36 protein-coding genes, 2 pseudogenes and 1 riboswitch are annotated in these 45,770 nt (G+C 70.7%); of the genes and pseudogenes, 9 read left to right on the top strand and 29 right to left on the bottom strand.

Translation table 11 applies throughout. From position 1 onward, the window contains the following. The first annotated feature begins 244 nt into the window (after positions 1-244). Complete coding sequence (locus tag ACVMLK_RS07675) at positions 245-2,167, top strand: AsmA family protein (protein ID WP_457486060.1); 1,923 nt, start codon at positions 245-247, stop codon at positions 2,165-2,167. Positions 2,168-2,223: 56 nt separating this feature from the next. On the opposite strand, the gene ACVMLK_RS07670 is transcribed toward ACVMLK_RS07675, so the two are convergent. The 17 genes from ACVMLK_RS07670 to ACVMLK_RS07590 form a co-directional block, all read right to left on the bottom strand. Beyond that, positions 2,224-3,237 (bottom strand): ABC transporter ATP-binding protein, encoded by a 1,014-nt coding sequence (locus ACVMLK_RS07670; RefSeq protein ID WP_457486059.1) that lies wholly within the window; start codon positions 3,235-3,237, stop codon positions 2,224-2,226. Beyond that, positions 3,234-4,253, bottom strand: a complete 1,020-nt coding sequence (locus ACVMLK_RS07665; protein WP_198365475.1) for an ABC transporter ATP-binding protein — start codon at positions 4,251-4,253, stop codon at positions 3,234-3,236. Before ACVMLK_RS07665 ends, ACVMLK_RS07670 begins: the two co-directional genes overlap by 4 nt. Further along, positions 4,250-5,134 carry an ABC transporter permease gene (locus tag ACVMLK_RS07660; RefSeq protein WP_457486058.1) on the bottom strand — a complete coding sequence of 295 codons (885 nt, stop codon included), beginning with the start codon at positions 5,132-5,134 and terminating at the stop codon, positions 4,250-4,252. Before ACVMLK_RS07660 ends, ACVMLK_RS07665 begins: the two co-directional genes overlap by 4 nt. A 4-nt stretch (positions 5,135-5,138) precedes the next feature. After that, a complete protein-coding gene (locus ACVMLK_RS07655) occupies positions 5,139-6,116 on the bottom strand; it encodes an ABC transporter permease (RefSeq protein WP_457486057.1) in 978 nt (325 codons plus the stop codon). Beyond that, on the bottom strand, positions 6,113-7,726 hold the full coding sequence (locus ACVMLK_RS07650) for an ABC transporter substrate-binding protein (protein ID WP_457486056.1): 1,614 nt from the start codon (positions 7,724-7,726) through the stop codon (positions 6,113-6,115). The genes ACVMLK_RS07655 and ACVMLK_RS07650 overlap by 4 nt, the downstream gene beginning before the upstream one ends. Further along, positions 7,723-8,670 (bottom strand): CobW family GTP-binding protein, encoded by a 948-nt coding sequence (locus tag ACVMLK_RS07645; RefSeq protein WP_457486055.1) that lies wholly within the window; start codon positions 8,668-8,670, stop codon positions 7,723-7,725. The genes ACVMLK_RS07650 and ACVMLK_RS07645 overlap by 4 nt, the downstream gene beginning before the upstream one ends. Further along, positions 8,667-10,307 (bottom strand): amidohydrolase, encoded by a 1,641-nt coding sequence (locus tag ACVMLK_RS07640; protein WP_457486054.1) that lies wholly within the window; start codon positions 10,305-10,307, stop codon positions 8,667-8,669. The genes ACVMLK_RS07645 and ACVMLK_RS07640 overlap by 4 nt, the downstream gene beginning before the upstream one ends. Before the next feature lie 22 nt (positions 10,308-10,329). Further along, positions 10,330-11,067: a sulfite exporter TauE/SafE family protein gene (locus ACVMLK_RS07635; protein WP_198365480.1), complete on the bottom strand. Its 738-nt coding sequence runs from the start codon at positions 11,065-11,067 to the stop codon at positions 10,330-10,332. Further along, the gene (locus tag ACVMLK_RS07630; protein WP_457486053.1) at positions 11,064-12,464 is read right to left on the bottom strand and encodes an NAD(P)/FAD-dependent oxidoreductase; all 1,401 of its coding nucleotides are present in this window, start codon (positions 12,462-12,464) and stop codon (positions 11,064-11,066) included. Before ACVMLK_RS07630 ends, ACVMLK_RS07635 begins: the two co-directional genes overlap by 4 nt. 10 nt (positions 12,465-12,474) lie before the next feature. Beyond that, positions 12,475-12,873, bottom strand: a complete 399-nt coding sequence (locus ACVMLK_RS07625; protein ID WP_457486052.1) for a nuclear transport factor 2 family protein — start codon at positions 12,871-12,873, stop codon at positions 12,475-12,477. A gap of 131 nt (positions 12,874-13,004) precedes the next feature. Next, entirely contained in the window at positions 13,005-14,495 is a 1,491-nt protein-coding gene (locus ACVMLK_RS07620) for an aminotransferase-like domain-containing protein (RefSeq protein WP_457486051.1), read from the bottom strand. Positions 14,496-14,674: 179 nt separating this feature from the next. Then, positions 14,675-15,577, bottom strand: a complete 903-nt coding sequence (locus tag ACVMLK_RS07615) for an NAD(P)-dependent oxidoreductase (protein ID WP_198365484.1) — start codon at positions 15,575-15,577, stop codon at positions 14,675-14,677. Then, positions 15,574-16,893: an LLM class flavin-dependent oxidoreductase gene (locus ACVMLK_RS07610; RefSeq protein WP_422922716.1), complete on the bottom strand. Its 1,320-nt coding sequence runs from the start codon at positions 16,891-16,893 to the stop codon at positions 15,574-15,576. Before ACVMLK_RS07610 ends, ACVMLK_RS07615 begins: the two co-directional genes overlap by 4 nt. Before the next feature lie 10 nt (positions 16,894-16,903). Then, positions 16,904-17,695, bottom strand: a complete 792-nt coding sequence (locus ACVMLK_RS07605; RefSeq protein WP_198365486.1) for an ABC transporter ATP-binding protein — start codon at positions 17,693-17,695, stop codon at positions 16,904-16,906. Between the two features lie 11 nt (positions 17,696-17,706). Beyond that, positions 17,707-18,528, bottom strand: a complete 822-nt coding sequence (locus tag ACVMLK_RS07600) for an ABC transporter permease (RefSeq protein ID WP_232476933.1) — start codon at positions 18,526-18,528, stop codon at positions 17,707-17,709. Positions 18,529-18,532: 4 nt separating this feature from the next. After that, positions 18,533-19,513, bottom strand: a complete 981-nt coding sequence (locus tag ACVMLK_RS07595) for an ABC transporter substrate-binding protein (RefSeq protein WP_457486050.1) — start codon at positions 19,511-19,513, stop codon at positions 18,533-18,535. A gap of 64 nt (positions 19,514-19,577) precedes the next feature. After that, entirely contained in the window at positions 19,578-20,795 is a 1,218-nt protein-coding gene (locus ACVMLK_RS07590) for an MFS transporter (RefSeq protein WP_457486049.1), read from the bottom strand. Positions 20,796-20,868: 73 nt separating this feature from the next. On the opposite strand from ACVMLK_RS07590, the gene ACVMLK_RS07585 reads away from it, so the two are divergent. The 4 genes from ACVMLK_RS07585 (at position 20,869) to ACVMLK_RS07570 (ending at position 25,671) form a co-directional block, all read left to right on the top strand. Beyond that, positions 20,869-21,882: a substrate-binding domain-containing protein gene (locus ACVMLK_RS07585; protein WP_198365490.1), complete on the top strand. Its 1,014-nt coding sequence runs from the start codon at positions 20,869-20,871 to the stop codon at positions 21,880-21,882. Between the two features lie 590 nt (positions 21,883-22,472). After that, positions 22,473-24,071: an ABC transporter substrate-binding protein gene (locus tag ACVMLK_RS07580; RefSeq protein WP_457486048.1), complete on the top strand. Its 1,599-nt coding sequence runs from the start codon at positions 22,473-22,475 to the stop codon at positions 24,069-24,071. 39 nt (positions 24,072-24,110) lie between these two features. Then, positions 24,111-24,944, top strand: a complete 834-nt coding sequence (locus ACVMLK_RS07575) for a polysaccharide deacetylase family protein (RefSeq protein WP_457486047.1) — start codon at positions 24,111-24,113, stop codon at positions 24,942-24,944. A gap of 88 nt (positions 24,945-25,032) precedes the next feature. Continuing rightward, positions 25,033-25,671, top strand: coding sequence for an SDR family NAD(P)-dependent oxidoreductase (locus ACVMLK_RS07570; protein ID WP_457486046.1), 639 nt, complete (start codon positions 25,033-25,035; stop codon positions 25,669-25,671). A gap of 79 nt (positions 25,672-25,750) precedes the next feature. Here ACVMLK_RS07570 and ACVMLK_RS07565 read toward each other — a convergent pair whose 3' ends face one another. The 7 genes from ACVMLK_RS07565 to ACVMLK_RS07535 are packed head-to-tail and all read right to left on the bottom strand — an operon-like array spanning position 25,751 to position 35,088. Next, the gene (locus tag ACVMLK_RS07565; RefSeq protein WP_198365493.1) at positions 25,751-27,109 is read right to left on the bottom strand and encodes an LLM class flavin-dependent oxidoreductase; all 1,359 of its coding nucleotides are present in this window, start codon (positions 27,107-27,109) and stop codon (positions 25,751-25,753) included. Between the two features lie 23 nt (positions 27,110-27,132). Next, a complete protein-coding gene (locus ACVMLK_RS07560) occupies positions 27,133-28,989 on the bottom strand; it encodes a dipeptide ABC transporter ATP-binding protein (RefSeq protein ID WP_457486045.1) in 1,857 nt (618 codons plus the stop codon). After that, a complete protein-coding gene (locus tag ACVMLK_RS07555; protein ID WP_457486044.1) occupies positions 28,986-29,840 on the bottom strand; it encodes an ABC transporter permease in 855 nt (284 codons plus the stop codon). Before ACVMLK_RS07555 ends, ACVMLK_RS07560 begins: the two co-directional genes overlap by 4 nt. Then, a complete protein-coding gene (locus ACVMLK_RS07550) occupies positions 29,837-30,784 on the bottom strand; it encodes an ABC transporter permease (RefSeq protein ID WP_198365496.1) in 948 nt (315 codons plus the stop codon). Before ACVMLK_RS07550 ends, ACVMLK_RS07555 begins: the two co-directional genes overlap by 4 nt. Before the next feature lie 4 nt (positions 30,785-30,788). Beyond that, a complete protein-coding gene (locus ACVMLK_RS07545; protein ID WP_198365497.1) occupies positions 30,789-32,327 on the bottom strand; it encodes an ABC transporter substrate-binding protein in 1,539 nt (512 codons plus the stop codon). A 58-nt stretch (positions 32,328-32,385) separates the two neighbouring features. After that, positions 32,386-33,744, bottom strand: a complete 1,359-nt coding sequence (locus tag ACVMLK_RS07540; RefSeq protein WP_457486043.1) for an LLM class flavin-dependent oxidoreductase — start codon at positions 33,742-33,744, stop codon at positions 32,386-32,388. Positions 33,745-33,747: 3 nt separating this feature from the next. Then, positions 33,748-35,088, bottom strand: coding sequence for an LLM class flavin-dependent oxidoreductase (locus ACVMLK_RS07535; RefSeq protein WP_198365499.1), 1,341 nt, complete (start codon positions 35,086-35,088; stop codon positions 33,748-33,750). 253 nt (positions 35,089-35,341) lie between these two features. On the opposite strand from ACVMLK_RS07535, the gene ACVMLK_RS07530 reads away from it, so the two are divergent. After that, positions 35,342-36,142: an IclR family transcriptional regulator gene (locus ACVMLK_RS07530; protein ID WP_457486042.1), complete on the top strand. Its 801-nt coding sequence runs from the start codon at positions 35,342-35,344 to the stop codon at positions 36,140-36,142. Between the two features lie 215 nt (positions 36,143-36,357). Here ACVMLK_RS07530 and ACVMLK_RS07525 read toward each other — a convergent pair whose 3' ends face one another. Then, positions 36,358-36,789 carry a PACE efflux transporter gene (locus ACVMLK_RS07525; protein WP_457486041.1) on the bottom strand — a complete coding sequence of 144 codons (432 nt, stop codon included), beginning with the start codon at positions 36,787-36,789 and terminating at the stop codon, positions 36,358-36,360. 87 nt (positions 36,790-36,876) lie between these two features. Between ACVMLK_RS07525 and ACVMLK_RS07520 the strand changes: the two genes are divergently transcribed. After that, positions 36,877-37,785: a LysR family transcriptional regulator gene (locus ACVMLK_RS07520; protein ID WP_457486040.1), complete on the top strand. Its 909-nt coding sequence runs from the start codon at positions 36,877-36,879 to the stop codon at positions 37,783-37,785. 64 nt (positions 37,786-37,849) lie between these two features. Beyond that, the gene (locus ACVMLK_RS07515; RefSeq protein WP_457486039.1) at positions 37,850-38,518 is read left to right on the top strand and encodes a tyrosine-protein phosphatase; all 669 of its coding nucleotides are present in this window, start codon (positions 37,850-37,852) and stop codon (positions 38,516-38,518) included. Between the two features lie 12 nt (positions 38,519-38,530). Here the strand turns inward: ACVMLK_RS07515 and ACVMLK_RS07510 are convergent, their stop codons facing one another. Beyond that, positions 38,531-40,303, bottom strand: a complete 1,773-nt coding sequence (locus ACVMLK_RS07510) for an ABC transporter ATP-binding protein (RefSeq protein ID WP_198365504.1) — start codon at positions 40,301-40,303, stop codon at positions 38,531-38,533. Between the two features lie 97 nt (positions 40,304-40,400). Then, positions 40,401-40,665: riboswitch (cobalamin riboswitch) on the top strand. Positions 40,666-40,769: 104 nt separating this feature from the next. Here ACVMLK_RS07510 and metE point away from each other — a divergent pair. Beyond that, positions 40,770-43,130, top strand: a pseudogene (gene metE / locus ACVMLK_RS07505) (5-methyltetrahydropteroyltriglutamate--homocysteine S-methyltransferase). 54 nt (positions 43,131-43,184) lie between these two features. Here metE and ACVMLK_RS07500 read toward each other — a convergent pair. The 3 genes and pseudogenes from ACVMLK_RS07500 to ACVMLK_RS07490 form a co-directional block, all read right to left on the bottom strand. After that, entirely contained in the window at positions 43,185-44,528 is a 1,344-nt protein-coding gene (locus ACVMLK_RS07500) for an MFS transporter (RefSeq protein WP_457486038.1), read from the bottom strand. Between the two features lie 160 nt (positions 44,529-44,688). Further along, positions 44,689-45,243, bottom strand: coding sequence for a DUF1269 domain-containing protein (locus ACVMLK_RS07495; RefSeq protein ID WP_198365507.1), 555 nt, complete (start codon positions 45,241-45,243; stop codon positions 44,689-44,691). 62 nt (positions 45,244-45,305) lie between these two features. Further along, positions 45,306-45,770 (bottom strand): annotated as a pseudogene (locus ACVMLK_RS07490) (CCA tRNA nucleotidyltransferase); the annotation flags it as partial.

Below are 45,770 nucleotides of genomic sequence, written 5' to 3'. Positions count from 1 at the left end.
CCGCCGTCCAGCGGGCGCCACGCGCGCCGGTGGCCGAGGTGCCGGCCCGCGCCGCGCAGCCGGTCTGGGGCGGCCATGACGGCCCGCTGCCGGATCGTGGCTTCCTCGGCTTCGACGCCGGCCGCGGCGGCTAGCACCCGCCGGGCGGCGTCATCTCGCCGCGTCCGCGCAACCATCCCGCCCGGCGCCGACTTCTCCGTCCAGGCCCGCCCGGCGTCCTTGCCCGGCGGCGAGGGGAATGGCCATGCCGAGCCCGCGGACCCGCCGAATTCTGCTCTGGACCGGGCTGCCGGTGCTGGCCCTGCTTGTGCTCGTCGTGGTCTGGTCCTGGGCCTGGTTCATCCCCCTGGTCGAGCGCCAGGCCTCCGCCGCGCTCGGCCGGCCGGTGACGGTCGGCGGCCTCGCGGTGCATCCCGGCCGGCTGACCGACATCGTCCTCTCCGACCTCCGTATCGCCAATCCGGAAGGCTTCCCGGAGGACCCGCCGCTGGCCAGCATCCCCCGGCTCAGCCTGCGGATCGACGTGATGGCGTTCATCCGCGGCCGGCGCCTCGTCATTCCCGAGATCGCGCTCGACGAGCCGCGCGTGGCGCTGCGGCAGGATGCCGAGGGGCGCAACAACTACACCTTCACCAGCCCCTCCTCCGCCGGCGCGCCGGCGGAAGGCGAGGCCGCGGAGGAGGGGCCGGCGATCGGCGCGCTCACCATCCGGGGCGGGCAGGTGCATGCCCAGCTCGCGCGGCTCGGCGCCGACATGACGGTGCAGGTGGACAGCGGCGCCTCGGCCGGGCAGCAGGCCGCCGACCAGCTGCGCGCCCTGGCCGAGGGCACCTATGCCCGGCAGCCGATCAAGGGCGAGTTGCTGGGCGGCGCCGTGCTCTCCCTGCGCGACCCCGAGAACCCCTGGCCGATCCGCCTCAGCATCGAGAACGGGCCGACCCGCGTCTCGCTGCAGGGCACGGTGCGCGATCCGGTGCGGATGGCCGGCGCCAACCTGCGGCTGGAACTCTCCGGGCCCGACATGGCGCAGCTGACGCCGCTGACCGGCGTGCCGATCCCCGCCACGCCGCCCTACCGCGTCTCCGGCCAGCTCGACTATGCCGAGGGCAAGGTGCGTTTCACCGGCATGGAGGGCCGCGTCGGCGACAGCGACCTCTCGGGCGACATCGCGGTGGACCCGCATCCGGCCCGCCCGGTGGTCAACGCCACGCTGCGCTCGCGCCGGGTCGACCTCGATGACCTGGCGGGCTTTATCGGCGGCACGCCGGGCGACAGGCCAGCCCCCGCCGCGCGCGGGCGCCGTGGCAAGATGCTGCCCGACACGCCGGTCAACCTGCCCCGGCTGCAGGCGGCCGATATCCACCTGACCTATGACGGCGCGCAGATCCGGGGCCGCAACATGCCGCTCGACGACCTGCACGCCAAGCTCGACATCGTCGACGGCGCCATCGCCCTGCATCCGCTGCGCTTCGGGGTCGGCAGCGGCCGCATCGAGGGCGATTTCGACTTCGCCCCGTTGGACAATGGTGGGCTGCACGCCAAGGGGGAGGTGAAGTTCCAGCGCGTCGATCTGTCGCGGCTGATGGGCGTGACGCCGCTGGGCGAGGGCCAGGGGCGGATCGGCGGCAGCGCCTCGATCGATGCCCGGGGCCGCTCCCTGGCGGAGATGCTGGCGCAGGGCAACGGCGCGCTGACGCTCGGCATGGCGGGCGGCAACCTCTCGGCGCTGCTGGTGGACATCTCCGGCCTGCAACTGGCCGACGCCATCCTCTCGGCCCTCGGCCTTCCCAACCGCACGCCGGTGCAGTGCTTCATCGCCGACATGCGCCTGCAGCGTGGCATGCTGAACACCCGCACCGTGCTGCTGGACACGGAGTCCGCGCTGATCAGCGACTTCGGTGACATCAACCTGCGCGATGAGCGGCTGGACTACACGCTGCGCACCGAGCCCAAGCACTTCACCGTCGGCGCGCTGAGCACCGATATCCTGATCCGTGGCCCGTTCAGTGGCCCGAGCGTCCTGCCCGAGCCGGTGGAGCTCGGCGCGCGGGCCGGCGCGGCGGTCGGGCTCGGCCTGCTCTTTCCGCCGCTCGCCGTGCTGCCCACCATCCGCTTCGGCATCGGCGAGGACCAGCGCTGCGAGGGGCTGGTGCGGCGGGCGCGCTGAGGCAGGCAGGGCGGACTGTCCTCGCCCCGCCTGATGGGAAAGGCGGGCAGACTACCTCACGCCACCTCGGCGAGGCCGAAATCCGGGACGCCCAGCTCCTCCATGCGGTGGCAGGCGGCCAGATGGCCTTCCGCCGCCGGCCGGAGATGCGGCGCCTCCGCCCGGCATCGCTCCGTGACATGCGGGCACTGGACGCTGAAGCGGCAGCCTGGCGGCGGATCGATCGGGCTCGGCGGCTCGCCCGGTGTCAGATGGCGGCGGCGCATGGCCTGTCCCGCCGCGCCGTGGGAGGCGGCGGCGGCGATCAGCGACCAGGTGTAGGGATGGCGCGGGGCCGCGAACAGCCGGTGCGTCGGCGCCTGTTCCACCACCTGACCCAGATACATGACCGCCACCTCGTCGCAGAGATGCTGCACCACCGCGAGGTCATGCGAGATGAACACATAGGTCAGGCCCAGTTGCCGCTGCAGCCGGCGCATCAGGTTCAGGATCTGCGCCTGCACCGCCACATCCAGCGCCGACACCGGCTCGTCGCACACCACCAGGCGTGGTCGGCTGGCAAGGGCACGGGCAATGCACAGCCTCTGCCGCTGCCCACCGGAGAACTGGTGCGGGAACAGCCGCCCCGCCTCGGCCGGCAGGCCGACCTGGGACAGCAAGCGCAGCACCTCGGCCTCGCGCTCGGCCGGGCTGCCGATCTCAAGCAGGTCCAGCGGCTCACGGATCAGGGCGCCGGCGCGGCGGCGCGGGTCCAGCGAGGCATAGGGGTCCTGGAACACCATCTGGAAGTCGCGCCGGGCACGGCGCAGGGCATCACCACGCAACGCGCTCAGCGGCATGCCGTCCAGCGTCACGTCGCCGCCGCTGATACCCACCAGTCGCATCAGCGCCAGCGCCACGGTGGACTTGCCGGAACCGCTCTGGCCGACGATGCCGAAAGTGCTGGCGCGGCGCACCTGGAAGCTGACGCCATCCACCGCGTGCACATGGCGCCGTGGACCGAAGGGGCCCGCGCGCCCGGCGGGAAAGCGCACCGTGAGATTGGTGACATCCAGGAGCACATCGTTCATGCCACGGCCTCCAGCGTCGTATCGCCGACGCGCCAGCAGGCGGCGGCACGGCCAGCGCCGGCCGGGCGCAGTGGCGGGGGGTGGTTGCAGTCGGCGCCGGCCAACTCGCAGCGCGGCGCGAAGCGGCAGCCCGGGCCGCGCTGCCCGAGAGGCGGCACCATGCCCGGAACCTCCAGCAGATCGGGCGCCGGACCGGCCGCCGCCGCGCCCAGGCGCAGGCGCGGGCTGCAGGCCAGCAGGGCGCGGGTATAGGGATGCTCCGGCGCTGCCAGCACGCGCGAGGCCGGGCCGGTTTCCACGCAGGTGCCGGCATAGAGCACGGCGACCTCATCGGCGATGTCGGCCACGGCATGCAGGTCGTGGCTGATCAGCAGGATGGCGGTGCCGGTCTCACGTTGCAGTGTCTTCAGCAGATCGAAGATCTGCGCCTGGACGGTGACATCCAGCGCCGTCGTCGGCTCATCGGCGATCAGCAGGCGGGGGCGGCAGGCCAGCGCGATGGCGATCATCACCCGCTGCCGCATGCCGCCCGAAAGCTGGTGCGGATAGGCATCGAGCCGCTGCGCCGCGGCCGGGATCTCCACCTTGCGCAGCATCTCCAGCGCGCCGGCACGGGCGGCGGCGGCATCCAGCCCCTGATGCAGCCGCAGCGTCTCGGCGATCTGCTCGCCCACGGTGAAGACCGGGTTCAGTGCCGTCATCGGCTCCTGGAAGATCATGGACAGCGTGCTGCCGCGCAGCGCCCGCAGGCGGGCGGGAGGCGCAACGGCCAGATCCTCGCCCAGCAGGCGGATGGCGCCGGTGTCGCAGCGCAGGCCTTCTGGCAGCAGCCCCATCAAGGCCAGCGCCGCCATGCTCTTGCCGCAACCGGATTCGCCGATCAGCGCCAGGGTCCGTCCGGCGGGCACGCCGAAGGAGACATCCTCCAGCACCGGCAACGGCCCGTCGCGCCCGGCGAGAGTGACGCCCAGGTGCTCGACCGAGAGCGCCAGGGGCGGGATCGTGGTGCCGCTCATCCGCGTTTCCTCAGCCTGGGATTGATCGCGTCGTTCAGCCCCTCGCCCAGCAGGCTGACGGCCAGCACGGTGAAGAAGATGGCGGCGCCGGGGAAGGTCACGGCCCACCACGCATCCAGCAGGTAGGTCCGGTTCTGCCCCAGCATCATGCCCCAGCTGATGACATTGGGATCGCCGAGGCCGAGGAAGCTCAACCCGCCCTCGAACAGGATGGCGACACCGATGGCTAGCGCCGCCGCGACGATGATCGGCGGCAGCGCATTGGGCAGCACGACGCGCAGAATCAGGTAATGCGGCCGCCCGCCGCCCGCGACGGCGGCACGGACATAGTCCAGCCCGCGCACGCGAAGATACTCGGCGCGAGTCAGCCGCGCGACGCCGGGCCAGGAGACGACGCCGATGGCGAAGGTGATGATGCCGAGGCTGGCGCCGAACAGCGTGACCAACACCATCGCGAACAGCAGCGAGGGCAGCACCTGGAAGAACTCCGTCACCTTCATCAGCACGCGGTCCACCCAGCCGCCGAACCAGCCGGCCAGCGCGCCGACGGCAACGCCGATGAGGACGGAGATCAGCGCGGCCGCCAGCCCGACCGAGAGGCTCGCGCGGCCGCCGATGAGCAGCCCGGCCAGCACGTCGCGGCCCAGGTAATCGGCGCCGAGAGGCACCTCGGGGCCGGGCGGCTCGAAGGGGGCCGCGGCCATGTCGGCCGGATCGACGCCGTAGAGGCCGGGGCCGGCCAGGCTGGCCAGCGCGACCACCAGCAGGATCAGGAAGCCCGCCATGCCGGCCGGGTGGCGCAGGAAGTGCCGCAGCATTTCCCGCGCCGGAGAGGCCGGCTTCGCGGGCGCCGCCGGCAGGGTCGATCTATTGCCCCCCATTGGGTCAATGTCCCCGGATGCGCGGATCGACCAGGCGATAGGCCAGGTCGGTCAGCAGGTTGGCGACCATCACCAGCAGCGCCGAGACCACCAGCACGCCGAGCAGCGTCGGGTGGTCGCGGCGCAGGATGCTCTCCAGCACCAGCCGGCCCATGCCGGGCCAGCCGAATACCGTCTCCACCAGCACGGCGCCGGCGAGAAGCTGCGCGAACTGCAAACCGATCAGCGTGACCACGGGGATCAGCGCGTTGCGCAGCGCGTGCTTCAGCACCACCCGCCGCTCCGGCAGGCCCTTGGCGCGCGCGGTGCGGATGTAGTCGGCGCCCAGCACGTCGATCATGCTGGTGCGGCTCTGCCGGCTGTATTGCGCCAGATACACCAGGCCGAGCGTGAAGGCCGGCAGCACCAGATGATGCGCGACATCCAGCACGTAGTCGATGCCGCTGAGCGGTCGCGTCACATCCGTCATGCCAGCGATCGGGAAGAGCGGCAGCACGGAGGCGAAGAGCAGCAGCAACAGCAGCCCGCTCCAGAAGACCGGCGCCGCATGCCCGGCAAGCGAGACGATGGTGACGAGGAGGCTGCCGAGGCCACGCGGCCTGTAGGCGGCCAGAACGCCGAGCAGCGTGCCGACGATGGCGGCAAAGGTCAGCGCCGCCGCCATTAGCAGCACCGTCGCCGGCAGCCGCTCCAGGATCAGGCTGGAGACGGGCTGGTTGAAGTAGAAGGAGTAACCCAGATCCCCCCTCGCGGCGCGCGAGACATAGTGGGCGAGTTGAGTGCCGAATGGCTGGTCCAGCCCGTACTGCGCGCGGATGGTGGCCAGCACCTCGGGCGAGGCGCCGCCCATCTCCCCGGCGATGACCTGCGCCGGGTCGCCCGGCGCCAGGTGGATCAGGCAGAAATTCATGATCACGACGGCCAGCAGCAGCAGTACGGCATTCACCACCCTGCCGCCCATGCCGAGGAGGGCGCCACTCATGCCGGCGGGTTCTCCCAGTAAAGCGTGTCGAGCGGCGACATCGGCCCCCAGATGGTCTCCGGCACATTGCCGAGGCCCTTGTGGTAGGCGGTGTGATACGGCACCTCGTCGATGAAGAAGATCGGCGCATCGGCGACCACCTGCCGCTGGAACTGCTGGTACAGATCCTTGCGCTTCGCCGCGTCGCGCTCCACTCCCGCCTCGGCCAGGAGCCTGTCCACCTCGGGATTCCTGTAGCCCTGGGTGTTCGACCAGATCACGCCCTTGCGGATATTGCTCGACAGGTAGGTGCGGTGCACGCCGATGACCGGGTCGCCCCAGTTGAAGACGGTGTCGATGGTCAGGTCATAATCGAAGTTGCTGACGCGCTGCGCCCAGGTCGGGAAGTCCGGCGCCAGCCGCACCTCGGCGGCGACGCCGACCTTGCGCAGCTGCACGCGCAGGAACTCCGCCAGATTGCGGCCCAGTTCCGGCTGCCCGGCGGGGCTGTCGATGGTGAGGGCGAAGCGCGTGCCATCGGCGCCGCGCCTGTGCCCGGCGGCGTCCAGCAGTGCATTCGCCTTGTCGAGGTCCAGGGCGTACTTCTCCACATCAGGCGCCGAGAAGGGGGAGGTGGAGACAAGCGGCCCGAAGGAGGGCTTTGCCTTGCCGCCCAGGATGCGCCTGACGATGGCGTCGCGATCGGCGGCATAGGCGACGGCCTGGCGCACGCGCGGATCGTCGAAGGGCGGGCGCTGCGTGTTGAAGGCGAGCCAGGTGAGCGCGCCGATGCCGTCATAGCCCTTGGGCGTCACGGTCAGGTTCGGCGCGCGCTCGGCGCGGGCGATGTCACGCACGCCGGCCAGGAAGGGCGTCATGTGCAACTCGCCCCGCTCCAGCCCCAGCGTCACCACGCTATAGTCGCTGATGATGCGGCAGACGATGCGGTCGAGCGCCGGCCGGCCGGGGATGAAGAAGCGATCGAAGCGTTCGAGCGCCCAAAAGTCGCCGGGCTTGTACTCCGCGAACCTGTAGGGGCCGGAGCCGATGGGCCGAAGATTGGCCGGATGGGTCTGGATGTCCTGCCCGTCGCCATAGACATGCTTCGGCAGGATCGGCATCAGCGCCGGCGACATCGCCAGGATCAGCGCCGGGTGGGGGTGCTTCAGCCGGAGGATGGCGGTGTGCGGGTCCGGCGTGTCGACGCGCTCCACCGGCTCCAGCATCGTCTTGAAGGGGTGGTTCTTCTGGATGATGTCGACGGAGAAGGCGACATCCGCCGAGGTGACGGGCTGGCCGTCGTGGAAGACCGCATCCGTCACCAGGTTGAGCGTGACGGCGAGCCCATCCTCCGAGACGCTCCAGGACTTCGCCAGGTAGGGCTCCGGATTCCAGTTGCTGTCGAAACGCAGCGGGCTCGCGAAGATCTGCGAGGAGGGCAGCGCCGTCGCCGAGCCCGACTGGATGGCGCCGTTGAAATGGCGCAGGCTCAGCGCGCCGCCGATCACCAGCGTGCCGCCCCGCTTCGGCGCCGCGGCGCGGGCGGGCAGGTCCGCGCCTCCGGCAGCCACCAGCGCCGCGCCGAGGGCGAGTGTCGCGCGGCGGCTCATGGGCGTCATGGGCTTCGTCATGTCGGGCCTCCTCGGGGGTGGGATTCGGGGTGGGCATGAAGCGCGGCGCGGAGGGTGCCGAGCACCGCATCCGGCATCTCGGGCGTGCCGATCAACACCAGGGCATCGGCGCCGGCGGGCAGGGGTTCCGGCCAGGGCCGCAGCTCCACCCGGCGGCCGGCGCGCTGCACCAGATGCGGCGTCGCCTTCGGCCCCAACCGGCAGAAGCCCTTCAGCCGCAGCACGCTTTCGGGCAGGGCCTCCAGCGCCCGCATCAGCCTGTCGTGGTCCAGCGGCCCGGGCGCCGTCCAGAGCAGATGGCGGAAGCCATGCGCCGTCGGCGCGTCGGCGTGGAAGCGGCCGGCGCGTTCCCTCCCTGGCTGGACGCGCGCGGCGCCGAGCAGCGGCGGCAGCCCCTCCGGTGGCAGCAAGGCCACCGGCAGGCCCGGGCGAAGCCCGGCCAGCGCGGCGCGGGTGGCGCGGATCTCGGCCTCCGTCGCCAGGTCGGCATGGCTCAGCAGCACCAGATCCGCCCGCGCCACCTGGCGTTCCAGCGTGTCGGACAGCCAGCGATCGGCCAGGAGCGCCGGGAAGCGCTGCGCGTCGGCCAGCGTCAGCACGGCGTCGAGATGCACGCCCACCTCCAGCCGCGCCAGCTGGGCGATGCGCCAGGGGTCCCCGACGCCGCTGGCCTCGACGAGAATCTGCTGCGGCGGCGGGTCCAGCGCCACCAGCCGCGCGATGCCCTCACCGAGATCGGGGCCAAGCGCGCAGCACACGCATCCATTGCTGAGCGAGACCATGCCGCCCTGCCGCGCCGCGATCAGCGCGGCGTCGATGTTGACGGCGCCGAAGTCGTTCACCAGCACGGCGATACGGGTTTCCGCCTGCCGCAGCAGGGCATTGAGCGCCGTGGTCTTGCCCGCGCCCAGGAAGCCGCCGAGGATGGTGACGGGAATGCTCATGCCGTGGGCGGCACTGGGAAGACGCGGCCGCCCAGCACCGTGGCGCTGATCGTGACATCCTTCAGCCGCATGGGCTCGATGGCCAGCGGGTCCTCGTCCAGCACGGCGAAATCGGCGAGCTTGCCGGCCTCGATGCTGCCCACCAAATGGTCGAGCTTCAGCGTGTAGGCCGCGCCCAGCGTGATGGCGCGCAGCGCCTCCGCTACCTCGATGCGCTCGCCCTCGCCCAGGACGCGACCCTTGGCGGTCAGGCGCATCACCGCGCACCAGGCCGTGAACAGTGGCGCCAGCGGCGTCACCGGCGCGTCGGAATGGATGCCGAAAGGAATGCCGAGGCGCAGCGCCGTGCCGCAAGCATCCATCCGCTGCGCGCGCGCCAGCCCCATGGTCTGCGCGACATGCTCCTCGCCCCAGTAGAAGATGTGGTTGGCGAAGAGATTGACGCAGAGGCCCAGCGCCTTGATGCGGCGGAACAGCGCCGGGTCGGGCATCTGGCAATGCTGCAGCGTGTGCCGATGGTCGGGGCGCGGATGCGCGGTCAGCGCGCGCTCCAGCATCTCCACCGCCACCTCGCTGGCCTCGTCGCCATTGGTGTGGATGTGCAGCAGCGCGCCCGCCCGGTGCCAGGCCTCGATGATGGCGCCGAGTTCGGAGGGCGCCACATACCACAGCCCGTTGGGCGCGCCGTTGTGGTAGCCAGGCCAGCGCAGCCGCGCGGTGAAGCCCTGGATGGAGCCGTCCACCACCAGCTTCACGAGCTTGAAGTGCAGCTTGTCGGTGCTGGTGGGTCGCAGCGCCTCCAGCCGGGCGATGCCTTCATCCTGGCCGAACATCCGCGCCGCCAGAGCGGGCACCAGGCGCAGCGGGAAATCCGCATCCTCCGTCGCGGCGTGGTAGCTGGCGACGGTCGCCTCGCTCATGTCGCTGACCAGATCGGTCGCGGTGGTGACACCGGCCTGCCGCGCCAGCTTGGCGAAGCGGTCCAGCGCGCCGGCATCCAGCGTGCGGGAGAACATGTCGGGCACCACCACGCGGCGCACGCGGCCCATCAGCTCCGGCCCCAGGATCTCGCCCGTGGGCGCGCCCGCCTCGTCGCGCACCAGCCCGTCCAGGTCGTTGGCGCGGTCGAACCCGGCCAGGGCCATCGCGACGCTGTTCAGGTTCATGATGTGGCCGGAGGCGTGGGTGACCACCACCGGGCGGGTCTGCGAAACCTCGTCGAGATCGGCGCGCTTCATGCGGCGGCCGCCGAAATAGATCGGGTCGAAGCCCCAGGCGGTGATGGAGCCCTCTGGCTTCTCCGCCGCCACCTCACGCAGGCGCGCGACGACGGCGGCGATGTCCTTCAGCCCCGGCCAGACCTTGCCCTCCGGGTCGCGGCGCTCGAAGAAGCCGAGATAGGGATCGCGCCAGGCAGCCCCTTCATGCAGATGGCTGTGGCCCTCGACGAAGCCGGGCAGGATGACCTTGTCCGCGAAGCACCTGTCCAGTGTGGCGGGACCCAGATCGGCCATCTCCGCCTCGCCGCCCACCGCCAGGATGCGGCTTTCGCGCACCGCCACATGGGTGGCCTCGGGGCGGGCGGGGTCCATGGTCAGGATGCGGCGGGCGGTGAAGATGGTGACGGGGGCGGGCATCAGGACTTCGTCTCCGGGAGGGTCAGGTCAGGCTGTCGAAGGCGACGCGCGCCACGGCTAGCAGGGCGGTGCCGCCCAGGATCGCCAGGGCGACGCGGCGGTAGCGGGCATCGGGGCTGCGCAGGAACATGCGGGTGCCGAGCCAGGAGCCGGCCCAGACGGCGGGCAAGCCGAGCAGCGCGGAGAGCAGACTGGCCTGCCCCACCATGCCCATGGCGGCCAGCGGCAGCAGCGCGCCCAGAGAGGTCAGCAGGAACAGCACGATCATGGAGGCGCGGGCGGCGGCGGTGGCCAGCGGCGAGGCCAGGTAGTAGGCGATGACCGGCGGCCCGGGGATGCCGGCCAGCCCGTTGAACAGTCCCGATACCAGCCCGAAGGCCAGTGTCGCCCCGCCGGAGGGCGGCCGCGTCATCCGCCGCCCACCCGCCAGGATCACTACCGCCAGCGCCACCACCCCGGCGATCACCAGCCGCACCGGCGCCGGCGGCAGCTGCGCGAGCCCCCAAAGGCCGAGCGGCGTCGCCAGCAGCGCGCCCAGCGACAGCAGGCCCAGCGAGGCGCGGTCGGCCAGCGCCCAGGCGCCGCGCAGCCCGTCCAGGCTGATGGCCAGTTGCAGCAGCATCACCACCGGCACCACCTCGGCCGGCGGGTAGAGCAGGCTGAGCAGCGGCACGGCGGCGATCGAGAAGCCGAAGCCGGTGAAGCCGCGGATCAGCCCCGCCAGGAACACCATCAGCAGGCCGAGCAGTGCCATGATCATGCATCGGGCGCTTCGTCACGGCGGTGGTACAGGCGGTACAGCGCGCGCTGGCCCAGCCGGCGGAACGGCGCGAAGGGGTGGCGTGGCAACTCGCCCTGAAAGATGGGCAGGCGCTGGGGAAGGGGCCTGCCGGCCGCCAGCGCGGCCAGCCGCCGCCCGGCCTGGGCCGAGTAGCTGACGCCATTGCCGCCATAGCCCATGGCGTAGAACAGGTTGCGCCCGGCCTCGGGCTGGACGATGCGCGGCATCATGTCGTGGCTGACATCCACCCAGCCCCACCAGGAATGATCCGCCGCGATGCCCGCCAGGGCAGGAAACTTCCGCGCCAGCCCGTCATCCAGCACGGCGCGATGCGCGGGGTTGGCGGCGTCGGCGCCGGTGATGGCGGCGCGGCTGCCGATCTGAAGGCGGTTGTCCGGCAGCAGGCGGTAGTAGTAGCGCAGCGTGCGCGTGTCGGTGATGACCTGGCGCGTGCGAAAGCCGGTCGCGGCGATCTCGCTGTCGGTCAGCGGGCGGGTCACCATGTTGTTCGACAGGATCGGCATGATGCGGCTGCGCAGGCGCGGATGCAGCTTCTGGCCGGTGTATCCGCCGGTGGCGATGGCGACGGCCCGGGCCCGCAGCAATCCGCCCGGTGTGCGCAGCAGGAAGCACTCCGCCTCTTCGCGGATCTCCAGCACCGGGCTGCCGGGATGGATGCGGGCGCCCGCCCCGCGGGCGGCGCGCAGATAGCCGAAGGCCAGCTTCGCCGGCTGCACACCCATGCCCAGCGGCTCGTGCAGCGCGCCCACCGCCTCGGCGTCGTGCACGAAGTCGCGCCACACCTCCTCGCGCGGCAGGATGCGGGTGCCGTAGCCGAAGATGCGGTTGGCGAGGTCGGAATCCGCCCGCAGCTTCTCCAGGTTGCGCCGCCGGTGCGCGATGTAGAGATGCCCGCCGGGCTGCGGCTCGCAGTCCAGTTCCCGCGTCAGGTCCGTGAACAGCTCGAAGCCTTCCAGGATCTCGGCATGCAGGGCCAGCGCCGTCTCCTGGCCCCAGCGGGCGATCCACTGTGCCCGGCTCAGCCGGCCGGAGGCGTTCTGGCCCTGGCCGCCATTGCGCGTGCTGCACCCCCAGGCGACTGTGTTCGCTTCCAGCACCGTGGCCGTGATGCCGTGATCGCGCGCCAGGAACAGGGCGCAGGCGAGGCCGGTGAAGCCCGACCCGATCACCGCCACATCCGTGTCCGTCTCGCCGGCCAGCGGCCCGTCATCGGCCGGCGGTGGCCCGGCTGTGGCCACCCAGTAGCTTGGTGCATAGGCGCGGCCCTGGCCCGGATGCAGGTCGCGCAGCGGGTCATGATGCGGGTCATAGGGCGCGGTGGGCAGGAAGGCGGCGGGAGGTGGCAGCGAATCCATGGCGCGGGTCTCAGGCGGCGCGGAGCAGCGGCGGACGGTCCTTGCGGAAGGCGCTCTTGGCCGCGATGGCCTCGCCGGCGAAGGTGAACAGGTCGAGGCCCTCGGCCTCCACCCGGGCGCCTTCGGCACTGGTACCGGTGAAGAGCCATTCGCTGACGGCGCGATCGCCAAAGACCGCGTGGCGACGGACGGTCCATTGGACATCGGGCATGGCGGTCCAGACACCCTCGAAGGCGGCGCGGACGGCGGCCTGGCCCTCGATCCGTCGGCCCTGCGCCTCGGGGCCAGCTGCGGCGTGGAAGATCACATCCGGCGTGAAGCAGGCCATCACGGCCTCGGCGTCGTGGCGGTTGAAGGCGGCGAACAGCCGTTCCAGCAGGGCGTGGCGCGCGTCGGTGAGGTCGGTCATGGGGCAGCAGGTCCGGTCAGCCTGAGGGGCCGACGCAGATTACGGATGGCGCACGACCCGGTGGAAGAACCAAATGCCTATAAAATAGCCTACCAGATTCGCACGCTAGAGAATCGGCTAGAATTTCACCATCATGATGAATTTGAATGCAGCGTGATGGCATCCGCCAGAATGGCCAGTCCGCCATGAATCTTGTCGGTGCGGATGGCGGTCCAGCCCAGGCGGAAGCAGGAACGGCCCATGGCTGGATCGTCGAAGAAGACGTCGCCTGGTTCGATCAGCACGCCCCGCGCCGCCAGCGCGCCGGCCAGGGCGCGGCTGTCCAGCCCGGGTGGCCCTTCCACCCAGGCGCTGCTGGCCCCGGCGCCGCACCGCCACCGGCAGCCGGGCAGGTGTCGCGGCAGCAAGCTGTCCATCAGCGCGGCACGCTCGGCCAGCGCCTCTCCCAGGCGGCCCAGATGCCCACGGTAATGGCCGAGCGCGATGAAGCCCGCCATGGCGCGCTGGTTGTTGCTGGGCGGATGACGGTGGATCAGGCGGCGCAGCGCCCGCAACTGCGCGATGACCGGCGGTGGCGCCACGACGAAACCGAGGCGCAGCCCCGGCGCCAGCACCTTCGACAGGCTGCCGACATAGATCACCCGCCCCTCGGTATCGAGGCTCTTGAGGGGTGGCACCGCCTCGCCCTCGGCGAAGAGATCGGCGTCGTAGTCATCCTCCACCAGCAGCATGTCGCGCTGCCGGGCCAGGTGCAGGATATCCCGCCGCCGTGTCGAGGGCATGACAGTGGAGGTCGGGCATTGGTGTCCAGGCGTCAGCAAGGCCACCTGGCAGGCGGCCATGGCGGCGTCCGGCACGGCGCCCTCGGCATCGACGCTGAGCAGCCGCAGCGCGCCGGCCTGCATCCGCGCCATGTGCCGCAGGTCCGGATAGCCCGGATCCTCCACTCCCGCGACGATGCCCGGCCCCAGCAGCAGGCGCGTCACGAGGTACAACGCCTGCTGCGCCCCCAGCGTGATCATGACCTCCGCCGGCCGCGCCCAGACCGCGCGGCGCGGCAACACCTGGCGACAGAGCTGCTCGACCAGGGCCGGATCGTCCTCGTCGATCATGTCGGCGCTCCAGGACTGGATGGCGGCGACGCTGGAGGTGGCCTTCACGGCTTCACGCCAGGGTCCGGTCGGGAACAGCGCGGGGTCGAGCTGGCCGAATAGGAAGGGATAGGGGTAGCGCTGCCAGTCGCGCGGCTTGGCGATATTCAGGAATTCCGCCGGCCGGACCGCGAAGCGGCCGGACCAGAACGGCCTTGCGGGATCGGCCGCCGCCGCGAGGCCCTCCGGCCCGGCCTCCGGCCGGTTCAGCGGCGCGACGAACACGCCGCTGCGTTCCCGCGCCGTCAGATAGCCCTCCTCCACCAGCCGCTGGTAAACCTCCAGAACCGTCACGCGAGCGACACCCAGCAGCGCCGCCAGCCGGCGGCTGGAGGGCAGGCGGGAATGCGGCTGCAGCCGCCCATCCTCGATGGCATGAACGAGCTGGCGGCGGATTTCCGCCCCGGCCGGCAGGCCGCGGCGCTCCGGCGCCGCGAGCAACTCCCTCCATGCCAGTTCCGTGGGCTTCAAACCGGCGATCCCGTCCCCTTGAGTGGCTCCGCCCCGCGCGGCAGGTGCGCCTCCGGTTTAGGCGGTCGTCCTCCTGAACTGAAGGGGAGCAGGAAGCCATCGCGCGGTGGAGCCGCCGGTCGGCCCGTCGTCGAGGGGCGGCGACCCGCGGTGATGGGCCGGGGCCCGGCGCGGCGCCATCAGCCGGGCGTCGCCGCCAGCCTCGCGGCATAGGCATCCAGCACGGCATCGGCATCATAGCCGGGCCGGGCGAGGAATGCCGCCCGCAGGTCCAGCGCGGCGGAGGCGCGCAGGCGGGCGGCGGTCGCCTCGGTCATCAAGGGCTCGAGGCCGAGCTCGCGCAGGCAGTCGGCGACACCGTCCATCTCCACCGCGCGGCGGCCGGCATGCAGCACATCGGTGCGCAGGCACATTTCCACAAAGTCCGAGAAGCGCGTGGCATCCATGGGGCCGCAGATGCCAGCCAGTGCCTCCTGCCGTACACCGGCCAGGCTGGCCGCGGTCATGGCCTCGACCACCAAGGCCTCGATACCCTTGGTCACCACGCTGCGCAGCATCTTCACGGCGGCGGCCGTGCCCGGACTGTCGCCGGCGACCTCGATGGTCAGCCCCAGCGGCGAGAAGAGCGCGGCGAACCGCGCCGCCCCGTCGCCCGAGCAGTAGAGCGGCACGCCGGCACCATAGAGCCCGACGGCCCCCATGAGATTGGCATCGACATAGGCGCCGCCGCGGAGGTTGACGGTGACGGCGACGTCCTGCTTGGCGCGTGGCGTGGCGGCGTTGATATCGACCACCAGCATGCCGGGCCGCAGCGCCGTGGCGATGGCCTGGCCAACCGCCGGCGCCGCGGCCACCACCACGGCGGAGATGACGACATCGACCGCCGCCAGCAGCTCTTCCAGACTGTCCCGCAGCGTGACGCCGAGGGCGGCGGCCTCGTTGCGGAAATCATCGGGGTAGGGCGGACGATTGGTGCTGCCCGCGCAGAAGGCCTGGACCCGCAGGCCCTGCGCGCCGAGATGGCGGGCGAAGCAGCGGGCGGCCTCGCCGAAGCCGACGAAGCCGATCACGGGCGCGCTCATGCCGCCTCGCGCAGATGGCCGCGCAGGGTCGTGGCGGCGTAGTGGCGGCGCAGCAGGCCACGGCGCTGCAGGATCGGCACGACCGCGCGGGTGAACTGCTCCCAGGTGCCGGGCGAAACGGTGGGGGTCAGGACGAAGCCATCGCAGGCGCCGCCGGTGAAGATCGCCTCCATCTGGTCGGCCACGCTCTCCGGCGTGCCGACCAGCTGCGGCGCCAGCTCGCTGGTGGCGTAGCGGCGCGCCGCCTCGCCCAGGCTCAGCCCTTCGGCGCGGGTGCCCTGGAGGATCACGTCGAAGGACCCGCGCGAGCCTTCCGGCAGGTCCAGATCCTCCACCGGCCGGTCGGGCGGGAAGCGCGAGAGATCGGTACCGATATGCGAGGAGGTCAGCGCCATGCCCAGCTCCGCATCGACCAGGCTGTTGACATAGTCGGCCTTCTCGCGGGCGATGGATTCCGTCTCGCCGATGATCGGATCGACCGAGGGCAGCACGGCGCAATTGTCCGGGTCGCGGCCGTGCCGGGCCACGCGTTCGCGCGTGGCGGCGCGGAAGCGGCGCATGTCCTCCGCGCTGTGCTGCAGGGTGAAGACCAGCTCCGCCCAGCGCGCGGCGAAATCCAGGCCGGGTCCGGAGGAGCCGGCCTGCATCAGCACGGGATGGCCCTGCGGCGTGCGCGGCACGGTCAGCGGCCCGCGGCTGCGGATATGTTGGCCCTCGTAATGCGCGTAATGCACCCGGGCGGGATCGGCGAAGCGGCCGGATTCCCGGTCCAGGATCAGCGCGTCCGCCTCCCAGCTGCTCCACAGCTTGAGACAGGCTTCCACGGCCTCATGGGCGCGGGCATAGCGCTCCTCCCGGCCGGGGATGGCCTCCATGCCGAAATTCCTCGCCTCCAGATGGCTGGCCGAGGTGACGATGTTCCACGCCATGCGCCCACCGGAGAGAATGTCCAGCGTGCCCAGGGTGCGGGCGATCTGATAGGGGTGGTGGAAGGTGGTGGAGAGCGTGGCGCCCAGGCCGATATGCCGCGTGGCGCGCGCCATCATCGCCAGGATCGGCAGCGGGTCCAGCAGGCTCAGCGCGCCGCCTTTGCCGAGCTGCGTGGCGTAGCTGCCATTGTAGTAGTCGTAGAGCCCCAGCACATCGGCGAAGAACAGGGCGTCGAAGCAGCCCTGTTCCAGCGTGGCCGCGGTGCGCTCGTACCAGCCGGGGTCGAGGAAGCCTAGCTCGGCCTCCGGATGGCGCCAGCCGCCATGATGATGGCAGGTCGGCCCCGCCTTCAGGAAGGCAACGAGGCGCATGTGACGTTTCGGCATGACGCGATCCTTAGGCGAGGCGGGAGGCGGCGATGTGACGGGTCACCTCCTCCTCCACATGGTTCCACACCGCGCCCTTCAGCGCGGCGTATTCGGGCGAGGTCTGCACGGCGACGCCGCGTGGGCGCGGCAGCGGATTGTCCAGGATGGCTTTGATGCGACCCGGACGTGCCGACATCACCACGATGCGGCTGCCCAGGATCAGGGCCTCGTCGATATTGTGCGTGATGAAGACGATGGTCTTGCCGCTTTCCGCCTGGATCCGCAGCAGCTCTTCCTGCATCACCTGCCGCGTCATGGCATCCAGCGCGGCGAAGGGCTCGTCCATCAGCAGCACTTCCGGGTCGGCCGCCAGGCAGCGCGCGATGGTGACGCGCTGCTGCATGCCGCCGGAAAGTTCCGCCGGGTAGTGCTCGGCGAAGCCGGCCAGCTGCACCATGCCGATGAAGCGCTCGGCCAGCGCGCGGCGCTCGGCGCGCGGCACGCCGCGCATGCGCAGCGGGAATTCGACGTTCTGCCGCACCGTCTTCCAGGGGAACAGCGCATAGGACTGGAAGACCATGCCGCAGCGCGGCTCGATGCCGGTGATCGGCGCGCCGCGCAGCAGAACGCGGCCGCTGCTGGGCGGGGTGAAGCCGGCGAAGATGCCCAGCATGGTCGACTTGCCGCAGCCTGAGGCGCCGAGCAGGCAGAGCAGCTCGCCTTCCGCCACCTCCATCGAGAGGTTGCGCACCGCGACCAGCTCGTTGCCGCCGATGGCATAGGATTTGGAGACGTTCTCCGCGACGAGAATCGGTTGCATCCTGTCGTTCCTCAATGCCGCCGGTGGCGTTCCCAGGGCAGCAGCGCGCGTTCCAGCCGCGTCGCCACCAGATCGGCCAGCAGCACGGTCAGCGAGATCGCCACCATCCCCACGAGGACCTGGGTCATGTCGCCCCAGTCCTTGCCTTCCCAGATCATGGCGCCGAGCCCGTTATGGGCGGCGACCATCTCGGCCGAGAGCACGCAGGACCAGGCGATGGCCAGCGTCACCTTCAGCCCGGCCAGGATGCCGGGCAGGGCCGCCGGCAGGATCACCTCCCGCATCACCGTCAGGTCGCCGGCACCCAGGTTGCGCGCGGCGCGCACCAGCAGCGGATCGACGCGGCGCGTCGCCTCATGCGTCGCCAGCAGGATGTAGATCCAGCAGCCCAGGATGACGATGGCGACCTTCTGCGTCTCGCCGATGCCCAGCCAGAGGATGGTCAACGGGATCCAGGTGATCGAGGGCAGCGGCCGGAGCAGGGAGATGAAGGGCGTCAGAACCGCGCGCACCGGGCCGCAGACCGCCATGGCGATGCCCAGCGGCACCGCGATCAGGGCGGCGATGGCAAAGCCGGCGAAGACGCGGGCCGAGGAGGCCAGGATGGCCGCCACCAGCTGGCCGGAGCCCAGCAGCCGCCAGGTGGCCTGCGCCACCTCCACCGGCGAGGGCAGGAAGAGACGGGCGACCAGCCCGGAGGCGGTGGCGCCCCACCAGCTCAGCAGGAAGAGCGCGACGGCGACGGCACCCAGCAGCGGCTGGCGGATGGTGCCGGCCAGCCTGGGCAGGCGCGGCGTGGCAGCGGGAGCCCGCAGGCTCAGCGGCGCGGCCATCGGCTCACTGCCCCGCATCGATGAAGCTGTCATCGGCCCAGCGCGCGGTCTCGGGCCGCGTCGGCAGGCGCCCGGCCTCGTGCAGCAGATCGGCCAGATACTGCATCTGCTCGGTATGGAGTTGCATGTGGGCCTTGCGGCCCTCGCTGCCGTAGAAGCGGAAGTCGCGCAGCGCCGCGGTCAGCTGCTCCGGCGTCTGGCGGAAGTGGTGCGCGACGGCGGCGGCGGCCTCTTCCGGCTTCGCGATGGTGAAGTCCGCGCCTTTCAGGATGGCCAGCGCCAGTCCCCGCGCCTGGGCCGGCTGCGTCCGCACCAGTTCGCGCGAGATGATCAGCACATCGGGCGAGGCCATGGTGCCGAAGCGGCGGAAGATCGCCGTGTCACGGTCGGTGCCGAGCAGCTTTCCGTCCGGAGCCGCCTGCTTCAACCGGTCCAGCAGCGGCTGCCAGACACAGGCGGCCTGGATGTCGCCATGCGCCAGGGCCGGCGCCATCTCGGTGCCCTGCAGGCTGCGGTATTGCAGGTCCTTCAGCGCCATGCCGGATTCCGCCAGCAGACCCATCAGCGTCACCTCGGCCGAGGCATTGGCGGCGACGGGCTTGCCGCGCAGATCAGTAATGCTGGCGATGCCGGGCCGCGCCCAGCAGCCTTCCTGCCCGGGTGCGTCATCGACATTGCCGAAGAAGGAGAAGCTCTCGTTGCCGCGGGCCATCTCCGCCAGCACGGCGGTGCGGCCCAGATTGCTGAAGGCGGCGCTGCCGGCGGCGATGGCGCGGATGCGATCGGCGGAGTTGACGATCACCTGCAGCCGCACCTCCAGCCCCTGCTCGCGGAAGAAGCCCTTCTCGATGGCGACCAGGATAGGGACCTGGCCGGTCCAGGTGACGGAGCCGGCGAAGTCCAGTCGCGGCAGGGTCTGAGCCTGGGTGGGGGAAGCGTGCAGCAGGCCGAGCAGCAGAAGGAGGGTCGGGAGGCGGAACCGCATGGCTGGTCTCCTGGAGAGATGCGGCGAGCCTATCGAGCCGGGCGCGAGCTTTCAATGAACCGGTTCATGAAATGGCTAATTTTTTTGCAGCCGCGCGCCGCTGCCGGTCCAGCAGCAGCAGCAGGAGCGGCGCCGCCCAGGCCGCCAGCATGCTCAGCCCCGCCAGAAGCCCCATGCCGAGAAGCCGTCCCTGTGCATCCTCAACCAGGAGCAGGGCCGAGACCCCGGACCCGGCCGCCTGGGCCAGGCTGGTCACCGCCGCCGCCAGACACTGGTAGGTCAGCCGGTCCTCGGGCCGGCTGAGCTGGGCCGCGCTGGCCTGGGCCACGGTGCTGCGCGCCAGCTGCCCCGCCAGGACCAGCCCCAGCAGCGGAACCGCCAGCGCCGCCCCGGGCGACAGCAGGAAGGTCCAGCCCAGCAACAAGGTCAGTCCCCCTCCCACCGTCAGCGCCGCCGGGAGCGCCCCCAGCCGGTCCATGGCCCAGCCGGTGGCCTGGGTGGTGCCCAGCGCCAGCCCGCCGCCCAGCAGGTAGATCAGCCAGAGCCGCGTCTCCTCCACGCCCAGGTTGCGCAGCGCATAGGTGCCGAGGTGCGGCGAGATCAGCAGCGTGCCGAAGGAGGCACTGGCGATCAGGGCGAGGCCGGTCAGCCCGATGGGCTGCCGCAGCAGCACCATCATCCCGCCGGGCGAGGGGCGCGGCGCCGATGCCCCGGCCTTCGGCCCCGGCAGCGCCGCCATCCCCGCCAGCGACAGCAGGCAGAGCGCGGCCAGCGCCAGGAAGGAGGGGCGCCAGCCCCCGTCGGCGACCAGCGCCAGGACCATCGGCAGGCCGAGCACCAGCGCCAGCCCATAGGCGGACACCACCAGGCTGACCGCCTGATTGCGCCGTGCCGGAGCCACCATCTCCGGAATCAGGGCGAGGACCGCCGCCAGCAACGGCCCCGCGCAAAGCCCGGAAAACAGTCGCGCCGCCAGGAGGGCTGGGAAGCTGGGCACGAGCGCGGCCGCCGCCGAGCCCAGCCCCAGCCCGGCCAGCGCCCAGGCCGCCACCCGTCGCCGCTCGCAGCCACCCAGCAGCAGCGCCGCCAGCAGCCCGCCAAGGCCGGCCGCCAGCGCGAAGACCAGGCTCGCCAGCGCGGCCCGCGCCGCCGGGATTGCCAGATCCTCGGCCAGGAAAGGGGCCAGTGGAAAGGTGATGACCGAGGCCAGCGCATTGACGAAGGCCACGGCGCCCAGCAACACCAGGGGCACGAGGCCGCGAAGGCCGCTCGGGGGGCGCATGGCGGTGTTTCCGTCCGTGAGAGTGACATGATATGAACCGGTTCATTATAGGGCGGTCAAGCAGGGGGCGCCGGTGCCGACGCCACGGGTGAAGCTGAAGGATGTCGCCCGCATGGCCGGGGTGGCGGTCGGCACCGTCTCCCGCGTGCTGAACGACAACCCCACGGTCGCCGAGCCGATCCGCTGCAAGGTGCACGAGGCCGTCGCCCGCCTGGGCTACCAGCTGGATCCGGTGGCGCAGAGCATGCGTGGCAACCGCAGCCGGCTGGTGGCCTGCGCCATCCGTGACTTCGACATCCCCCGCTTCGGTACATTCATCCGCGAGGCGGAGCAGGTGCTGCGCGTCGCCGGCTACACGCTGCTGCTGTCCAGCACCACCAACAGCCCCGCCGTGGAGGTCGCCCTGCTGCGCGCCTTCGAGAGCCGCAAGGTGGAAGGCGTGATGATGACCGTCAGCGACGAGCGCAACGCCGAGGTGCTGGCGGCGCTGGCGCGGGCGCCCATGCCAGTGCTGGCGATCGATCGCGACCGGCTACCCGGCATCGACCGTGTGGCGGCGGACCATCGCAGCGGCGCCGTGGCGGCGATGGCGCATTTGCTGGAGCTGGGGCATCGGCGCATCGCCATGCTGGTGGGCGATACCCGGGCCTTCCCCTCGCGCAGCCGGGTGGAAGGCTTCCGCCAGGCCCTGGCCGCCGCCGGGGTCGCGCCGCAGCCGCGCCTGCTGCGCGACCGTGTCCTCACGGCCGAGGATGCCTTCCGCGAGACCATGGCGCTGATGAACCTGCCAGAGCCGCCGACCGCCATCTTCGTCGCGGCGATGGACATGCTGGGCGGATGCCTGCGCGCGCTGCGCCAGCTAGGCAGCCAGGTGGGGCGGGATATCTCGCTGGTGGCGGGGTCGGATTCGGAGCTGGCGGAATTGCACGAGCCGCCGGTTACCGCGATCTCGTGGGACCTGGCGGCCATGGGGCGGCATGCGGCCACCATGCTGCTGGAACGGATGGGCTCGGCCGAGGTGGAGGTCGGCCGGTCGCTACTGCTGCCGACGCAACTGGTGATCCGGCGCAGTTGCCGGGCGCCGTGACATCCGGGCCATGCCGAGAGGATGTCGCGCCGCTTGGCCGCCCGCGAGCGCGGAAGGCGGCAAAGATCTGCCATTGCAATCGGACGCCGCCGGATGTGAGCGCTGCGTGGTGGCACGACAAGCGTGTCGCCGGAGTGGCCAGGCGCCGGCCCCGGCTGAAGCGCCGCCATCGCCGATGGCGCCTTTGACCGCGACAGGGTTACGGGTGCCGCTGCCGGGTCAACAGGGCTTCGAGCTCCTGCCACCCTCCTTCCGGCTGGCTCCGCGGTGGGTGGTGAAGAAAACCTTCGGCCGGATGACCCGCGGACACCGCCCTGGTTCGCGATCAGGAACATTGCTGCGACATCTCCGAAGCGCCGTGATCCATATCGGCATGGGTGCCCCTGCTTCAGGCGAGGATGCCATCCATGGCCATTTCCGAATGGCCGGGCCGCAGAAGGTCGCGACGCGACGTCCGACCAACGTCGCCGGGAAGCTCTCCCGCTTGCTCCGCAGGCGCGGGACGTGGACGATCCCCATCCCAGAACAAGAACCGGGAAACAGGTCTCGCCAGGCGCAGCACGGCCTTTCCATGGGTGAGGATGCAAGCGATGAGACACGACACTTGGACGCGCCGGGCGATGCTGGCAACGGCCGTGACGACAGCGGGAAGCGGCATGGCGCGGGCACAGGCGGCGGAGCGGCCGCTGCGGCTGGTGGTGAATGCCGGGCTGCAGATTCTGGACCCCATCGCCGGCACCTCCTTCGTCACGCGCAACTTCGCCTACATGGTGTTCGACACGCTGGTGGCCATGGACAGCCAGGGCATCATGCGGCCGCAGATGCTGCAGGGCTGGAAGGCCAGCGATGACCGGCTGACCTACAACTTCACCCTGCGCCCGGGCCTGGAATGGCATGACGGCCAGCCGGTGACGGCGGAGGATTGCGTTGCCTCCCTCAAACGTTGGGGGGCGCGGGACTCTACCGGGCGCCGGCTGATGGGCGCGGCCCGATCCCTCCGCGCGATAGCCACGGACAGCTTCGTGCTGGAGCTGGCGCGACCTTTCGGCGGTGTCATCAGCGCCCTCGGCAAGCCCAGCGTGCACGTGCCCTTCATGATGCCCGCGCGTATTGCCGCCAACACTCTACCGACCGAGCCGGTGAAGGAGATCATGGGGTCCGGCCCCTTCGTCTTCCTCAGGAACGAATGGGTGCCGGGTGAGAAGGCCAGCTTCCGCCGCAACCCGCGCTACCGCCCGCGCGAGGAGCCGGCGGACGGTCTGGCGGGTGGCAAGCGCGTCTTCATCGAACGTGCCGAGCTGCTCAGCATGGACGACCCTTCCATGCGCGTGGCGGCACTGCAAGCGAACGAGGTGGACTACCTCGAATACGCTCCCTTCGACTATCTGCCCATCCTGCAACGCGACAGAGGCACGACGCTGGCAAAGCCGGGCGGCATCGCGCAGATCATGGGCGGGCTCGTGCTCAATCACGCGCAGCCGCCCTTCAACAACCTCAAGGTACGGCAGGCACTGCAACTGGCGCTGGACCAGGGCGGGATCGTCGCCGCGCACGGCCTGCCGGACGGGATGTTCCTGCCGCGCTGCCAGTCCATGACGCTCTGCGGCACGCCGCTCTCCTCCGAGGCGGGCGGCGAGGCGCTCCGGCCCGACATGGAGCGGGCCCGCGCCGTGTTGCGCGAGTCCGGCTACGACAACGAACGGGTGGTGCTCCTGGATGCTCAGACATCCTCGCTGATCCATCCCATGGCCATGGTGGTGTCGGACCAGATGCGCAGGCTCGGACTGAATGTCGATCACCAGGTGATGGACTGGGCGACCGCCGCGCAGCGCTGGCTGAGCAGCGAACCAGTGGGGCGTGGCGGCTGGAGCGCCGTGCCGGTGGTCTATACCGGCTTCGACATGGCGGACCCGCTGGTGAATGTGGGCATCAGCTACAATGGCACCCGCGCCGCGCCCTGGCTGTATGACGATGCGGCGCTGACACCGTTGCTGCGCGAGTTCGAGGCCGAGCCGGAGGACAACATGGAGCGGCGGCGCGCCCTGGCGGCCGAGATGAACCGCCGCGCGCTGATCAATGTCAACATGCCGCTGACCGGGCAGTTCTCCAGTCCCGCCGTCTGGCGCAGCGAGCTTCAGGGCGTCATCGACTTCGGCTTTCCCGTGCTGTGGAACATCCGCCGGGCCTGAGTGCCAGGCCATCCGGCAGACCAGAACAAGGACTTTCCTATGCCTCGTCATATCGCCTGCCTGTCCTATGATTTCGACACCTGGTCCGGCTTCGCCGCGCGCGGCATGACGACGCCGACGCCCATCTCGCGCGGCGAGTTCGGCGTCGTCGGTGCGCGCCGCATCCTCGACCTGCTCCGCAGCCGCGGCATCAAGGGAAGCTGGTACATCCCCGGCGTGGTGATCGAGACCTACCCCAAGGCCTGCGCGAGGGTGGTGCAGGAGGGGCACGAGATCGGCCACCATGGCTGGAGCCACGTGCCGCCCGCCGAGCTTCCCGCCGAGGTGGAAGCGGAGGAATTCGCCCGCGCCATCGAGTCCATCCGGCGCCTGACCGGCAGCAAGCCGGCCGGCTACCGCTCCCCCGCCTGGGACCTCAGCGAACGCACCATCGACCTGCTTCTTCGGCACGGCCTGCGCTACGACAGCAGCATGATGGGGCATGACTGCGAGCCCTACTTCGCCCGGCGCGGCGACCGGGTGGCCGTCGACGAGCCACTGATCTTCGGCGAGACGACGGACCTCGTGGAGGTGCCCATCAGCTGGTCGCTCGATGATCACCCGCATTTCGAGTTCTTCCGCACCAAGGCGGGCGTCATGCCCGGCCTCGCCAATGCGAGCGCGGTGCTGGAGAACTGGCTGGCTGATTTCGAGTACATGTGCCGCACCAGCGAGTGGGGCGTCATGGTCTATACCTTCCACCCGTATGTCAGCGGCCGCGGCCACCGCATGATGATGATGGAGAAGCTGATCGACGGCCTGGCGGGCATGGGGGCCGAGTTCCTGACACTGCAGCAGGTGGAACAGGAGTTCCGCAATCGTCAGGTGGGCTGAGAATGGCGCAGGCATCGCGCTTCTCCGGCCGCGCGGCCATTGTAACGGGCGCGGCGGGGGCATCGGAGCCGCGACGGCGCGCCGGCTGGTGGCCGAGGGCGCCAGGGTCCTGGAGACGGACCGCTCGGCGGAGGTGGAAGCCGTCGCGCGCGAGATCGGCGGCACGGCGCTGCTGCTCGACGTCAACGAAAAAGGGGCGGGGGCGAAGCTCGCCGCCGCCGCGCCGGAGGCCTTCGGACGCCTGGATGCGCTGGTGAACAATGCCGGCATCGGCGGACGCCGGCCGCTCGCGGAATCCGATGACGACCGCATCGACCGCTCCATCGACACCAATCTCAAGGCGGTGCTGCGCATGACACAGGATTGCCTGCCGCACCTTGTCCGCCCGGGCGGGCGGATCATCAATGTCTCCTCCATCTTCGGCCTGGCAGGCTACCCCGGCTCGGCGGCCTATGCGGTGGCCAAGGCGGGCGTCGCGCAGCTCACCCGGCAATTGGCCTGCGACCTGGGGCCGGACGGCATTCAGGTGAACGCCGTCGCGCCGGGCATGATCGAGACGTCAATGACGGCGGATCATCTGAGGGATCCCCGCTACCTGGCCAACATGCTCACGCCGACGCCGTTGCGCCGCAGTGGCAAGCCGGAGGAGATCGCTTCGGTGTTCGCCTTTCCGACGTCCGACGATGCCTCCTTCGTCAGGTGCTGGTGGTGGATGGCGGCTGGCTGATCTCCCGCGCCGCGCTCGCCCCCGAGGGAGAGCCCGCATGAGGCGCCATGGCTTTCCTCGCCACCAGTCTCGCCCCTGGTTACCTGGCGGCCGAGGCCGCGGCCTGCCGCGCGGCCACGTGGCGATTCACCGGCCATTTCAGTCCGAGATTCTCCCGCAGCGTACGGCCCTCATAGGCTGTGCGGAACAGCCCGCGCCGCTGCAACTCGGGCGTGACGAGCTCGACGAAGTCCTCGCAGCCGCCGGGAAGCTGATTGGGCGTGATGTTGAAGCCGTCGCAGGCACCGCGGGTGAACCAGTCCTCCATCACGTCGGCCACGTCGCTGGCGGTGCCGATGACGCAGGAATTCCCCTCGCCCGCCATCTGCCGGCAAAGCTGGCGGATCGTGAGGTTGTGGCGGCGAGCGCGGGCCAGGATGCGCTCGGCGGCGCTGCGCACCTGCGGCTCGCCCCGCGGCTCCGGGACCGGCCCATCCAGATCGTGTCCGGTCAGGTCGCCGAACTCGTTGTAGACCCGCGCCAGCCCGACCAGGGGATCGAGCAACTCCTGCAGCCGGTCGAACTTGGCCTGTGCCTCCTCGCGCGTGCGACCCACGATCGGGCGCAGCGCCGGCATGATCTTCAGCTCGTCCCAGTCGCGGCCATGCCGCGCCAGCCGGCCCTTCACGTCGTCATAATAGGCCTTGGCATCGTCGATGGTGTCCTGTGCGGCATAGATCACCTCGGCATGGGCGGCGGCAATGTCGCGGCCCTGCCCAGCGGCGCCGGCCTGGAACAGCACCGGGCGGCCCTGCGGCATGTCCGCAAGGTTCAACGGTCCCTTGACCTTGAAGTGCTTGCCGACATGGTTGAGCTCGTGCATCCGGTCCTCGTCGTAGAAGAGGCCGGATTCGCGATCATAGATCAGTGCCCCGGGCTCCCAGCAGTCCCAGAGACCCTTGACGACCTCCACGAACTCGGCGGCGCGCTCGTACCGCGTGTCATAGTCGAGATGCCGGTCGCGGTTGAAGTTGCGACCCTCCGCATCGGACCAGGAGGTGACGATGTTCCAGCCCGCGCGACCCTTGCTGATGAGGTCCAGCGTGCCGAACTTGCGCGCGATGTGGAACGGCTCGTTGTACGTGGTCGAGGCGGTGGAGACGAGACCTACATGCTTCGTCACCATCGCAAGCGCGGGAAGCAGCGACATCGGCTCCATCTCCGCAAGCTCGAAGCCGGAGCGGGCGAGCGAGCCGGGCGGCAGGTCCTTCTCGCGGATGGCGATGCCATCGGCGAAGAAGACCATGTCGAACAGGCCGCGCTCCGCCGCCTGGGCCGTGCGGACATAGTGCTCGATGCGCAGCGTGCCATCGGCCGGCACGTCCGGGTGGCGCCAAGCGGCGGGGTGATAGCCGAGGCCGCGCATGGACATGCCGAGCCGCATCTTTCGTTTCTGCATACGAGATCTATCCTTTCTGCCTGTCAGGTCGGCAGCGAAACCGGCTGCGGCCGGGGTTCCAGCGTGGGAATGGCGGCGATCAGCGCGCGGGTATAGGCCTCGCGCGGGGCACCGAAGACGGCGGCGGGGGAGCCGCTCTCGACAATCCGCCCCTGCCGCATGATGGCGACGTGGTGCGCGACATGCCGCACCACGCCAAGGTCATGCGAGATGAAGAGGTAAGAGGTGCCATGCCGCCGCTGCAGCGCCAGGAGTTCGTTGAGGATGGCGGCCTGCACGGAGATGTCGAGCGCGGATGTAGGCTCGTCACAGATCACCAGGCGCGGATGGCCTGCGAAGGCGCGGGCGATGGAGACGCGCTGCTTCTCGCCGCCCGACATCTCACGCGGATAGAGATCGAGGTAGCGCTCGCCGAGCTTCACCGATTCAAGCTGCTCGATGACGCGCCGGCGCAGCGCCCTGCCGGCGAGGCCGCCATAGAGCTGCATCGGCCTGCCGACGATCTCGGCCACCGTGCGGTGCGGGTTCAACGCCGCATCCGGGTTCTGGAAGACGAACTGCACCGCCTGCTGCGCCGGTCGCGGCCGGCGCTGCACCAGCCGCTCCAGCACTGCCTCCTCAAGGCGGATATCGCCTGCCTCCGGCACGATCAGCCCGGCGACACAACGTGCCAGGGTGGACTTGCCCGAGCCGCTCTCGCCGACCACCGCGAGGGTCCGCCCGGCGGGGATGTCGAGCGTCACGTGATCCACCGCGCGCACCGGCGCCGGACCGCGCAGGAACGGGAGCGCCGAGCGGCCGCGGAAGCTGCGGCAGAGATCCACCATCTGCAAGCGGGGCCGGCCTTTCACCGCCGTGGTCACGGCCTCCTCCTCCATCAGCGGTTCCGGCGGCAGGCGCTGATGGATCTCGTCCTGGAAGTGGCAGCGGCTGTGATGCGTGCTTCCGGCGTGCCCGGCGGCATCCAGCTCCGGCATGACATCGTGGCAGGTGGCTTCGGCGATGGCGCAGCGGGGGGAGAAGACGCAGCCGACTGGCGGTGCGCGCAGGTCCGGCAGCCGGCCGGGAATGGCGGCAAGCCGCCGGCGTGGCCCCCCGATCGCAGGCATGGCCCGCATCAGCGCGACGGTATACGGGTGGCGCGGCGCGCGCAGCACCTGCTGCGTCGTGCCCTCCTCGATGAGCTGTCCGGCATAGAGCACGCCGACCCGGTCGCAGACCTGCGCGACGACGCCCATGTTGTGGCTGATGAACAGCACCGCCACGCCGGTCTCGCGGCGCAGCTCGTTCACAAGCTCGAGGATCACCGCCTCGGTCGTGACATCGAGGCCGGTGGTCGGCTCATCCATGATCAGGAGGCGCGGCTGGCAGGCGAGCGCCATGGCGATGACGACGCGCTGCTGCTGTCCGCCGGAGAGCTGGTGTGGGTAGCGGTGCGCGATCTCGGAGGGGTGCGGCAGATGCACTCGCTCCAGCAGCGCGACGGCACGCGTCCAGGCGGTGGACCTGTCCGCGGCCCTGTGCAGGCGGATCGCCTCGGCGATCTGCTCGCCGACCTTGATGGCCGGATTGAGCGCGCTCATCGGGTCCTGGTAGACCATGGCGGCGGTGCGGCCGCGCATACGCGCCAGGGCCGGCTCGGAAAGGGTCATGATGTCCTGGCCATCCACCCGCACCGTGCCGGTGGCCTGGCCCTTGATGTAGCGCATCACCGCATAGGCAACGCTGCTCTTGCCGGAGCCGCTCTCCCCGATCAGCCCCAGCGCCTCGCCCGGGGCAATACTGAAGGAGACGCCGCGCACGGCGCGCAGCGGGCCATAAGTGATGGAGAGGTTGCGCACATCCAGGACGGGCGGAGCAAGCTGGCCTATGGCGTTCACCGCATCCTTCCTCCGCCCGGCAGGGCAAGCCTGTGGCGCAGCCGCTCGCCGAGGAGCACGGTACCGATTGAGGCGAGCGCGATGGCCAGGCAGGGATAGATGACCAGCCAGGGCGCGATCTCGATGAACTGCTGTCCGTCCTTCACCATCAGCCCCCAGGCCGGGGTCGGCGGCGTCACGCCGATGCCGAGATAGGCCAGCGAGGCAGCCAGCAGAATGCCGGATGTCACCCGCAGCGAGAAGTCGACGACGATGATGGGCAGGACGTTGGGCAGCAGCTCGCGGAAGAGAATGAAGCGCCGGCTCTCGCCGCGCGAGCGGGCGGCCTCGATGAACTCGCGGGTGGCGAGATCCACAGTGATGCTGCGAACCAGCCGGGCCGATCGTGGCCAGAAGACAAGGGCGATGGCAGCGATGACATTGATCGGCGCGGGGCCCAGCATGACCACCACCAGCATGGCGAGAATCAGGCCGGGGAAGGACATCAGCGCGTCCATGATGCGCATGATGGTCTCGTCGGCCGCGCCGCGAAGGTAGCCGGCAGCCAGGCCGGTGACGGTGCCGAGCATGACGCCGAGCGCTGCGGCGGCCATGGCAAGCAGCAGGGTGGGGCGGGCGCCGGTCAGCACGCGGGAGAAGACGTCACGGCCGAACTCGTCGGTGCCGAAGGGAAAGGCCAGGCTGGGCGGCTCCAGCGCGTGCAGCGGGTCGAACTCGGTCGCCGAGAGCGGCGAGAGCGAGGGCCCGAGGACCACCAGAACAGCCATGCCCAGCACGATGAAGGCGCCAAGCAGATCGCCCGGCCGGATGCCAGGGACGAGGCGGCGGGCGCTCGGCGCAGCCCCGCTCACGCCCGCAACCTCGGTGTCAGCAGCAGTGCCACGACATCGGCCAGGAGATTTCCGATGCCGTAGGCGGCGGCCACCAGCAGGACCGTGGCCTGGATGACCGGCACGTCGCGGTAGCTGACGGCGTTGGTGACCAGCTGTCCGAGCCCCGCATAGGAGAACAGCGTCTCGACGACTACCAGGCCGCCGATGACGTAGCCTAGATACATGCCGATCTCCGTGATGGTAGGCGGCAGCAGGTTGGGCAAGGCGTGCTTCAGCACCACGCGCCGGAAGGGCACCCCCTTCAGGATGGCGGTGCGCACATAGGGGCTGGCCATGACCTGGATCATGCTGGCACGGGTGATCTGACTGATGAAGGCCAGCATACCGGTGATCAGGACGCAGACGGGCAGCACCAGCGCCTCCGGCCTCGCCAGTGGGTTCTCGTTGGGATCCATCAGGCTGGTGCCAGGAAGAACCGGAAGCCAGATGCTGAAGGCGAGGATGGCGAGCAGGCCGATGACATACTCCGGCAGGGCATAGGCGCCGACGGCGATGGCTCCGATGAGGCGATCGAGCAGCCCGCCCGGCCGGAGTGCCGCGACGATGCCGAGGGCGACAGCCAGCGGCGCCGCGATGGTCAGCGTCAGCAGGCCCAGAATGGCGGAGTTGCCGAGCCGTCCCATCAGCAGGGGCGCGATGGGCTGGCCGTGCTGCAGCGAAGTGCCGAAGTCACCCTGCAGCAGGGCAGTGAGCCAGGCGAGGTATCGCTGGGCCAGCGGCTCGTCGAGGCCAAGGCGCTCGCGCAGCGCCGCAGCCTGCTCCGGTGTCGCCATGTCGCCGAGTACGGCGGTCGCGACGTCGCCCGGCAGCACGTTGACGATGCCGAAGGTCAGCAGCGACACGACCAGCAGCACCACCGCCAGCAGCAACGTCCGACGGAGGATGAAGCCCAGTGCCTGCATCGGCTCAGGCGCTCAGCCAGATGCCGCGGGTCTCGATCGTGCCGTACTTCGGCGGCTCGAAGCCTTGCACCTTCTCCGAGGTGACGCCGACGTAGTTGCGGAAGTAAGGCACCATGCGATCGCTGTGCGCCTGGATCAACTTCAATGCCTCGCCGGCGACCTGCTTGCGCTTCGCCAGGTCCACCTCGGCGATCATTGCGTCGAGCTTGGCGTCCAGACCTGGCGCCACCTCCGTGTTGCCGTAGTTGTAGATCGCCTTGCTGTGATGGATCTTGTAGACCCCGTCGTACAGCGTGGCGGAGCCGGAGAAGTAGGAGGAGTACATCGGCATCTTGCGCGCAACGTTCGCCGCGTACTCTGTATAGGGGATGTCGCGCACCCGGACGGTGATGCCGATCTTGGACGCGGCCTCGGAGAAGGCGAGGACCATCTTGGGTGCCGGTTGGCGGTCGCTGGTCGTATAGGCGTCAATGCTCAACTCCTTGACGCCGGACTCATCGAGCAGCTTCCTTGCGCGCGGCAGGTCCTGCTCGATCACGGGAAGCTGCGGCAGGTAGACGTTGCCGGGAGGCAGCGTCACGTCATTGCCCGGCACGCCCTGGCCGAAGAGCGCGGCGGCAACGATGGCCTTGCGATCGGGAATGTACTGGAAGGCCTGCCGCACCTTCGGGTTTGTGAAGGGCTCCTTGTTCCCCATGATCTGGATGGTGTGGTAGTCGCCGGTCGGCGCCGAATGGGCCTTGAAGCCCGGCAGGCGGCGCATGACGAGGTATGTTTCCAGCGGGATCTGGGTGATGAGGTCCACCTGCCCGCCGCGCATGGCGGCCTGCATGGCTACGGCCTCACGGATGAAGACCATGCGCACGCCGTCCAGATGCTGCACATCCGGGTTCCAGTAGCCATCGAACTTCTCGACAGTGATGGAGCTGCCCGGCTGGAACTCCTTGAAGCGGAAGGGGCCGGTGCCATTGGGTGTCTCGCGCAGGCTATCGATGCCGCGGGCGGGCAGGATGCGGCAGGCGCGATAGGCAAGAACGACGGGGAACTCGCCGAAGGGCATGGTCATGGTGACGCGGAGCTTCGTCGGCCCCTCGGCCGCCACCGACTGCACCGGGCCGAAGGCGCCGAAGCCGGCGCCGGCGCGGGACTTGTCAATCGAGCGCTCGATGGTCGCGGCCACGTCGGCCGAGGTCAGCGTCTGCCCGTCATGGAAGCGCACGCCTTCGCGAAGGGTCAGCAGCCACTCCTGTCCGTCCTTCAGCCCTTCCCAGGCCGTGGCCAGCCAGGGTAGTGGCTGCGCGTCGGCATCAAGCATCACGAGGTTGTCGTAGACCATCTGCGAGAACTCCATGCCGGAGAAGGAGTTCGTCGCCATCGGGTCGAGCATGTCGGGCGGGTCGGGGCGGCAGAAGCGCAGCACGCCGCCCTTGCGCGGGACCACGCCGGACTGCGCATAGGCGCGGCGGCCCGGCAGCAGGGCGGCGCCGGTCAGCGCGGCGGCGCCGCCCAGGATCACGCGGCGGGAGAGGATGAGGTTCGGCATTCGCGGCGGCATCATGGCGGCACGATCTCTCCTAAGGGGGGGCTGTCGTCGTCAGGCGTCAGGCGGCGCTCTGCGTGTGGCGGCTCGGCACGGGCGGCAGGCCGAGGTTCTCGCGCAGGGTGTCGCCCTCGTATTCGGTGCGGAACAGGCCACGGCGCCGCAACTCCGGGATCACGAGTTCGACGAAGTCACGTGCGGAGGTGGGCAGCCAGGGCGGCTGGATGATGAAACCATCGGCGGCGCCTTCGGTGAACCATTGCTCCATGGTGTCCGCGACGGTGTCCGGCGTACCGATCACGCCGAGGTGCCAGAAGCCGGCCGAGATAGCGGCGAAAAGGTCGCGCACCGTCATCCGCTCGCGCCGCGCGCGCTCCATCATGGTCTGGGTGAAGCTCGCATCGCGGCCGGGCGTGTTGTGATGACTGGCCATTGTCATCTCCGGCACCGGCGCATCCAGCGGCAGGTGACTGAGATCCGGGAAATGGTTGATCAGCAGCATGCCATGCGCCACGCGCGGATCGAGCAGATCCTGCGCGCGCTGGAACTTCTGGCGCGCCTCCTCCTCAGTGTGGCCGACAACCGGCATGATGCCGGTCATCACCCTCAGGGCGTGATCGGGGCGGCCATGGGCGGCGAGGCGCCGCTTGACCGCGGCGTAGTAGTCCTGCGCCAGCGGCAGCGTCGGCTGTGCGCTGTAGAGCAGATCGGCCCGCGCCGCCGCGAAGTCGCGCGAATTGGCGGAAGTGCCGGCGGTGCAGACCGGCAGCGAGCCTTGGATCGGCCGGGCTGTGTCCAACGGACCGCGGACCTTGAAGTGGGCGCCCTCATGATCGAGGAAGTGGACCTTCGCGCGATCGAAGTACCGACCACTCGCCTTGTCGCGCAGGAACGCGTCATCGTCCCAGCTGTCCCAAAGCCCGCGCATGACCGACAGGAACTCGGCCGCGCGCTCATGCCGAACCTCGGAGGATTGCGGGTCCTGCTGGCCGAAGTTGCGCGCCTCGTCAGGGCTGGTGCTGGTCACCAGGTTCCAGGCGGCGCGGCCTTTGCTGAGATGGTCGATCGAAGCCAGTCGCCGCGCCAGCGCGTAGGGCTCCATGTAGCTGGTCGAGGCGGTGATGACGAAGCCGACATGCTGCGTCACGGCAGCCAGTGCGGCGCAGAGCAGCGTCGGCTCCAGCTTCAGGTGCCCCTGCTCCATGTCGCGGCGGATCCGCGGATCATCCTGGTTCCGCATTGCCGCCTGATCAGCGAAGAACAGGAAGTCCATCCGTCCCTGTTCGGCAATCTCGGCGCATTCACGATAATGCGCTAACGACAGGCCATTGTCCGCCGGGCTCTCCGGCAGGCGCCAGGCGGCATAGTGGTAGCCTTGGTTGGCGACCGAGAGGCCCAGTCGCATCATGCGCTTGCTCATGACTCAAGCTCCCGCGGCGGCCAGGGCATGGGCGTGGCGGCTGACGGCGGGCCGCAGGCCGAGATTGCCGCGCAGCGTCTTCGCCTCGTATTCGGTGCGGAACAGGCCGCGGCGCTGCAACTCCGGGATCACCAGCGCGACGAAGTCCTCCGAATCCACGGGAATGCAGGGCGACTGAATGTTGAAGCCGTCGGCTGCGCCGGTGGTGAACCACTCTTCCATCAGGTCGGCGATGCTTTCCGGAGTGCCCACCACACCCATGTGCCAGAACCCCGCCGAGACCTTCTCGTAGAGCTGGCGGATGGTCAGCCCGTCCTGCTTCACCTTCTCCAGCAAGGGAGAGGAGAAATGTCCCTTGCGGTTGTCCGGCAGCGGAATGTCCGGGATCTGACCATCGATGTCGTGACCGGTGTAATCAGGGAATCCGTTGACCACGAGCAGGCCGAGGCCGAGGCGCGGCAGGATCAGCTCCTGCATGCGGTCGAACTTGTCGCGCGCCTCGGCCATGGTGCGGCCGACGAAGGGCATGATGCCGGGCAGCACCAGCAGGTCGGACTCGCTGCGGCCGTACTTCGGAAGGCGACGCTTCAGCGAGGCGTAGTAGCCACGCGCGGATTCCAGGTCCGGCTGGCCGCCATAGACCACATCGGCGCAGCGCGCGGCCAGCTCCTGCGCGTTGTCGCTGTCGCCGGCGGTGAAGACCGGGATCTGACGCTGCGGCGATGTCGGCACGTCGAGTGGACCGGCGACGGAGAAGTGCTTGCCCTTGTGCCGCAGCAGGTGCATCCGCTCGCGGTCGAAGAAAATCCCGCGCGCTTTGTCGATGAGGATCGCACCGTCGTCGAAGCTGTCATGCAGACCCTGAAAGACCTCGAGGAACTCGGCGGCGCGCTCATGCCGGTGGTCGGAGGGCAGGACGCGGTCCAGGCCGAAGTTCCTTGCCTCGTCGAGGGAGAACCCCGTCACCATGTTCCACCCGGCGCGCCCGCTGCTCAGCAGATCGAGCGTGGCGAACATCCGGGCCAGATTGTAGGGATGGTTGTAGGTCGTTGAGGCCGTTGCGACCAAGCCGACATGCCGGGTACAGGTCGCCATGGCGGCGAGCAGCGCCATCGGCTCGTGCTTGACGAGCTGGTGCTCCAGGTCGCGGGCGATGGCGGGGTTGTCCAGATCGCGCACAGCGGAGGAGTCCGCCAGGAAGATCAGATCGAAGCGGCCTCGCTCGGCGATCTCGGCGCAACGCCGGAAGTGCTCGAGGCGCATGTTGCCGTCGGCCGGAACGCCGGGGTGGCGCCAGGCCGCGTAATGATAGCCGAGATTGGCGATCGAAAGGCCCAGCCGCATCTGCCGCGTCCGCACGGTCGTGACATTCCCTTCTGGCGCGCGGCGCGGGGCCGCGGCGTGTGAGGAGCGAGGCTGTCCTTGCGGCCTTGACCGAGGATGCCACCGCCATGCCAGTGCTGTGCTTGCCTTCCCGCCCGGCAAGATCAGCGAAAATGCCCGAGGCTGGGAAGCGGAAAATTGCATCGCAACGCAGGTTATTGCAATGCGATATGAAGCTGTGCAGCATGCGGCGGGAGTAAGAGGGGAAGCAGGAATGCCGGGCCACGTCGTCGTCGGGACGATCGATCGCGATCCTTTGCTGGTGCGATCGGTGGGCAAGGCTTTCGCGATGCTGCTGGCCTTCGACAGGCGCAATCCGACCCTGAGCCTGACGCAGCTCGCCGCCGCCACCGGGCTGGATCGCAGCGCGGCGCAACGCTATGCGCACACGCTCGTCGGCCTGGGCTACCTGCGCAAGGACCTGCGCAGCCGGCGCTTCTCCCTTGCTGCGCCGGTGCTCGATCTCGCCAGCCGCTTCATGGGCACCGATCCCCTTCTTGCTGCCGCGCGACCCTATCTGCAGCACCTGAGCGCCGAGACATGCGAGACCGTCAATCTCAGCCTACGGGATGGAACGGAGGTGTTGTTCATCGCCCGCATGGTCGGGCGACAGGTGCTGAACATCGATGTGAGCGTGGGCTCCCGGCATCCGGTCTATTGCACCTCGCCCGGTATCGCCATCCTCTCGGCTCTTCCGGAGGAGGAGGCGCGTCGGATCCTGCAGGCCTGCGACCGCAAGCCGCTGACAGAGATGACGGTCTGGCGGATGGAACCCCTGATGCAGAAGGTTGCCCTGGCGGCCCGGCGTGGCTTCGCCGCGGCTTTCGAGGAGATCTACCATGGCGACCTCGCCGTCGCCGCGGTCATTCGCGATGTGCATGGGAAGCCGTTGGGCGCCATCAACATCGCGGCCCTGCGATCGCGCATGACGCCGGCCGAGGTTGAGCAGCGCTATGCACCCATGGTGATGGAGGCGGCGCAATCCATCTCCCGGGCCTGCATCGCGAGAAGCTAGGCGTGGCCGCATGGCGCGTCGTCGCTGAAGGTCGCGGCGTCCGAGGCTTTATCGCCGGTGTAATGGCGTTGTGAATGGAGGCCGCGATGCCCGGACGCTCGCGCAGGACACCGGTGATCCGCTGAGGAAGGACGGCGCGGGTCCGGCCCTGGCGGAAACGCGCGCCGCGCCGCGCCGGCCACGCCGGGTTTCCTCGGCCGTGCGCTCGATCCGGCTCAGGTTGCGGCGGGCGTCCAGGCCGGCAGCGGGAAGACCCGGTCATAGGCCAGGTTGAAGGCGAAGGTGTAGACCAGGTAGAAGGCGACGATCGCCAGGTCCATCATGAAGGCCTGGGCCAGGCTGATGCCGAGATACCAGGCGATCGGCGGCAGCAGCACCAGCATGAGGCCGGCCTCGAAGAGCAGGGCATGGGCGACGCGCAGCCCGATGCCCTTGCGGGTATGACCGGCGAAGCGCTGCATCGCATGGTCGAAGCCGAGATTGTAGACGTAGTTCCAGGCCGTCGCCGCCATGGCGCTGCCGAGGCCGATGACGCCCATGTCGGTGCCGTGCAGGCCGAGGACGAGGCTGCCCAGGGGAATGATCAGGGCGAGGCCGATGAGTTCGAAGAGGATGGCGTGGCGGATACGGTCGCGGGTGCTGCGCATGGTCGTCTCGGAATTCCAGGGTCGGGCGCCGCCTTTTATCTGTGATATGCCGGGGCTCAAGTTGGCACCTATCCGGATATCAGATGGATGACCCTGTCCTTGGAGCAGCTCCAGGCCTTCGTCGCGGCCGCGGAGGCAGGGTCCTTCTCGGCCGCCGCCCGCAGGCTGCGCAAGGCGCAGTCGGCCGTCAGCACCCAGATCGCCAATCTCGAGATCGACCTTGGGGTGGCACTGTTCCATCGCGCGGGCCGCGTGCCGTCGCTGACCCCGGCGGGGGAGCGGCTGCTGCTGGAGGCGCGCGTGGTGCTCGACCGGCGGGAACACCTGATCGGCGTGGCGCGCAGCCTGGAGCGCGGGGTGGAGAACCGGCTGGTCGTCGCCATCGACGAGCTTTACCCCGAGCATGCCCTGGGCGCGCTCTTCGCCGCGTTCGCCCGGCGCTTCCCGCATGTCGAGCTGGAGCTGCTCTTCCCGCTGATGGAGGATGTCAGCCGGCTGGTGCGCGACGGGGCGGCGGATCTCGGCGTCATGTGGCGCCCGGAGGTCCTGCCGCCGGAGCTGGGCTTCCAGACGATCGGCTGGGTGCCGCTCAAGCTGGTCTGCGGCCGCGAGCACCCCCTGGCCAAGGCCCGCGTCGAATGGGAGGAGCTGAAGCGGCACCGGCAGATCCTGGTCGCCGCGCGCGGCGCCGGGCCGGAGAAGCGGCGCCTGCGGGTGGCGGCCGAGGTCTGGTGGGTGGAGAGCCACTGGGTGATCCTGGAGATGGTCAAGCACGGCATCGGCTGGGCCTTCGTCTCCGACCACGTCATCGCCGCCTCGCCCGCCGCGCCGGACCTGGTGACGCCCGACCTCGAGTTCGACGAGGGCGACTGGCCGGTGGCGCTGGAGCTGGTGTGGCACAAGCAGCGGCCGCGCGGCCCTGCCGCCGCCTGGCTGCGCGAGCGTTTCGCGGCGGCGGGGCGCGAGGCGCTGTCGCGGGTGGCCCGGCGCGGCTGAGGGGCGCGGTCCCGATCCGCCTTCCATCTTGCCCCGGCGGGCCGGCCTCGCCATACCCTGCGGCGTGGCCCATGACCTGACCTCCGCCGCCGGGCGCCGCGCCGCCTGGATCAACAGCCTCCTCGTCGATCATGCCCTGCTGCGCCTCGGCTGGCGCAACTGGGGCGTGGTCGAGGCCGGGCGGCTCTACCGCTCCAACCATCCGAGCCCCTGGCAGCTGCGCCGCGCCGTGCGGCGCTTCGGCATCCGCAGCCTCGTGAACCTGCGCGGCCATCGCGAGGCCTGCGGCTCCGACGCGCTGGGGCGCGCCATGGCCGCGGAGCTGGGCCTCGCCCATGTCGACGCGCCGCTGGAATCGCGCGGCGCGCCGCACCGCGACCGCATCCTGCGCCTGGCGCGGATCTTCGGCGAGCTGCCGGAGCCGGTGCTGATCCATTGCAAGTCCGGCGCCGACCGCACCGGTCTGGCGGCCGGTCTCTGGCTGATGCTGCAGGGCCGGCCGGTGGAGGAGGCGATGCGCCAGCTCTCCTGGCGCCACGGCCACGTCCCGGCGAGCAAGACCGGCATCCTGGATGCCTTCTTCCGGGACTATGCCCGCTTCCTGCGGCAGCACGGCCCCAAGCCTTTCCTCGACTGGGTGCGGGAGGATTATGACGAGGACGCGCTGCGCGCCGCCTTCCGCAGCCGCCCCTGGGCCGACCGGCTGGTCGACGGCATCCTGCGGCGGGAATAGGCGGCGCCGGCGTCAGCCGGCCGCGAAGGCCTGCGTCCGCACCATCCGCGCATAGAGCCCGTCCCGCGCCATCAGCTCGGCATGGGTGCCGCTCTCGGTGGCGCGCCCCTCCTGCATGACGATGATGCGGTCCGCCTCCTGCACCGTCGCCAGGCGGTGCGCGACGACGAGGGTGGTGCGCCCGGCCCGCAGCCTCTCCAGCGCCCGGCCGATGGCGGCCTCGTTCTCGGCGTCCAGCGCGCTGGTCGCCTCGTCCAGCAGCAGCACGCGCGGATTGCGCAGCAGGGCGCGGGCCAGGGCGATGCGCTGCTTCTGCCCGCCCGAGAGGCGCGAGCCCCCGGGCCCGAGCACCGTGTCGTAGCCCTGCGGGAGCGCGGCGATGAAGTCGTGCGCGGCGGCGGCGCGGGCCGCCGCCTCCACCTCCGCCCGCCCGGCGCCGGGATGGCCGCAGGCGATGTTGGCCAGCGCCGTGTCGTCGAAGATCACCGCGTCCTGCCCGACATAGGCCATGGCGCCGCGCAGGCTCTCCAGCGTCACGGAACGGATCTCGGCGCCGTCCAGCGTGATGCGCCCGGCCGTCGGGTCGTAGAGGCGTGGCAGCAGGGCGAGGGCGGTGGACTTGCCGGCGCCGGAGGGGCCGACCAGCGCCACCGTCTGCCCCGGCTCGGCGGTGAGCGAGAGATCCTCCAGCGCCGCCTGCGGGGCGGCCGCGTCGCCGCCCGGATAGTGGAAGCCGACATGCTCCAGCACCAGCCGCCCCGGCCCCTCGGGCAGCGGTGGCGCGCCGTCCGGCGTGGTGATGGCGGGGCGCCGGTCCATCACCGAGAACACCCGGATCAGCCCGCCGAAGCCTTCCTGCAGGGCCGCGTTCAGCGCGCCCAGCGAGCGCATCGGCCGCGTCGCCAGCAGCAGCGCGGAGATGAAGCCGGTGAACTCGCCCACCGTGCCGCGCCCGGTCGAGACCTTCCAGCCGACGAAGGCCAGCACCCCGGCGACCGCGACGCCGCCGAGCGCCTCCAGGATCGGGTCGAGCTTGGCGCGGGTGCGGGCGATGGAGAGCAGCGCCTCGCGCAGATCGGCAAAGGCGCGGCCGGCGCGATGCTCCTCCTGCGCCTCCAGTCCGTAGGTGCGGACCACGCGGGCGGCGGCGAAGCTCTCGGTCAGCAGGGCGGCGGTGTCGCCGACGCGCGCCTGCATGCCGCTCGACGCCCGGCGGATGCGCTTGCCGAGCTTCATCACCGGCACCACCGCCACCGGATAGATGACCGCCAGGATCAGGCTCATGTGCCAGTCCAGCCAGACCATCGCGGCGGCGAGGCCGATGACGGTGAGCCCGTCGGCCAGGGCGTTGATCGCCTTGGTCAGCGCCTCGCGGATCGCCTGGGCATCGGCGGTGAAGCGGGCGGCATGGCGGGCCGGGGCGTCATGCGCGACCAGCGCGAGGTCGGTGCGGGTCAGGGCGCGGAACAGGTCGTTCTGGATGCGCTCGATGACGCGCAGCACCACCGCCTGCACCGAGATGGCCTGGCCGTACTGCGCCAGCGACTTCGCGGCGGTGAGCAGGATGATGGCCGGCGGGATCAGCCAGACGATGCGCCCGTCGCCGGCGGTGAACAGGTCGAAGGCCTGCTGGATGACCAGCGGATAGAGCGCGGTCAGCCCCGCCAGCGCCCCGGTGCAGACCAGGGCGAGCAGGATGCCGCCCTTGTGATGCCGGACATAATGCCGCCAGAGGCGGGCGGTCAGGGCGCGGGTGGTCTCGGGGGGCGGAAGGGCAGCGGCCATGCCGCCGCGCTTAGAGCCTTCGGGGGCGGCGGCAAAGGGGCTTCTGTCCGGACCGGTGGCCACTGGAGCCGGCTTGCCAGATCTATTTAACATAAGTATATCTTTATGTGTCGCCGGTCCCGCGCGAGCGGGTGAAAAGGGAACGCCGTGCGCTCCGGCCGGGCCATCGCGCCCGGGAGCCAGTCGGCGGCTGCCCCCGCAACTGTCAGCGGCGTGCCGCTGGCCCATTCGCCGTGGAAGCCTCCGCGGCGGGCCACTGCGCCACCCTCCGGGGCGCGCGGGAAGGCCGGGCCGGCGGTGTCCTGGGCGCCATGCCCCGGAACGCCGCGAGCCAGGAGACCTGCCGGCGTCGCACCAGACCAGGCCGCCGGGCGGGGTGAACCGGAGGCAGGACCGAGAGCATGACGACCTTCCAACGGGGCCCCTCCGGCCCGGCCACCGCCACCGCCCGGCCGGAGGGCGGCGCATGACCGTCGCCGCCAATCTGGGCTTCCCCCGCATCGGCGCCCGGCGCGAGCTGAAATCCGCGCTGGAGGCGCACTGGGCGGGCGAACTGGACGAGGCCGGTCTGCTGGAGGCCGCGCGGGGCCTGCGCCAGCGGCACTGGCAGCTCCAGGCCGGCCAGGGCATCAGCCACATCCCGAGCAACGATTTCGCGCTCTACGACCAGGTGCTCGACACTGCCGGCATGCTGGGCGCCATCCCCGAGGGCTATGGCTGGCGAGGTGGGCCGGTGTCGCTCGCGACCGCCTTCGCCCTGGCGCGCGGCGCGCGTGGCACCGCGGCCGAGCGGTCCGCCGGCATCGCGGCCGGCCTGCCGGCGCTCGAGATGACCAAGTGGTTCGACACCAACTACCACTACCTGGTGCCGCGCCTCTCCGCCGGGCAGCGCTTCGAGCTGACGGAGAACCGCCCCCTGGCGGCCTTCCGCGAGGCCCTGCCGCTGCGCACCCGCCCGGTGCTGCTCGGCCCGGTCAGCTTCCTGCTGCTCAGCAAGACGGAGGACGGCTCGGACCCGCTCGGCCTGCTGGACCGCCTGCTGCCGCTCTATGCCAGGCTCCTGGGCGAACTGGCCGCAGCGAACTGCGCCTGGGTGCAGATGGACGAGCCCGCCCTGGCGCTCGATCTCCCCGAGGCGGCGCGCGAGGCCTTCCGCCGCGCCTATGCCGCCCTGGCGGAGGGCGCCACGCCCGACCTGCTGCTGACCAGCTATTTCGGCCCGATGGCCGACAATCTGGCCACCGCCGCCAGCCTGCCGGTGGCCGGGCTGCATCTCGACCTGGTTCGCGGCGCGGCCGACCTGGAGCCGGCGCTCGATCTGCTCCCCCCGGAGCGCTGGCTGTCGCTCGGTCTGGTGGACGGCCGCAATGTCTGGCGTTGCGACCTGCGCGCGGCGCTGGGCACCCTGCGGCGGGTGGCGGAGCGGCGGGGGACACGGCGGCTGATCGTCGCCCCCTCCTGCAGCCTGCTGCATGTCCCGGTCGATCTGGCGCAGGAGGGCGGGGAGGGCCAGCGGGGGCTCGACCCGGCGGTACGGTCCTGGCTCGCCTTCGCCACCCAGAAGCTGGAGGAGGTGGCCGCCCTGGCACGCGGCCTGGACGAGGGCGAGGCCGCCATCGCCCAGGCCCTGGCCGCCAGCGACCGGGCGCGGCAGGGGCGGGCGGAGAGCGCCGCCGCGCACCGGCCCGAGGTGCGGGCGCGCCTCGCCGCCGTGACGCCGGAGATGGCCCGGCGCGCCGGCGCCTTCCCGGCCCGCCGCGCGGCACAGCGGGCACGGCTCGGCCTGCCCGACTTTCCCACCACCACCATCGGCTCCTTCCCGCAGACGCCCGAGGTGCGGCAGGCCCGCGCCGCCCTGGCGCGCGGCACGCTGGACGCGGAGGGCTACGAGCGGCGGGTCGAGGCCTGGATCGACGAGGCCCTGCGCTGGCAGGAGGAGGTCGGGCTCGACGTGCTGGTGCATGGCGAGTTCGAGCGCAACGACATGGTGAAGTACTTCGGCGAGCAGCTCGACGGCTACGCCTTCACCCGGCATGGCTGGGTGCAGTCCTACGGCAGCCGCTGCGTCGCGCCGCCGATCATCTGGGGCGACGTGGCGCGGCCGGGGTCCATGACGGTGCGCTGGGCGGCCTACGCGCAGTCGCGCAGCGCGCGGCCGGTCAAGGGCATGCTGACCGGGCCGGTGACCATGCTGCAATGGTCCTTCGTGCGCGACGACATCCCGCGCGCCGAGGTCTGCCGCCAGATCGCCCTGGCGCTGCGGGACGAGGTGACGGAGCTGGAGGCGGCCGGCATCGCCGTGATCCAGGTCGACGAGCCGGCCTTCCGCGAGGGGCTGCCGCTGCGCCGCGCGGCCTAGCAGGCCTATCTGGACTGGGCGGTGGAGAGCTTCCGCCTGGCCACGGCCGGGGTGCGGGACGACACCGCCATCCCCACCCACATGTGCTACTCCGAGTTCAACGACATCCTGCCCGCCATCGCGGCGATGGATGCCGATGCCATCTCGATCGAGACGACACGCAGCCGGATGGAGCTGCTCGATGCCTTCGCGCCCCGTCCGGGCGGGGGCGAGGAGGCGGCCTGGCCGGCCGAGATCGGCCCCGGCATCTGGGACATCCACAGCCCGCGCGTGCCGGAGGCGGCGGAGATGGCGGAACTGCTTCGGCTGGCGCGGAGGCGGCTGGCCGACTGGCAGATCTGGGTCAACTCGGATTGCGGGCTGAAGACCCGCCGCTGGGAGGAGGTGCGCCCCGCGCTGGAGCACATGGTCGCCGCCGCGCGCACGCTCCGCGCCGAGGCGGGGGGAAGCGGGACCGGCACAGCCTGAGCGGGCGCGCGCCGGAGAGGGGGCGGGGCCGCCATGGCCCCGTCCAGGGAGGGATCAGCGGGCGGCGGTCCGGGCCTCGCCCGGCAGGGGGGCTGGCGTGGCGGCCGGCAGGGCGGAGGCCGCGGGGCGGCCGTTCACCAGCAGGGTGACGATGCCGACCAGCGCCACGGCGGCGACGTAATGCGCCGGGCCCAGAGGGTCGATCGCCACCAGGCCGGAGACCAGCAGCGGCGTCAGCCCGCCGAAGATCGCATAGGCCACGTTGTAGGCGAAGGAGACGCCGGTGAAGCGGATCGGCGGCGGGAAGGCGTGGATCATCACGAAGGGCACCACGGTGATGCCGCCGATCGCCACGCCGGCCAGGGCGTAGAGCGGCACCAGCAGATCGGGCCGCAGACCGGCGCCGATGTAGAGCGCGTAGGTGGTGGCCAGCAGCGCCAGCCCGCCGGCGATGCCTACCCGGATGCTGCCGAAGCGGTCCAGCAGCCAGCCGCAGAGGATGGCCGAGACGCTCAGCGTGAAGGTCGCCGCCAGATTGCCGCGCAGCGTCTCGGCCGGGGTGAGGCCGTGCAGCTTCTGTAGCAGCGTGGGCGTCATCAGGATGACGACCACGATGGCGGCGGTCAGCATCCAGGTCATCAGCATGGAGATCGCCACGCCGCGGCCGTGCCCGGCCAGCACCCGCTTGATCGGCAGGTCGCGCGTCAGCTCGGCGCGGCGGCGCATCTCCTCGAAGACCGGTGTCTCGCGCAGGAAGCGGCGCAGGTACATGGCCAGCAGCCCGAAGACGCCGCCGATCAGGAAGGCGATGCGCCAGCCCCAGGCGGCGACCTCGGCGGGGGTCATGGCGGTGTTGATGGCGGTGGCCATCAGCGAGCCCAGCATGATGCCGCCGGTGAGGCCGCCGGTCAGCATGCCGACGGCGAGGCCGACATGGCGCGGCGGCACATGTTCGGAGACGAAGACCCAGGCGCCCGGCCCCTCGCCGCCGATCGCGGCCCCCTGCATCATGCGGAAGATCAGCAGCAGGATCGGCGCGGCATAGCCCAGCGTCGCATAGGTCGGCGTCAGGCCGATCAGCAGCGTCGGCACCGCCATCAGGAAGATGGAGAAGGTGAACATGCGCTTGCGGCCGAGCTTGTCGCCGAAATGCGCCATGACCAGGCCGCCGAGCGGCCGCGCCAGGTAGCCGGCGGCGAAGATGCCGAAGGTCTGCAACTGCTGCAGCCAGTCGGGCATGCCGGGCGGGAAGAACAGGTGGCTGATGGCGGCGGCGAAGAAGACGAAGATGATGAAGTCGTAGAACTCGAGCGCGCCGCCAAGCGAGGCGAGGATGAGGGTGCGTAGATCCTGACGCGACAGGCTACGGGTGCTGGAGGATCTGCTGGGCTCGGTCATCGCTCTCTGCCAATCGCGCGGGAAGGCGGACCGATGCGGTTCGTTTCAAGCAGGCGGCCCAGGCGGTAATTTTAAGTCGCCGGGCTCGCGATTCCAGCAGCGGCTGCTTGATGCAGCCCTGCATCGGGGGCGGGGCTGGCCCGCCCCCCATGGCCCGTCCTCAGGCGGCGGGGGGCGTGCTGCCGGAGGTGGCCCCGCTGGAGATGGACCCGCTGGAGATGGCCTGGCTCAGCCTCGCCTCCTGCTCGGGGGAGAGCGAGGAGCGCAGCACCCGCCCCCGCACGCCCTTCAGCTCGGCCAGCACCTTCTCGGGCTGCACCTTGCGGACCAGCACGAAGAGCGCCGAGCTGTTGGGCGGGATGGTGTCGGCCAGGGATTTGATGAGGCCGTCATCGATGCCGTAATCCGTCATCGAGCCGGAGATGGCGCCGGTTCCGGCGCCGACCAAGCCGCCGATGGCCAGCCCCGCCAGGGGATTGAGGAAGAGCAGCCCGACCAGCGAGCCCCAGAGGGCGCCGGACAGCCCGCCCGAGGCGGCACCCACCGCCGCCAGGTTGATGCTCTGCTTGAGGTTCACCTTGCCGTCGCCGTCGCGCACCGCGACCACGGCATCCTCCAGGTCGACCAGATACTCCTTCTTCATGCGGACCAGCTCGCCCAGCACGCGGTCGGCCTCGGTCGGGCTGTCGAAGCCCACGACGATCAGTTCAGACATATCAGGCTGCTCCTCCGGCGTTCATACGGGGAGCTTAGGTCCGCTGCCGCCTCCCGGTTACGTCATGATTGCGTGACACCTCCGCCGGGCGTGCTGCGCAGCAGTCCGGCCAGCGCCGCGCGGCTTTCCTCGGCGGAGGCGCGGCAGCCATCCTCGACCCACCAGCGCCGCGCCGCCGCCAGCGCCTGGCCGAGCGCCGGGCCCGGAGCGACGCCGAGCGCCAGGACATCCCGCCCCTGCAGGGGAAAGACCGGGCGCGGCGTGGCGGCGATGCGGGCGCGCAGGGCGGCGCGGTCGGCGCCGTCCCGCGCTTCCGCCAGCAGGGCACGGTCTGTGGCCAGGCCGGGCGGCAGCTCCGCCAGCCAGCGGCGCAGCGCCGCCTCCCGCAGATCCGGTGCCGGCGGAGGGGTCTCGAGCAGCGCGCGCAGGCGCTTCGCCTCCTCGCCCGAGAAGCGCAGGCGCGTGGCCAGGGCGGCCGCCGTCCCGCCCTCGGGCGGCAGCAGGGCGGCGAGGCGCAGCATCGGGCC

It is taken from the genome of Teichococcus aerofrigidensis (assembly GCF_054073225.1).
The sequence above is the reverse complement of the archived record's forward strand: the minus strand, read 5'-3'. Positions and strand labels throughout refer to the sequence as shown.

What these genes read in the sequence shown, in the direction of transcription:
- ACVMLK_RS07500 (WP_457486038.1), bottom strand. Translation starts at nt 44,528, where the DNA reads ATGACCGAGCCCAGCAGATCCTCCAGCACCCGTAGCCTGTCGCGTCAG.
- ACVMLK_RS07660 (WP_457486058.1), bottom strand. Translation starts at nt 5,134, where the DNA reads ATGGGGGGCAATAGATCGACCCTGCCGGCGGCGCCCGCGAAGCCGGCC.
- ACVMLK_RS07495 (WP_198365507.1), bottom strand. Translation starts at nt 45,243, where the DNA reads ATGTCTGAACTGATCGTCGTGGGCTTCGACAGCCCGACCGAGGCCGAC.
- ACVMLK_RS07670 (WP_457486059.1), bottom strand. Translation starts at nt 3,237, where the DNA reads ATGAACGATGTGCTCCTGGATGTCACCAATCTCACGGTGCGCTTTCCC.
- ACVMLK_RS07635 (WP_198365480.1), bottom strand. Translation starts at nt 11,067, where the DNA reads ATGATCATGGCACTGCTCGGCCTGCTGATGGTGTTCCTGGCGGGGCTG.
- ACVMLK_RS07605 (WP_198365486.1), bottom strand. Translation starts at nt 17,695, where the DNA reads ATGCAACCGATTCTCGTCGCGGAGAACGTCTCCAAATCCTATGCCATC.
- ACVMLK_RS07600 (WP_232476933.1), bottom strand. Translation starts at nt 18,528, where the DNA reads ATGGCCGCGCCGCTGAGCCTGCGGGCTCCCGCTGCCACGCCGCGCCTG.
- ACVMLK_RS07655 (WP_457486057.1), bottom strand. Translation starts at nt 6,116, where the DNA reads ATGAGTGGCGCCCTCCTCGGCATGGGCGGCAGGGTGGTGAATGCCGTA.
- ACVMLK_RS07625 (WP_457486052.1), bottom strand. Translation starts at nt 12,873, where the DNA reads ATGACCGACCTCACCGACGCGCGCCACGCCCTGCTGGAACGGCTGTTC.
- ACVMLK_RS07615 (WP_198365484.1), bottom strand. Translation starts at nt 15,577, where the DNA reads ATGAGCGCGCCCGTGATCGGCTTCGTCGGCTTCGGCGAGGCCGCCCGC.
- ACVMLK_RS07545 (WP_198365497.1), bottom strand. Translation starts at nt 32,327, where the DNA reads ATGCCGAACCTCATCCTCTCCCGCCGCGTGATCCTGGGCGGCGCCGCC.
- ACVMLK_RS07550 (WP_198365496.1), bottom strand. Translation starts at nt 30,784, where the DNA reads ATGCAGGCACTGGGCTTCATCCTCCGTCGGACGTTGCTGCTGGCGGTG.
- ACVMLK_RS07565 (WP_198365493.1), bottom strand. Translation starts at nt 27,109, where the DNA reads ATGCAGAAACGAAAGATGCGGCTCGGCATGTCCATGCGCGGCCTCGGC.
- ACVMLK_RS07525 (WP_457486041.1), bottom strand. Translation starts at nt 36,789, where the DNA reads ATGCGCAGCACCCGCGACCGTATCCGCCACGCCATCCTCTTCGAACTC.
- ACVMLK_RS07530 (WP_457486042.1), top strand. Translation starts at nt 35,342, where the DNA reads ATGCCGGGCCACGTCGTCGTCGGGACGATCGATCGCGATCCTTTGCTG.
- ACVMLK_RS07675 (WP_457486060.1), top strand. Translation starts at nt 245, where the DNA reads ATGCCGAGCCCGCGGACCCGCCGAATTCTGCTCTGGACCGGGCTGCCG.
- ACVMLK_RS07535 (WP_198365499.1), bottom strand. Translation starts at nt 35,088, where the DNA reads ATGCGGCTGGGCCTTTCGATCGCCAATCTCGGCTATCATTACGCGGCC.
- ACVMLK_RS07580 (WP_457486048.1), top strand. Translation starts at nt 22,473, where the DNA reads ATGAGACACGACACTTGGACGCGCCGGGCGATGCTGGCAACGGCCGTG.
- ACVMLK_RS07595 (WP_457486050.1), bottom strand. Translation starts at nt 19,513, where the DNA reads ATGCGGTTCCGCCTCCCGACCCTCCTTCTGCTGCTCGGCCTGCTGCAC.
- ACVMLK_RS07575 (WP_457486047.1), top strand. Translation starts at nt 24,111, where the DNA reads ATGCCTCGTCATATCGCCTGCCTGTCCTATGATTTCGACACCTGGTCC.
- ACVMLK_RS07650 (WP_457486056.1), bottom strand. Translation starts at nt 7,726, where the DNA reads ATGACGAAGCCCATGACGCCCATGAGCCGCCGCGCGACACTCGCCCTC.
- ACVMLK_RS07520 (WP_457486040.1), top strand. Translation starts at nt 36,877, where the DNA reads ATGACCCTGTCCTTGGAGCAGCTCCAGGCCTTCGTCGCGGCCGCGGAG.
- ACVMLK_RS07645 (WP_457486055.1), bottom strand. Translation starts at nt 8,670, where the DNA reads ATGAGCATTCCCGTCACCATCCTCGGCGGCTTCCTGGGCGCGGGCAAG.
- ACVMLK_RS07610 (WP_422922716.1), bottom strand. Translation starts at nt 16,893, where the DNA reads ATGCCGAAACGTCACATGCGCCTCGTTGCCTTCCTGAAGGCGGGGCCG.
- ACVMLK_RS07540 (WP_457486043.1), bottom strand. Translation starts at nt 33,744, where the DNA reads ATGAGCAAGCGCATGATGCGACTGGGCCTCTCGGTCGCCAACCAAGGC.
- ACVMLK_RS07590 (WP_457486049.1), bottom strand. Translation starts at nt 20,795, where the DNA reads ATGCGCCCCCCGAGCGGCCTTCGCGGCCTCGTGCCCCTGGTGTTGCTG.
- ACVMLK_RS07640 (WP_457486054.1), bottom strand. Translation starts at nt 10,307, where the DNA reads ATGCCCGCCCCCGTCACCATCTTCACCGCCCGCCGCATCCTGACCATG.
- ACVMLK_RS07630 (WP_457486053.1), bottom strand. Translation starts at nt 12,464, where the DNA reads ATGGATTCGCTGCCACCTCCCGCCGCCTTCCTGCCCACCGCGCCCTAT.
- ACVMLK_RS07510 (WP_198365504.1), bottom strand. Translation starts at nt 40,303, where the DNA reads ATGGCCGCTGCCCTTCCGCCCCCCGAGACCACCCGCGCCCTGACCGCC.
- ACVMLK_RS07665 (WP_198365475.1), bottom strand. Translation starts at nt 4,253, where the DNA reads ATGAGCGGCACCACGATCCCGCCCCTGGCGCTCTCGGTCGAGCACCTG.